Origin of the sequence: Pseudoalteromonas denitrificans DSM 6059, assembly GCF_900112265.1 — a bacterium.
GTDB lineage: Bacteria > Pseudomonadota > Gammaproteobacteria > Enterobacterales > Alteromonadaceae > Pseudoalteromonas > Pseudoalteromonas denitrificans.
The window spans coordinates 115344-173014 of the sequence record NZ_FOLO01000007.1; the positions used below are offsets into that span (position 1 = coordinate 115344).

Below are 57671 nucleotides of genomic sequence, written 5' to 3' on the forward strand. Positions count from 1 at the left end.
CCTTTTATTGATTCAACTTTATTTAAAAAGTTTTAATTATATTTTTAACTGAACTTAAAAATTTGATACCCAACACTTACTTTAGTAAATTGAGTCAAAGGGCATCAAAATAATCTAGCGTCTCTACTTAAACAACTATATTGATATGCTACAAAGACCAGCTGTCAATGCCACCATGAACGCGAGCGTTTGTATCGCTTTTTTATAAAGCTGGTCTTCTAGTTGATAACGTAATATTTTTTGCCTTGCCATTAACATTAAAATACCACTTAATCCTAAAATACCAGGCACAACAGCTAAACCACCATTGAGTCCTGCAACTATAGAAGCCAAAGCAACAAATGCAGAAAGAGAAAACCATAAACCCGCTAAAAATTTATTTCCGTGTAAATTTTCCATCATTAAAAATCCTTTTATTTAACTTTCTAAGTGAACGCATATACTCACATTTTTAACTATACAAATTTTAATTTCAGGGACAAAGTTTTGCAATAAATATTAGGTTATGATTTCATGACTCATTTACAAAGTTGCAATAAATTTCCTCATATCAGTTGGGTCTATGATATCTTGTCAGATACTTTTTATGAATTTTAACAATGATATCTTTCTGTTCATCATGATTTTTTAGGTTATCAAGTGCCAGCTTTAACTTATCTTGAAACTTCATTGTCATGTTACTTGAGACTTTAGAGCACTGTAACCAGGTTTCATTTTCTATTAATGTAAAGTAATGACCATCATGATTAAATTTTGATTCGATGAGCTCTTTTGAGCCAATAAAGGCATCCAGTCTTCCTTGACTTAACATTTTAAGTCCTTCGTCATAATTACTCACTTCATATTTTATTATTGATTCATTTTTACTGAATTCATCACTATAAGTAGTGCCCCGCACTTGTCCAACAACTTTATTTGCTAATTCATTCAAATGGCTAAATCCCTTTGTTGATTGACCATTTTTTGATGCATTAAAAACGATAATGACAGATTTTTTAACAACCAAACCTATTTGAGAATAATTTTTTTTACGCTCAACGGATGTAAAAAACATAGAACAGTCATAACTCCCTTTATTCAGCCCTTCTAGCATTCGATTATATGGTACAAGCTCAATGAGATAAGGCACTTTCAACTGTTTAACCATAGCTAAAGATATATCGTAATAGATTCCTTTCGATTCTTTATTTTCATAATAACTAAAAGGTTCTCCTATATGAATAACGGCTACTCTTATGGGAGGGTCTATAATGCTGAGTTGCTCACTCAATAAAGAGAAGCAGCACAAAGCGAAAGGTAGAAGCCCAAATAAATAATGTCTTTTTAGATAGATAATTAAAATATGCATCAGTTTAAATTAATAAAGCAAAATGAACATAAATAAACCTTATTGTATTTGAATAAATACAAAATTAACTCTTAGAGTATAGGATAAGGTTTACTAAAAATTCACTCTGTATTAATTTATATAACTACAAAAAACTGACTTTAACAGGGATATACGATTACAAATAAGAAGTCTATAACACAGGTTTAATTCATGAATATATAATCATCTACTTTTCTTAGGTGTAAAAAGTGGCTGAAACTCAAATTTAGATTTATTTTGAGGCACTTCTTTTTTCTCTTCAATACCTACTTCATAAACATCAAATGGGGGACGCATGCGATGATTTTTATTTCGCATAATTTCAGCAAATGTACATCCACCTCCTTTCAACGCTTCAGTTGCAAATTTACCAACGTTTTTACTGAAATCAATCACACCAAAATTTGTCGTTAGAATTGTCAATTTTTTATTGTTATTACGAATTCGAATCAATGCACCCAGCTCTTCTACATAGCCATCAATCAGTGTACGCTCTGCAGCTCCTATCTCATCAAGCATTAAAACGTCTGCTTCTTGCGCTGAGTTTCGCGCTCTTTCTGCTTCAATAGGGTTATTTCTAGCGCTCCACATTTGTGATACAAGCACACTAAATTGCTTAGCTAATACTGTGGCTGATGTTTGTTGTTTAATAAGATTTAATACCGCACAGCCTAAATGTGTTTTACCACTGCCATACTCACCAGATAAAACTAAATTAAGGTTCCCCTTTCCTGCTATCGCATCTGTAGCATAACCACTCACTATCTGAATGATTTCATGCTGCCACTGATGTTCAGCGTTAAAGTTAGAGAAAGTTTGACTATCTAAATCAACATCACAAGATTTCATGAGCGCATTGGCCTGCCTTTGCTTTCCTTCTTTAATTAAGCGAGCCGAATCTTCTAGGCCTTTTGCACTATTTTCAGCAAATAATTGCTCATAAGTAAGTGTCGATTTTGAATTTAATAAGTGCTTGAGTTTCGTTTTCTCCATTAACTTTTTTAAATTACCACTATTATGAGAAACGCGCTGATCACTAACAGAGTCTGCCTTACCTTTATTTTTATCAACGCCTTTTAAAGCTTGAAATTGCTCAAAGGTTAAATCGTCATCATCTATCATTGCTCAAATCACTCACTTTTCGTTTAATTATTTCACCCTCAGACACTAAATCCTCAGATGTAGTATTCGTTAACCCATTTGAATTTTTTATAGAAGCTTTTCCATATTGACTGTTTCTAGAATAAATTTTAGCACTTGCAATCCATTTTCTCCAAGCAGCATGCCATCGAATAATAGGCTTTAATTCAAGTACATTTTTATCTGAATTATGGGCTATAAACATTTCCCACTGTAATTCAATATCTTCAATATTTGCTGAAAAGCCAACTGATTTTGCAATCAATAAAACTTGTTGATCAAAAATAAGCTTATCTACACTTATAGAAATAGATGAGCTTGTTTCTTTAACATCCGTGACGGCTATATTCTTAGTAATTTCTTCATCTTGAAATTGTGGAACCTGAGGTTTTGCACCATAAATATTAAACTCAGATGTTGTGTAACAAGCAACAAATTCATTATTACGCACAATGTCAATCAAGCCTCTTTTTTGCATTGACTTCAAAGTATTTGAGATATCAGTTGGTTCTAAATAATTAAAAATTTCTGTCAATGCAGAGTCTGATATTTTCGTCCAAACAAAATCATTTTTAATATGCGTACCATTTAATTTATTGTGCTTTAATTGTTGCTTAAAATAGCGCAATAATATTGATTCTATCAAACCAAATTTACGTGCATCTGAAACGCTAAATATATGTATATCTGACATGTAATTGATCTTAATTCTTTTTGTTAAAAGCGAATTTATAAATTAAATGGGTAACTATAATAACCCTAAAGCGACATATTAACTATTGCAAATTATAATCGAATTCAACCTTACCTTATCAGTTAAAGTATATAACACTGTAAAAGTAACACCTTACCAATCGTTTTTTATATACAGCAATAAAATACTTATTTCATTTCTAATCATAATTACAGTGTTATGAGCCAAGTTTCATAATTTGAATACGTCATTATAAAATTTTTCTTCCTTTAAAATCCAAACATAAATATAAAATACAATTAATCAAAGTTAATTTTATAAATATAAGATGAACCAACTTTTTCTTATAAAACAACCTGCTGCCGCATGTAAAAAATAAAACACGTGTTTTAGTGCTATTTATTCAAAAATATGACAAATTACCGTTCCCAAAAGTGAAACCCACTTGTGTTTTCAAATATATTTATTAAATAAAGGATAAAAATGAGAAAAAAATTCGCCTTCTGTGTTATAGCACCAACTCTATTTTCTTGTGTACCACTGACAGCCCAAGCTAATACTTCAAATATAGTTGAACTGTTAAAAACAAGCAGTGTAAACAAGCAAAATATAAGAAGCCAAATGCTGGCTGAAGAGATAGCACGTGAATTTATCAGTTCACAGAATTCGCGCTATTCAAATTGGAAAACAGCGAAAATAGAAACAACAATCCCTTTATATGATTTAAATGATCAGTTGCAGTCGTATGAAATACAGCTGGTAAATGAATTAGCAGAGCCTGTTGGTTACATTATCATTGAAGCAAATCAAGAGCGTTCAGGGGTGACAGAGTTCACAACAATTGGAGTGGCACCAAGCATAGATTTACAGTACTTTTTTGAACAAGAAACTGGCTTAACCAGTAAAAACAAAAATATAAAGTTTATTTGGAATGGTCCCGGTACTTCAGGGTTACTTTGGTTAAATGGTCAAAATGAACAAAAACTGATTTCTTTAAATCCAAATTTACGTATTGATGACTTTAAAATAATCAGAGAAAAAAGTTTAACTCGCCAACATCAATATTTATCAGCTAAACATTCTAACTTTTATGCTCCAGCAACATTAGAAACACAAAGTGATAATATAATTGACTGGAGTTTCAAGCCGTTTTTTCAAGAAAAGCGTACTTGGAATAACTCATCAAATGAAAACAACTATTGCTATGCTGGTTGCACACCTATCGCAGCAGCTATGTTAATTGATTTTTATGATCGTAATGGATATCCACATCTAATAGGCGATGATACACAACAAGATCACCAAGCTGATAGCACGCTAATGAGACACACCATAGATGAATTACGAAAAAATTTAGGAACATATTGTCGCAGTGATGAACAAGGCGGTACAGCCCAATCAGCAAGTGTAAAATTAGTTGATTATATGAATACTCGCAGTGAACAGCAATGGGATGCAAAACGTATTTCATACGCAACAATGACAACTTTTTCTTATATTATTCGAGAGATAAAAGCACAACGCCCTGTTATTGTTCATTATCATACAAAAGGCAATATAGGCACTAATCACTCGGCAATTGCATCTGGATATATTTATGGTGGATATTGGAGCGATAATTTTTTAACCGTACGCACTGGTTGGAGTCGCCAGATAGAAAAAACATATAATATAGATAATATGGGCTCTGTTGCAGCAACCTTAGTTTCAAAAACAAATTAATTATAAATTGGGCGTACTTCGTTTCGCCCAAACCATTCCTTTTTACGATAAAAACAACATCTCGTTTAATGTGAAAATTCAAAGTATTTGATAATGAATCAAATTAAATGATAAATACAAATCACTAAGTTCAAATAAGGTATAGTTGATGGCTGAAAAGAATTATCACTTTTCAGATATTTAAATAATGGCTACAATGCTAATGTACTTGTTGGTAAGGTAAGGTTAAGTTATTTATATTTAGGCGCAAGCCCAAGGATAGTCACTTTATTGTCCTTGTCCTTTTATGGTGTTGTTACCGCACTAACAGGTAATTTTTAGTTAATAGAAATTTACAAATTTTCTTTTTTTAGATGTTTATCGTATGCGGACTCTTTTTTGTACCACATTTGTTTCGCAACATATGGGCCAATAACTAACCATATTAAGACTATAGGACTTGCTTCAACGATTAACCAATCTATCCATTGGTGTAAAGTATGGGGTTCTAAGTCTGAACCAATATGACCTAAATATGTTAGAGGTAATAACCCTAATAACCAACTACCCACAAACAATAAAGTCATTTTTATTTGATACTTGAGTAATCCATTGCTACTCATTTTTTCCCAGTTTAAAGCCATTTTATCGGTATACTTTTTCATCACAATCACTCCATTAAATAGTAGCGTTTAAACAACACTACTATTTTAAAGATACTTATCTATTCACAAGGTACTTGAATTCTTTGTCCGTTGCTAAAATCTCTGTAGCAATAAGCACCACTACCGACTAAGTTATTACTACTACCTGAACCGCCTGATGCATTACCACTACCATCACCACCGCCTCCACCAGAGTTATTGCCACCAGAACCGCTACCGTATAATTCAGCTGCCGTGAACTTTACACCTTTTCTCCATACCGCAATGATCGCTCCACCTTTTACGACTATAGTATCGCCTACTTGTAGTTTTGTTTTACTAGCTCCTTGAAACAATTCACCAATAACCCAGTTTGTTCCACCACCTGCTATCATAGTAGTTGTAATTTCGGCATAACCCATTGCTTTACCAGCAGCTTGGATCATAGCTACAGCTCTGCCAGCAGCACTAACAGTAATGGCACCTACAACAAAGTTATAATGCCACCTTCTAGGCGTGTCCATACTGTCTATATCACCTTGGTCTATTTTATGATACCACTCGTATTCCCTTGTGAGTCTGAATAATTCCATCACCCATGGTTTTTTAGTCCCAGCCCAGTCCTCCCAAGCTTCACAGTTATAATCGCGGTCAAATTCACAATTTAAAGCACCATCATAAGTAGAGTCTCCTTTAGATTTTGAATTAACAAGTACACCATTATCAATCAAATTGAAGGTTATATTGTGGGGTAATTCTGCGTTTGTTGTTCTATATAAATATTTGTTAATTGAATCATTCATATCACATTCAACTGAACTACATGGAACTTCAACACTATGCTCTTCTTCAGCTTTAATGTTATTACTATATAATATTGATGCTGCAATAACAGACAAGGTTAATAGTTTACTCTTCATGTTCTCTTAAAAATCCTGTTTAAAAACAAAAAAGCCATGCTTCATTGCATGACTTAGGGAGCCTAACGCACCTCAAACATATCATTAATGATATGTATTTATCTATTAATGCGCTTTAATATTACATTATTGTGCTTTTTAAGTTATAAATTATTTAATTTTTTTAACGTATCCGCAGCCTCTAATAATAAATCCAAGTTGCTATCTATTAGGTTTGTACTCCGTGAAAACATAAGATTTTTTTCGATTAATTTTAGATCAGCTATCACATCTCTTTTCCTTTTTAAGGTTGTCTGACTAATGACTTTAGACTTATACCCTTCAGAGAGTATTTTCATTGTTTTCAGTGTGTTGAGTTCATTTTTATAATTTAAAACACCATGTTTTTTCTCGTAGACGTTAATTGATATGCGTGAGTATGTTGATTGGTTTAAACCTGTGAAGCATTTTAGAAAATCTGATGGGATACCTGCCTTTCGGCGAAGTTGATCCATAACTAAAAATGTTTTATATGACGTTGATAGCATTTACCTTCAATCCTAGTGTTATTATTTCTTTAAAAACAATAACTAATATTCTAACAACCTCTTTGAAAGAATTAAATCAAAACAATATTATTGTTGGTAAATCAAACTATTATACTTTGGATGAGCAATCCAAACATAACCCTAGTACAAAGTATCAATTATTAATTCTTTGAGTTAATAAAATTCATAGGAAATATGATAAAAATCACACCCTTACAAATCATCTTGGAATGGTAGTATATAATTTATGTCCAAAGTTATCTGTTGGATTAGGGGAACATCTGAAAGAGTGATAAAAATGGTAAGTAAGTGTCATATTGTCGGTAGACAATAAAATGTAATATCGTGACGGGTTAATTTTTTGACATTAAAGTTTGTTATTTTTAAACAAGTATCTTTGTGCGGCTAATTAACTCTCTAGGTGAAGCGTTAGTAAAATTAAATAAAGTTGTTAAGAAAACTTCTTTTATAGCATATTCTGTTGAAGAAATTGTGCGAGTAAAATGAGATAAGAACTCTAAATTTTTAATTTTTAATTTTTAATTTTTAATTTTTAATTTTTAATTTTTAATTTTTAATTTTTAATTTTTAATTTTTAATTTTTAATTTTACAAAAGGAAAAAGCAGCTTTAAACTTTGGTTTTAATTTTTTCCGTTTTTTTTAATATCGCTGCGATATTTAACTTCAAATAAAATCATTGAACCATCATGATAGGAAACAAGTTCATCTAGCGAATAAGTTTTTCCCATATTGTATTGAGACCGGCTGTTCATAAAAATGTTTCACAACAGGGTTGTTATCTAATAGAAATAAAAAAAATCTTTCTAATGAAGACTCTGCATCAGTCATTCTATTTAATTTATTGCTAGCTACTTTTGCTGTTAGATTTAAGTAGCCAGCTTTTATATCTCTAACGGGCATAAATTACTCTCAATTATTTTGATTATTAACAACCCACTATCAAGGAATTCGAATTCTCTTATTAAATAATTTGAATCCAAAAACTCAAAATATGTGATTTTAGAATTTATATTATCAACTAAAGTGATAACTGTCATTTAACTTAAACCCCACCTTAAAGTATCAATTTAAATTTAACTGTTTTGTACAAAGAATCATTAAAAATAAGTAATAAAATTAAAAACAACCTTCCTCACCATCGGTATTTACATTTGTTTACAATTTGAAATAAACAGTTATTAGTGTGATTATCACAACAATTAAAATTCACAAAAATTTAAACTAAAAAACACAATATAAAAACATTAAAGCTCAATAAACACTCCAAATTAAAATAGAACACCAGCATTTAAGTGCTTAATTTAACGACTATTTTGCTATTGATTTTATTTTTTATTTTATATAGCTGTTGTATTTAATTTATTAAAAATCTATCAAAAAACACCCAATAAAAGTATTGAATTGGAAACATTTGTAATAAAGTTAAAACTCTAACACCACCCCTAATAAACAACCCTAAGGTTAAAAATACCGTTGACTTATCATTTTCAGGAACATAGTTTAATTAGAACAAAGGCACTATAAAGTGTCAGAAGTTTAAATTTAAATTATAAGTTTCAAGGGGGAAGGTTTAATGCTTTTTACATTAGCCGATTTATTTAACAAAGCGATATCAAATCAATGGCAAGGTAAAATTAATTTTTATCCAAGTTATAAATTACTCAACTCGCATTTTTTAAAAGCTTTTTCCTCTCAATTATCAAATGCCATTCAGGTAGACTTTGGTGAGCGTATTTTAGTGACTGATGAAGTAACGCCGCAAACGATAACAACAATTCTTTGGTTATGGTCACAAGGTGCTGTTGTTGTGCCAGTCAGGCATAATATGAATCAAGACGCGATCAATAAAATTGCATTAGATTGCCATGCAAAACGATTTATTCGTAATGGTCAGGTGACAAATATTCCACTTGATTATAACCAAAGTAATTTAGAGCATCATTCTAAGTTTGAGTGTCATTCTCAGCGACGTTTATGTGGTGCCGACTTAGCTTTGATCATATATACCTCAGGGAGCACAGGAAAACCAAAAGGCATCATGCTAAGTCATGCAAATGTGATCACCGCGATGTATTCCATTGGGAATTATCTTGAACTCAATGAGCAAGAGCATATTTTATGTTTATCACCTTTATCATTTGACTATGGTTTATATCAATTACTGTTTAGTCTTAACTTTGATTGTCACCTCACATTATTTGAAAACGATTTTCATCCAATCAAAGTACTAAAAGCCATTGAAGATAATCAAATTACCTTGCTTCCCGTAGTACCAGCAATGGCCAGTGCTTTAAGTAAAATGATCCAAGTATTTAAGAAACCATTACCTAGCTTGATCAAGCTAACTAACACCGGTGGTCATCTTGCTGAGGATACAGTTAAATCTTTAACACATTCATTATCAAACCTAAACATCTATGCGATGTACGGTTTGACTGAGTGTAAACGTGCTTTATATCTCCCCCCAAAAGACAGTATTCGTAAATTAGGCTCTGTAGGTATACCCATTCCAGGATTAGAGGCAAAAATTTTCACCTCAAAAAACACCTCTCATTTTAAAGAGGTGGATCAAGGTGAAATTGGTGAGCTTTTCATTCGCAGCGCAACCCTAATGCAAGGTTATTACGGTTTAGCAAACGCAGGCGCGAGTATTTTGAACGGTCATTATCGCGATGATAACTGGTTAGCAACTGGAGATTTATTTAGCCAAGATAATGAAGGTTATTTTTATTTCAAAGGGCGCAGTAAAGATCTTATAAAACAAGCAGGGTTTTGTTTATACCCCGCAGAATTAGAAGCAAAAATAGAACGCCATAGCAATGTACACCTCACAGCGATTGTACCTCATAATGATAGATTTGGTGATGAAATAGCCTGCTTATATGTACAACTAAACCAAAATAATAAAATGCAGCAAGATAACTTCAAATTATGGTTGCAAACAACAATAGACACTAGCTACTGCCCGCGTGAAATTAAGTTTATAGACACTATGGCTCTTACAGAAAACAGTAAAGTAGACAAGCAAAAGTTAATGTTGAATTTATCAGAAGCTTAAAACAAGTAAAGGTGTTGTACTAATGGAACAAATCACTAAATTATTGAATGAAAATCACCGTCAAATAGAAACGCCTTGTTATTTCTACAGCGTTAGCCGTGTCGCAAAAAATTATAAGCAACTTAAAACAGCATTAGGCACAGAGCTGATTTATTCAATGAAAGCCAATAACGATGTTGACTTATTAATGCGGTGTAGTCACCACCTCTCTGGTGGTATTGAAATCGCTTCTATTGGTGAATTAAACTTAGTTGCAGGGGGAAATAGCGAAAAATATATCAATAACCCTTCAACAGACAAAAAGTTTTTACGTGCAGCTGTTGCCTCTCGTTCAACCATTATTATTGATAATTTAGTGCAATTAAAAACCTTAATTGAATTTATAGGAAAACGTCCGTTAAAGCCTATTCTTTTGCGATTAAATTCATGCGTTTTAAAACAATTTAACCCAGACTTACCAAAAATACGACCAGATCAATTTGGTATGGATTGGGACACAGTTTGCCAAGCTTTAGATATTTGCCAGCAAAATCAAATACCACTTGGTGGCATTCATCTTTTTAATGGCTCTTATAATTTTACAAAAGTCGCATTTGAGACTGCCAAAGCTGCATTAGATATTGTTAACGAAATACAACGGCGTTATACCTCCCCTTTAACTTTTCTAAATTTAGGGGGGGGGTTTTCTGATAATTGGCAAGAAAGTGATTTTGATTTTGCTGCTTATCGTCATTTATTAACACAATTTCCAGATAACATCACCATAGCTCATGAAACTGGACGAGGTCTAATGGCATCAGCTGGTTTTTTTGCTACTCGAATTAGGTATTTAAAAAATATCGAACAAGAACTGATTGCTGTATGTGATGGTGGAATTAACCAAAATTTCTTATTAGCACAGACAGAAAATAGTTTTCGAAAATTAAAAACGCCAAAACTTTGGAGCCAATCTCCACATGAAGCTACTTCAGCTTGCACTTATGTTGGTAGCTCATGCAGTAAAGACGATGTCATAGGTAAACAAAATGATAATCATATTTTACCTCAAGTTGGTGATATTAGTATTTATTCCAATTGTGGGGCATACAACGCCAGCTATACCCTAACACCCTTTTTAAAACTTCCTGCTGCAAAAACTTACATTATTGAATAAGGCTAATTATGAGTGATTTAAAATCAATATTTGGTGGTTTTATAACTGACCATTTAAATGCCGATGTGCCCATACCTGAGCACTTTAAACAAATAACCGATAATGCAGTATTTTCGTTACTCGACTCCGAAATTTTAATTGAAGATAATTTTTCAATCAGAGCAAATTTAACCGAGCCTAAAGTAAAGCAGCCTTTAGAAAGCTTCGCACAAACATTTGTGATAGATGAGCTAACAGAGCAAGTAAAACACACTGGCTTTGGGGCTCATTTTCATCAAATAATCGGTTTATTTGGTTCTATAATGTTAGAGCTTACAGCAAATGAAACACAACTAGCGCAAGTTAATGCTTGGCTTGAACAAGGGTATTTTGGTCATTTTTTAATGACTGATTCAGGAGGCCCATCACTGAATCAGTGGCAAACAAGTTTAGATACATCAGCTGACAATTGGCAGCTGAATATAGATAAAAAATGGGGCATAGAAGCCCATAATCTTGGCTTTATTATTTTGGTTGTACGTCAACCAGGAAAACCATTTCCATTAACATTTTTAATTCCCCCCGAACAAGCCAAGTCTTTACATCAAGAAAAAATAGGTGCCTCCTATTTAGATAATTTACTGCAATTAGGCAATGCTAAAGGCGAGATTATTGTTAATCGTGATCAATTATTAAAAAAAGGAGGCTTAGGCAGTGTAAACCGCTTTTTAACATTAGTACGTCCTCGTTTTGTTAAATCATTAATGAACCACCTTTTATGGTTAGCAGCTAATAACCGCTTAACTTTAGATCCCAAACTGAACGAAAATATAAACTACTTAAATGCTGTAGCCGATTCATGTTTAGCACAAACACATTTTTCTATGCATTCAGTCGATCGGGTACTTGCCTTAAAATTCGCTTCAAATGAACTTTTACTAAATACAGTCTCTCAGGGAAAGGTCGCTCAGTTTAATGATCAAAGAGATTTATTAGGCTTTACTAAAATGGAAGGTAGCTCATACCGCTGTTTTCTAGAGATTTATTCTAAACAAAAAAGAGTTAGAAGATGAGTGCCTTAACAGTAAAAAGCATTGCTTTTACACCATTAAAACAACGCTTATTTAAGCAAAGACTTGATAGTAAAACTGCTTTTTTATGGTTAAGCGAAATGATAGGCAAACAAACAAATAAAGTTATCGCACCTCTTACATTAAATGAACAAAATAAAATAAAACGACATTTTTTATGTTCAACCATGGTTGAATTACCATTCACAACGGGAGAGATCAGCTGGTCTGAAGTCGCCAGCATGTTAGCTAAACATGGACCTCATCAAGCTGATACATTTATTAACGCTTATGAATGTGCTTCTTGGGGTTTTTCTTTAAGACACTATTTACAGCATGAACAAGAACCCCAATTTTTATTGGTCAGTATTCTAGATGCAAATATTTATGACCTTGAATTTTGGCGTTATAACGAACATTGGCATGAATCAGGGTTTGGCATTACGACCGTTTTATTAGAAGTTACAAAACCCGTTACACATGAGCTGGTTACTCAATGTGCAGTGACACATAATTCAATGGCTGAATTTGCAACTGTGGTACGTCGTAGTGTTGCACAACGCGACAACTGCACGTTAGCGATGCCATTTTTTCCAGAAAACATTCAACAAATGTTTGAAAAGTTATTAGCTAATCAAGCGCGTTTACCAGACTTACATCATAGTTTAGGTCACTGTTTTGGCGCTGACCCTTGGTTATCAATATTAAACACAGGTTTAAACAACTCAATTACTCAAAATAAACACTATCTAGCCTGTTCTTTAGCATTAAATGGCTATTTTGCTATGGCTGAGGTCACAGTGACACCACAAACTCAATTTATACTACAGGAGGCGATGGGCTATGAATAATGTTTATCCACATCACTATTTAGGCCAGTTAAACAATATTCCTTTTGCCAATAAACCATCGGCAGCACTTGCGCGTTGCATGCCACTTGCTAATGAAAATGATTTTGATGTATTTTCACAATTACCCTGTAGTGATGCGCCAATTTTAATTAATTTTATTGAACACTATCAAATATTGAATGAGTTAGTTAATCAAGCTAATGCTTTATGGGATTGTGAACTTACCATATTGCTGCGTATTTCTATGCCAGGAGGTATGCGTCTCCCGGCATCCTTATTAGCCGATAATGTTTTATTAATGCAAGATGTTGAACCTGAACTAAAACGGCTATCAGGTAAAGTTAAACATTTACTTGTAATAGATGACCATTTTATTCGTTACCAATTAGAGCAAGGTGATAATGCAATTGCCATTAGTTTATTCACCTTAAGTGCACAACAAAATACGCGTTTTAAGCAATTTATTGCAAAGCTTGCACACTATAATATTGGTGAAAAATGAACGATTTAAATACCAACAAATCAATTGTTATTGATAAATACTGGGCCGCACCAACAGATTCGGTAGAAGAAGGTTTAGCGTATCTAAAAGATGCATTAAAAAGAATAACATCCTGGCCAAGCCAAATTTTGATAGTGAGTGCTGCAGAGGTAAAACTACTTTTAAACCCTTTAGTTTCAAATTTCTGTCAATCATTATTACAAGAACATAATACTCACTTGACCTTTGTCAGTGCAGCCTGCACTAGCTTACATGCTGCTATTTTTGATTTTGAAAAAATGCGAACATCTGAGTGCTTGGTAATACTTTTAGAGCTAGATCAAGACCTACAACAAGCTTGTTTAAATGCGTTAGGTGTAGGAAATGAAGCAGGCCAAGATGGTCTAACAGTAAAGAATTGCATTGGATATTGCTTATTACAAAAAAAAATCCCTCAAGATACTGATATTACCATTAGTAAATGTGATGTCTTTTCTCAGCCAAAAGGCATGTCTGGTATTCAAAAACTACTCAATCAACTCACGCACTATATTAATCAATCTTCAAATGATTGCTTATTTGTATCTTTTGATATTTGCTCTAAATGGGGAAAAACGCTCATAAAAGCACTAAAGTCTCGATTAAAGGATAATCAAGATATCTCTCATTGGTTAACAAGCATCGAAGACGATAATCAACATTATTTAAGTTTAAAGCCCCTGCTTGAACTGCAGTTGTATCAGCATAAATTGGCAAATCAAGACTTGCAAATTCTGACTTTAGGCGGTGGAGGTCGAATTGGGTGTTTGAAGCTCACATCTGGTCTGAATAAAACAACTCACATATCAAAGTCCTCTTTTGATGAATTTAATTTAACAGCTGATGAAGCGATATATCTTCAGTCAATTAAGGTTAAAAAGCATTCAATACAGGCTTACCACGAAATTATAAAAGCCACATTAAAATACCCTCAGTCCCAGTATAGAGGTATTAATAATCACTATTTTCGTTGGCATCAGAACTTAAGCCAAGGATCAGGAGTAAATCAATGAAACATTCTCTTAAAATAAGACAAGATTACGATGTTCTGATCATAGGTGCTGGTTGGGCAGGATTAACACTTGCTAGACAAATAAAATTAGAAAATCCAAATTTAAGCATTTTACAGCTTGAAGCCAGTACGCAATTTAAGGCTAAAGTTGGTGAAGCTACGGTCGAAATGGCAGGTCATTATTTTATTCACCGTTTAGGGTTAATAAATTATTTATATCGTAATCACTTACCTAAAAATGGCTTACGTTTTTTCTTTGACTCTGAGCAACATGATTTAAGCTTACATGAAATGAGTGAACATGGCACCACGAGCATTCCACCGCATCCTGCATTTCAATTAGATCGTGCCAAATTAGAGCATGATTTGGTTTATATGAATCAAGAGCAAGGCATTGATTTATTAATGGGGGCCAAGGTTAAAGATATTCAAATCAATGATAATGCTGACCATCATATTAGTTTTGATTATTTAGCCCAGACTCACAACATATCAGCTCGTTGGTTAGTTGATGCCAGTGGTAAAGCAAGTTTACTTGCAAAAAAAGAAAAGTTACATCACCGCCGAGATGTACCAAAAAACTGTGCTGCTTGGGCACGTTTTAGCCAAGTAACGGATATAGATTCAATCGGTCCACAAAAATGGCGAAAAATGGTCAATGGTCGATTTTTATCTACCATACATTTTACAGGACCTGGCTATTGGATTTGGGTCATACCTTTAAGTGGTGGCTTTACCAGCATTGGTATTGATTGTGACAAAGCAGTTATGAAAAAACCTCCGCTGAAACAAGCTGATTTCTTAGCTTTTTTACAGCAACATAAAGGTTTATCTGAGCTCTTAGTCAATGCCAAACTTGAAGATTTTGAGGCTTGGGGGCAATTAGCCTATCGTTCTGAGCAGTTTATAAATATAAAGCGATGGGCTACCACTGGTTTTGCCGCTATGTTTTTAGACCCTTTATTTAGTGGTGGTGGAGATGTCATTGCAATAACCAATGATGCAATCACCAATACGATTTGTGCTGATTTTTCCTATCATAATCAAGAGGAAGCCGATAAAGCGCTTACATATAAAGTTCCGATACTGAATCAGCAAAGCCATGAATTTTATCAAGGTCTATATGCTTACATTAATAATACAAATCCTGCTTTAGACTGTGCAGAAATATGCTCCCCCCTACTTGCATATAATACTGCGGTTTATTTTCTAGAAGCTGCCTGGGATTACATGGCCGGTAATTTCTCTAATATTGAATACTGGCAAAAAAAGGATTATATCCGCCGAGGTTACCTCGCACTTGAGAAAATTCTGAATAAACAAATTACTTCCACCCTTCAAACATTGAGGGAGCAAGGACGTTACTTTAACCGTAATCATGAAGGCTTTTTTGAATCAGGTGCTGATTTATATAAATATTTCGTCTTTGATATGGGGAAACCAGGAAAAGATGGTTGGCGCATTGATATGCACATCAAACTTTGGGTTGATATATATTTAAAAATAACCGCAAGTAAGTTGAATTTAAACAAGTTTGCCAGCCGTAGATTGGTACAAGAAACATTAAATCTACCACAGATACTTGCGCACGAGACTTTTGATGAAACACAGTTCCCTGAATTACTGGCAAATTTAAATCAAACACTGACAAATGAATTACAACAAAATACCGAGCATACTGTATTGGCTGAAATTACACGCGAATCATTTAGTTCAGGTCATGTCACAGTACAAGTGATTGATAACACGCTTGATGATGCTGATATGAATAAACTCATTCAAATGGCAAAAGGCATTTGGAATACGGAACAAGAATATATTGCCATGCCATTTATGGTGCCGCATTTCTTACAATTTTGTCGTAAAACTGATACAAAAATAATGTCAGACCCTATACAAGAAGTTGCGTTATGTTAATGGAAAAAATGACATTCTTAGCCCGTGATGGCATTCAACTCGCTTATGACACATTAACGGCCATTAATAGTAAAGCGACCATGATATTTTTACATGGTAGTACTTATAATAGCCGCCGTTATGCCAATATAGCCAAAACATTACATGCTCAATCTTATGATACATGCTTGCTTAACTGGCGTGGGCATGGTGCTTCAGAAGGAGAAATGGGTAATGTTGACTATATAGGTCAGCTAGAAGATGACTTGGCTGATTTTATAGCCCACTACCAAAAACAAAGTAATAAACCCCTTGTGATCGCAGGACACTCTGCTGGCGCAGTCATTTGCTTACGTTATATCAATAAATATGGCTGTGATAAAATTAGTGCAGTGAGCTTTATCGCCCCTGCAATAAATGGCCCTTTGGAAACAGCAAGATATAAACAAAAGTCTGCAAAATGGCAATATAGAATCAGCTATTTTAGAGCAGCAAAGCCAAGTAAAGTGCCACCAGCATCCGCTTTACAACATGCACCTAACTTAAATATGCTACCTTTTATAGCTGCAAAATTACTCCCATTTATGCGTACAAAAGCAATACTGCGCTTTCCCGCAAGTGAACGAATGGCAAGACTTGAAGGTCGCATACTCAATTACAGTTATAATTTAATGTTATCGTGCGATATCAATAACTACCCTGCTGCATTTAATAAAGTTACTGTACCTGTATTAATGTTATGTGGTGAGCAAGATGAAGTTATTCATGAAAATTTATTGAATACTATATTCCATTGGCATTTACCGCAAAATATTAATAAAAAGCTTATTGAATTACCTAAAGTTAACCATATGAAAGTTGTTCCTGCTGCATGCAAGATATTACCTGACTGGCTCAATGACTTATTTCCAAGTACGGCACTTAATTTACAAAAAACAAATGTAAATGAGGTACTGTGTTAATGAAGTTCATTTTTAAATTTAACGGTTATGTCAGCAATCGAGACGCGGTGATCAAAGAACTAGATTTAGATAAAAATACTTCACTGTATGATCTAATACTTGCTGCCTTTAATAAATGGTCTCTTGATTTAAATGTACATTTATTGGGAGATTTCGCCCTCATTTTACCGCTAAACAAACAATTGTTTGTATGTACATCTGCATTTTCAAGTCATACGATATTTTATCAACACACAGCACATAAATTTGAAATATATGACAACACAAAACAATTTACGGACCATAAAATATCTGCATTCTCTATAAAGCAACTCTTAGAGTGGGGCTATATTTTATCTCCTAATACATTATTCGAAAATATATTCACCCTTAATAACGGACAGAGCCAATTATGGCAATTAATACCAGATATAAAACAAGTTGCAAGTAAGCAACTCACACTCGCACACAAGCTCCATTATTCAGAAGGAGTGACAAATTCGACTGTAATATCAAATACAGAAAATAATTTAACGTCAAACGTCTTTAATCTATTACCTAAGTTGAGCCATATTTTACATCAACCTGTTAGTGCTAATTGGCAAATTGGATTTTTACTTAATATGCAAAAAAGTGACTCACACAATATCAATATTGATGTAAATATAGATCCAGATTTTCATCATGACATTAGAGTGAAACCTGAAAGATTCAGTCAAAAAATTTATCGTCCTCATTTAAAAAAACAGTCATTAAATGACGTTAAAAAACATATTTTTCAGCTATATCAACAAGAGATGCAAGATTGGATTGTAACCGAAGTTCCTAGTTTTAATACTTGGTTAGCACTTAGTTTTAAATTACCAAGTAAATGGAATCAACAAAGGCTAATAGCACAGGCTATGGGGAAAAATATCACATTTATTTACCCTGATGCCACTTTATTTAATAAACCATTAAATATTAAACCTCCACAAAACAAAGACGATCATAAATCAGAAAAACCTGTTTCTTTTTTTAATTTTGAAGATGAGAGTATCGTCAATATATTTGATGCAATGCAGCGATTAATGCATCACGGTTTTAAGCCTGTCACACATAAGCTATTTCATATTGTGCCACCTATTTCCGCAAAACTCATAAAACAGCATTCAACCCATGCAAAACAAGTTGAAAAATTTTGTTATCTATCACTTACCTTAGATCACTTAGCCAGGCACTCAAACTGGTCAGTATCTTAAAATTTAAAATCAATAAAAAGAGAAAAAAATGTCAGAAAAATCACAATTAATCGAACTTCAAAGTCAAGTTGCAGAAATGCTAAATAAAGATCAAATAGACTCAGATACGCCTCTGGGAGAACTTGGCATAGATTCTCTCAATGTTGTTGAAGTTATTCTTATATGCGAGCAGTTATATACAGATGTAAGTGATCCAGAAGCACTTATTTTTGATGAGTTTACGACGTTACGTGACATGGATGCCCAGTTATTAGAAGCATCAGATAATTTCGTCTAATTAAAAATAAGGAAGCATTATGAAAAAAATCCTCAGCTTTATCATTACCAGTTTGATTATAGGCAATATCGTTTCATGGATGATGGGATCTTGGCCTATTACCTTTATTCAGCAGGCTTACTCAGAACAAGAGTTGGCTACATTGCAGGTATTACAACAAGAACTAGAAGATAATCCAAAAGATGCTGAGGTATTAGTTGAATTAGGTGCAATGTACTCTATGCATAATGATATTGATCTTGCCAATAACTATTTAACTCAGGCTATAACGCTTGATCCAGAACACCCTTTAATAATTGCTTGGTTCAATGCTAATTCAGCTAAATTATCTGGTGCATCATTAGATTTTAGCATGGGATTTTATAAGTTATACACTTTAAGCCATGCACTTAAGCAAATAAGCAAAGCGGTAGATTTAGCACCAAATGATTTAACAATCAGACTGATCCGTTTAGCGACTTTTGCCAATATTGGCAAAATAAATTCAGACTTTAATTTAGTCTTTAATGATGAGATCTGGTTTGAAAATTTATTAAAGCAATCTTCATTTAATTTACCAGAACAAGTGAAAGGACAGTTTTATTTAGCTATGGCGCAAGCTTATTTTTTTAAAGCTGACGAAGTTTCTAGTAAAAAAGTAGATAAATACTTAAGTTTATATCAAGGAGTCAAAGCTAAAACACCTCAAGAGCAAGCACAGTATAAAATACTCGAAACACAGTTTGCAAAAGTCGATCGAGGTAATCAATGGAAGTAGTCAAACTTAACAATATTAGTCGATTTTTCAGCCTAGGCAATAGCCAAGTTAATGCTTTAAAAAATGTAAATCTGAGTGTAAATAAAGGTGAGTTTTTAGTACTTAAAGGCAGTAGTGGAAGTGGAAAAAGTACCTTGTTAAATATTATTGGCGCTATGGATGAAGCAAGTACTGGAGAAGTTGAAATAGCGGGTAAACCCTTAAATAAATTAAGTGATGCAAAAAAGTCGAAGATCAGGCAAAAACACATAGGCTTTATATTTCAATCATTTAACTTGTTACCTGTGTTAACTGCTTTAGAAAATGTGCAATATCCGCTTTCATTGCAAGGGGATAAAAACTCTAAAAACAAAGCAATAAAAGCTTTAGCTCAAGTCGGGTTAGCCGACTTTATTCACCATAGACCGAATCAACTATCCGGAGGGCAAATGCAGCGTGTTGCAATCGCTCGTGCTTTAGTGACTCAACCAGATATTATTTTAGCAGATGAACCCACTGCAAATTTAGACTCAGTTACAGCTAAATCCATAATGGAATTAATGAAACAGCTAAATCAACAAGGGATCACTTTTATTTTTGCCACCCATCATGAGTTTGTTCTTACTCAGGCTTCACGCATTATTGAATTAAAAGATGGTCAAATAATGCATGACAAACAAAAGGCTGCAGCATGAAACATTTGATTAAAGTACTATTAATAACAACTTGGATAACGGCTTGTTCAGATCAAGCTGAACTCAAAGCGAGTAATACAAACACGCCTATTTCAAAAAAGATAATAAATGAAAATTATGCTCAACCTACATTTGTAGGTGCCAGTGAAGAAGAGCAACTTAATTTATTAAAAAAATTAAATCTATCGAAACAGCCTGACAATGAACAAATACGAAAAAAATTATTAATAGAGCTGGCATTATTTTCAAATTCAGACCTGCAGACAGCTTTAAAATTAGAGCGTATTACAGAAAAATTAGAACAATTCGCACGCGTAAATCAACAAGATTTCGAAATATTAGCAGCCTATGGCAATGCACTGAGTTATCAGGCTATTTTTCATCAAGATAATTTAGGTAAAATGAATCTATTATCGCGTAAGGGCATGCGAATAATGGACCGAGCGATAAAAGAAGCACCTAATAATTTAGGAGCCAGATTATTACGCGGGATTAGTTATGCCAATATGCCCGCATTTTTAAATCGATCTCGCTTTGCTTCTGTAGATTTAACTTTAGTAAAGCAATATTCAACCCCAAAAAAAAATGATGCCTTCACCGATTTTATAAATTATTACCTCGCAATGGCTCTTGCTAAAAATGAAGAAATTAAACAGGCTAAAAAAATCTGGCTAGCGCTAAAGAATAACCCAAACTCCCTGTGGCGTGATAAAGCAAGCAGACGTTTAAAGGAGGTTGATAATGCTTTTTCGTTATAAAATAGCGTTACTTAATGTACTTAGAAATCGCCGTCGCAGTGTGCTTACATTATTAGCAATACAGGTAGGAGTGATCAGCTTAGTGTTATTTGGTGGCTTTGTTGCCTCTATGTCCGATGGGATGCGTGAAAATATGATCCGCTCAGAACTTGGCCATTTACAAATTTATAAAAAGGGTTTTAATCAGTATGGTCATATAGAACCTGAAAAATATCTTTTATCTCAATCAGATTTAACGCAAATAACACACATTGTAGAAGCCATTACAGGTGTAGAGCTAATCACTCCTAGACTCGACTTTTCAGGTTTATTAACCAATGGAAATCAATCTATCGCCATCGTAGGTAATGGCATAAACCCAGACAAGGAAGCACTCCTAAGTTCAGCAATTACAATTACCCAAGGTGAAGACTTATTTCCCCAAGACTCTGATGGTGCATTACTTGGTCAGGGTTTGTTTAATGCACTGAATACAAAAGTGGGTGATTATCTTACATTACTAAGTTCAACAACCGATGGCGCAGTAAATGCGGTCGATATCAAAGTGGTAGGGGCAATCAATACGGGTGTCAGAGACGTTGATAATAGGCTAATTCGAATCAACCTGCCCCATGCTCAAGACTTACAATTCACAGATGGCATTAGCCGACTCGTAGTTTTACTTTCTGAAACAGACAATACCCAAGTTGTTATAAAGCAATTAAATGAAATTTTCGAAAAAGAAAAGCTCCCATTAGAAATAAAAAGTTGGTCACAGTTAGCTGATTATTATCACGAAGTTGTAAAGCTCTTTGAGGGTGTTTTTGGTTTTATTAAAGTGATTGTTTTATTTATTGCAGCCCTGAGTATTGCCAATACTATGATGATGGCAGTAATGGAACGCACCCCTGAAATTGGTTCAATTAGAGCACTAGGTGCAACTCGGTATGAAATTATGATGCTATTTTTAACTGAAGCCTTCTATTTAGGTATTTTTGGCAGTGTATTGGGCGTTTTATTTGGAATATTACTGGCCAATGGTATTACTTTAGCTGAATTTATTATGCCTACCCCACCCGGAAGCAGCCAAAGCTATCCGATACGAATTTTTATTGAGTGGCCGGTGCTTTGGCAAACCGCAATAACAGGTATTTTTGTTGCTGTGATAGCCAGTATCTACCCCGCTTTTAAAGCATCCCGCTTACTGATAAACCAGGCAATGCGTTCTGCATAAGGAATTTAATTGAATTATCTGAAAAATAACTTTAAAAAATACGTTTTCATTAACTGTTTAATACTCATTTATTTGATTATTCCTATTCATACTGATGCTAATGAAAGTGAGATAAAACCTCAGACAAATACATTGAATAAAACAGCGACAGAATTAGTAGAAATCATAGATTCTTATCGCGGATTAAGTGAAGCAGGTTTTAGCTTTGATATAACCAATGTCAGTTATAAAGCTGATCGAGATAGCAGAACAAATCAACTCAGTGTTGATGTAAAAACAAATAATTCCTTGGTTGAATTTAAATCGCCAGCAAGACAAAAAGGAAGAATATTATTAAAAAAAGAAGATGATATGTGGTTATATATCCCGGGTACGCGCAGAGTCATTCGTATTTCCCCTGCGCAACGTTTATTAGGTGAAACAAGCAATGCAGATGTCACTGGCAGTAATTTTAGTCGAGATTATAACGCCCAAATTATAACAACCAAAACAGACAAAAAAGCAGAGCAAATACAACTTGTTTTAACTGCAAAAAATAAAAAAATGAGCTATCAAAAAGTTTTGTTTTGGCTAACGGATACCCCCCCTTTTAAGCCCATAAAAAGTGAGTATTTCGCGCGTTCAGGAAAGTTACTTAAAACAGCACAATATAAAGCATTTAAAGAGTTTAATGGAGAGTTGAAAATTCATAAAATGTTATTAAGCGATCCTTTAATTTCAGGAAGTTTTACCTGGATGTTGTTTGATAATTATAGGTTAAGTACTTTACCAGATGCCTTATTTAATAAAGAAGCGATTGTGAATTTATGATGTTACGAATATCTTCAAATTGTCTCTTTTTTATCTTTTTTTGTGAAAACATAAATGCTCAGAGTAATATACCTGAAGATCCCTTTGCTCAGGTATCAAGTATCAAGCCTTCCCCCTATGACCATGACATTGATTTACTTGCTTATTATCAAAATAACCAGGTCAATAACAACCATCTTTTTAATCCTGATTTAGTTGAGTTTAACAGTGAAACACAAATGGCAATATTTGACTGGCAAGCTAATGCACACTGGAAAAACAATTTACAGGGTAAATCTAGAGTCATATTACAATCTGATAAAAATACAGTAGAAACAAATACCAATGCTAAGGTACTAGAAGCAAATTTAACCTGGACCAGTGAGGATTACTCCTGGCAATGGCAAGTAGGCAGAATAAAAACACAATGGAGCAATGGCTTTAACTGGAGCTTAACCAATTTACTTAAACCTTACCGCGATCGCCCTTACATTGATTTGGATGATCCAGTTCAACAAAAAGGTTGGGATATGATTAATGTGCGCTATACCAAAAATAAATGGTTTTATCAGTTTGTTATTGCTGAATTTAATAATGAAACTCATAAAAATAAACAACAATATACTGCCAGAGTCGGCTATCAAGGTATTAACGATTACAGCCTGATAATACATAAACAACCAAGCCAAGATTTAGACTTTGCAGTAAGCTTCAACCGGCTAATCAATGATGCGATTACTTTTAAAATGGAATATAGTTTTTTACATCAAAGAGAACAACAAACCTCAAGCTTATTTTCCGGTATTCAAAAAAATCGTTGGCAAAAATATTTATTAGGTTCAGCTTTCACTTCTGAGTCAGGCAGTAATTATAGATTAGAGTACCTAAATACTGCACATGGTTTCTCAAAAAGTGAATGGCAAATAATTACAGACAATAGCACTCAAGCAAATACTAATATTAGCAATAACCAAGGCAGTACTGAGGACTATAATTACTTATCAGCAGCATTAAACAGTCTGAACTATGGTCAATTAAGGCAGAACTATCTTTATTTTATCTATACAAGTGCCCTTTCAAATAATCTCTGGCAATACAGACAAAGTTTACAGCTTAATATTGATGATAATAGCCAACTTCATAGATTAGAGTTCCTTAAGTCTTGGAATAATCATTTAACCAGTCGCCTGCAACTTGAGCTTTTTAATGGCTGTAACAATTGTGAATATGGCTTGAATCCAAATGAAAATAGCATTCGTTTAGTACTTAATTGGGCATTTTAACGCAATAGTCACATCAAAAAATAATAAAAAAGGTTTCACTATGATATTTAATAATGCCTACAAGGTGGATTTACGCGACCAATTCTTTCTTTTGTGGGAGCAGTTTAAAATTCAAGATGAATTACTTGATCAAGATATTTACCCTGAGTTTGATCAACACTTTACTAATCAAATAATTGAACATGCTCAAGAGTTTGCCTATAAAAAACTAGGACCACTTTATCAATCATCAGATAGAGACGGTTGCCAATTAAGCTCTGATGGTAAAATAACATTGCCCTGTGGGTTTGAATCTTTATGGCAAGATTTTCTCAACTCACAATGGGGGCGACTAGGTGCGCCAGAGCAATATAACGGATTAGGTGCACCATATATTGTGGCGCAAATGATCAATGAAATGTTTATGGGCGCCAATCCAGCATTTATGATTTATTCAGGGTTTTGCAGCCCCGCCCTATATTTAATTGATAAATTTGGAACGCCAGAGCTCAAATCTTTGTTTTGTAATAAATTAGCAAGTAATGAATGGGGGGCGTGTTTATGCATGACTGAACCCGATGCTGGTAGCGATGTTGGCAATTGTAGAACCAAAGCTATAAAGCAAGAAGATGGAAGATATAAAATTGAAGGTGAAAAGATTTTTATATCTGCAGGCATGCACGATTTAACAGAAAACATTGCCTATATTGTTTTAGCCCGTGCTGAGGGTGCGCGTGCAGGTACTGTCGGTTTATCATGTTTTGTGGTGCCTCGTTTTAACATTGACAATCATAAAAACAAACATAGGGATAATGGTGTTAGATGTATTCGTTTAGAAAATAAAATGGGATTACATGGTTGTGCAACAACGCAACTGAGCTTTGGTATAGACACTCCATGTTATGGTTATTTATTAGGTGAACGAGAAAATATTGGCCTACGTCAATTAATGACAATGATGAATCTAGCACGTATTGCAACAGGTATTTATGCATTAGGCATGGCATCAAGTGCTTATTTAAATGCTGCAGAATATGCAAGTCAGCGCATTCAAGGCACTGATTTTAAGCAGTCATTTAACCCAAGAGCCAAACGCGTGCCTATCATTGCACATATAGACGTGAAGCGCATGCTGCTTGAAATGAAAAGTAAAGTCGAAGGCTGTCGTGCACTGATTGTTAAACTGTGTTTTCATCAAAGCATGGTCACCAATATAGAGATCAAACATGATAATGATCTGATCAGTGATGAAGAAAAAGACACACAACTATACCATCATCATTCACTGGTCAACTTATTAACGCCCATAGTAAAAGCCTATACATCAGATCAAGCTTGGCGAATTGCTGAACTAGCGATCCAAGTTTATGGTGGGCATGGTTATATCAGCGACCACCCTGTTGAACAATATGCACGAGATATAAAAGTATTATCTCTTTGGGAAGGCACTAACTTCGTACAATCAGCAGATTTATTTCGCGATAAACTGGCCATGGGCCGCCATTCAAAATTATTAGCTGTTTACCAAGGCGAAATCATGAAGTTTATACAAAACAATAGTCAAAATGTTAAGTTTAAGACGGCTATAAAACAACTAGATGATGCATTATCTTGCTTAATTGAAACTCATAAACTAATGGGAACCTGGATCCGAGAACAAAAAATGGAACTCATTTTTGGTGTTTCAACACGATTTTTAGAAATGATGGCTGAAACAACCTTAGCCTGGCTATTATTAAAAGGCGCACTCATTGCAGATAACGCATTAGAGCAAGATGAAAAAGCACAAGAAAACGCTTTTTATCAAGGAAAAATAACCTCAGCGCTGTTTTTTATCAATAATACGTTGCCTGGTGTATTTAGTAAGGCGCACATAATTGCATTGGCTGATAACAGTGCCGCAAATGCGACGATTGAAACTTTTCTAGCATAGAAAATAGACTGCTAAAAGTAAATTCCCGAGTAAACTCTTGGGAATGAACCTTTATTTGGTGTTTTTATTCTAAGTAAAACTTATTAACCCAACCTTTCGTTTCTAAGCTAAATGTTAATCTGCTTATTGATACAATCGCATACTTTTGAAAGCCCAATTATAACCTTTTTAATATCGTGTTCATTTAATTGAGTTTCATCTTGCGCTAACAAGGTGTGTAATTGAGTGACTTCGGTGTAGAGTTGCAATGCACCTATGTTTCCTGAAACTCCTTTTAAGTTGTGCAGTAAAGCTAATGCTTTTTCATATTCATGAGAAGATAGATACGCTTGCAATTTTTTACCACTGTCGGAATGTTTTTCTACAAACCGTTTCCACATAGACTCCAATAAATGTCTTTTACCCGCACATACTTTTAACCCTGCAGTTATATCTAAAACATCGTCTTTTTGTATCTGAATTTCATTATCATTATTCTCATGGCCTTCATTTATAACCTTATCATTTATCGGATTTACAGGCTCTTTAGTTGAAGTATTCACTTTAGAGTGGCTGCACCACCTTTCCAAACAATCATATAATTGTTCAGGGAAAATAGGCTTAGTTAAATAATCATTCATACCTATTGCCAAAGACTTCTCTTTATCTCCAACCATAGCACTTGCAGTTAAAGCAATAATTGGAATATCTTGCCACAGCATATTACTCCTAATAACTTTAGTTGTTTCAATACCATCCATAACGGGCATTTGTATATCCATTAAAATGGCATCAAATTGACTATTTTCAAGTAAACTCAATGCTACCTCACCATTTTCAGCACATATCGTTGCAATCCCGATACCCGCTAACAACTCTATAATAACTTGCTGATTAATGTCATTATCTTCAACTAACAATATATTTTTATCATGAAGAGAGTGAAATAATTTATCCAACTTGTCATGAGATAGTTTAAAGCTTTTAATTTCAGTTGATAATAGTTTGGACGCTTGAATAAAATTATTTAAATATACGGCTTTTGTTAAAAGGCTTAAATTAAATATTGTATATACTTCTTTAGGCTCGGTATTATTTGTTAATAATATTGTATCAAGTAGCTTAGCTTGGAGGTTTAGACTCGTTAAAAAATTTATAATATCAAACTCAGGAAGCGCATCATCTATCAAACATGTATCATGTGTAGAAGCAAAACTTAGCGCTTTTTCAGCTGAGTCAACTAAAGTTACTCGAGAACCATAACGAGATAAGGTATTTAACAATGCATGCGCATATGCTTGATCTTCAGAGTAAATAAGTATTTTATGCCCGACTAAAGCCTCAAAAAATCCAACATTTTCTTGGCTACTTAATTGAAAAGGCATTCTAATTTTGACTTGAGTCCCTTTCCCTAATTCACTGTCGAGTGAAACTTCTCCCCCCATAAGCTCAATAAGCTGTTTACAAATACTAAGACCTAACCCCGTTCCACCATATTTTCGTGTTGTAGAGGTATCTGCCTGAGAAAATTCATCAAAAATATGTGCAATAGTTTCTGGGTCCATACCAATCCCAGTATCTTGTATTAAAAATTCAAACCAAACCCAATCATCAACTTCATCCACTAACCTCACTTTTAAGTAAATAGAACCCGATTCGGTAAATTTTAGCGAATTTTGTATAAAATTCAGCATAATTTGCCTTAACCGTAACTTGTCACCGATTATCATATAAGATAAGTTTAATTTTATATCAAAAATTAAAGGGATATCTTTTGCCCTAACTTGCTCATTAGTTAGCACCTCTAACGGGCACAAAATATCGTCTAGTGTAAAATCAACAAACTCTAATTCAACTTTACCTGCATCTATTTTTGAAAAATCTAAAATACTATTAAATAGATGCAATAATGATTTAGCTGAGTAATGTATATTACCTACAAACTTTTGCTGCTTCATTGTAAGCTCTGTTTGTTGACATAATTCAGCCATACCTAAAATTGCATTCATTGGCGTTCTGAGTTCATGACTCATATTTGCTAAAAAATCGCCTTTGGCACGATTCGCTTTAATTGCTTCATCTTTAGCTTGAACTAACTCTTCTGTTCGTTGCGCAACCTTAATCTTTATTAACTTATTATTCTGACGAATGTCCATGCTGTATTTTATAAAAAACAAAAATAAAGAGGCTGAAATCACAAATAAACTTGAAATAATTGAAATACTGGTAAGTTTTGCGGCATGTTTACCATGCACCATAATATCTCGAGGAATTCTTAAATGTGTAAGTAACACAGGTTCATTATAAATATCATCAATAATGCCATACATTTCAATGAAATCTGTATTAATCGCTTTTATTGCTGTTTTGTCATTTAAAATATATAGCGCATCATTAAAGTTTTGTAATGCTAAAGTGCTTCTATTAAGAGGAATAACTGAAAACTCCACTTTGGTTTGTTTTGAGAGACTGTTAAAAAATTTTTTAGTTAAAAAACGCCCCATAACAACAGTGCCCATAACAGGCCCTTCACCTTGACTCGTCAGTATCGGTCTAGCATTAATAGCCATTAATCCAGCTTGAGTATTAATAATGCCAAGTAATGAAAAGTTTTTGTGTTTAAGTAAATAAATATTGTTATTTTCTAATTTTGGTGCAGAAAACTGTTCTACCTTTATCTTTTTTTTATATTCAGTATCATAAATCTCTCCTTTTAAAAGTACCCCCTCATTATTATAAATATGGTACATGTGAATATCAGCACTAATGAAACTCCCTACACTAAAGCTTGTTTTAATATACCTGTCATTTGATGTTGTTATAAATTCATAAGTTTCATCCCAAGATGCAAAAGTAGTCGTAATCGCTTCAAGATGATGAACTTCTCTTTTTATAGCATCAATAACTCGAATTAAATCTTTTTGTGCAAACTCTTGCTCTAGCTTTAAAAAGCTAGGTAAAACAATCCACTTTTGAATGCCATATGGTAAAAGTAATAAAATGCTAATGATCAATAAAAGCCAACATATTAAAGTAAGCCAGCCTAACTTATTAAATAGCATAGGAGGAACTGAACCTTGAATTTAAAAAGCCAAAAAAAAGCATAGGAGCTCACTCAAGCAAATTACGAAGTTTAACTAAAATAGAGCTAAAGGTTTTATTAATTTCATCTGTATTTTCAAGAGTCTGAACAGCTTTTTCGGTATGACTATTAACCATTTCTTTTAACTTATTTTCTTGTTCTTCAGATAAAGCTAAATATTCAAGTCGTAATTCAAAGTCGTCAACTAAGTTATTCATTGCCTGAAAACACATGTTATTGCTCTGTTGTAAGTTTTTTTCTACTTCAACCAGTTGAGAATTAACTTGAGTGACTGTTTTTCTTAGCTGCTTTTCTTGCTCTAACATTTTAAAGCTAACATCTAAGTTTTTAATATAACCGTCAGCGATACGTAAAATAAAAGGCAAGTGATCTTTTAAGCGGCCATATTTTTCTTTATCTTCAGGCATATTTTTAACCAATATACTGATGCGTTTTTCATTTACTTGTGTTCGCTGAGAAAAGTCATAAATACGGCCTTTATGACGTAATAACTCCATTATTTCAACTTCCATTGGAGGGCAAATTCCATTACTGGAATAGTATTCTTTTTCAATTTCTCCTCGTATATGTAATGTTGTTTCAACACCAAATTGTTTCATGGTGATCAAAACTAAATTAGCAACTTCTTTATAATTGTAAGCTTCATGTATTTTATCAGCAAAAGAAAGAATGCAACCTAACTCGCTACTACTTGTAAGAGCTGTCATCACAGTATTATATGAGCTTTCTATATTGTCTTTTAATGACTGTTTTTCTGACTCTTGTGATAGTATCAGTTTTAATTTTGCAGTTAATTCATGACCATTAATCGGTTTAACAATGTAATCATATCCTCCAGCAGCATAACCTGCGAGACGCTCTTGCAAACTGCCCTTAGCAGAAACAAAAATAACTGGGCACTCACTTATTTCCTGTATACGCTTACACGTTTCTAATCCATCCATATCAGGCATTTCGACATCAAGTAAAACAATATCGGGCTTTATATCATTCATTTTGTCTAAACAAGACGCCCCGCTATCCACCGTTGTAACTAGATACTCATCAGCTAGAATTCCCTCTAAAAGAAATAGATTTAATTCTTCGTCATCAACCACAATGATATGTTTTTTTTCATTCATAATGAAAGTACCAATCTTTAAAGTTTAAAGGGCTTTATTCATTTTTTATTTAAGAAACCTAAGGCTTCTAAGTGAAAATACGTTAAGTATAGTAAATGATGATTATTGCTTCCAATCTCAAAATTGACAAATACTAAGCTGCTTTCTTGAAGGGAAAATACTTTTTTGCTGCATTAAAGTTAATTGAAATAAATGAAAATTTAATGATTAGTAATAAAATAAAAAACTGAACACTTACAAATAGACTGACTAAATAAAGTGCTTTTTATTGTATAAAGATGGGAATTCTAATGAGCGCCTTGTTTGATTGTATAATCGCTGGCTATTGGAATAAAAAAGCGCAGCGATTATAAATTTGACTATTTAAAATGGACTGTTATTTGATGGCATTACCATAAATATCTTAATAAAAATAAACTAACTCAGTGATGCTTTAAAACTATCTTTATAACGTCGTGAAAGCATAAGCACTTTTCCTGTTGTAAGCTTCACTTCGCTATCACCACTGCTTAATGGCGTAATAGACTCGATCATATCCAATTTTATTGCATGAGAACGGTGAATACGGCAAAAACCCTTTTGAGTCAGTTGATCTATTAACCCGGTCAAAGTTGCCCTCATAGGGTAAATACGCTCATTAATATGTAAGTTCACATAATTCCCTGAAGACTCCAACCACTGAATATCTTCTATTTTTATGATGAACTCCTTACCTAATTTTTTCACTAATAAGCGCTCAACGTTAGGTGTAACCGGTTCATTTTCTCCGTTCGCAACAGGGTTTGCTTCCCCTTGCAACTGAACGATTATAAAGTCATATACTTTGATCACAGCGATGAAAAAAATAAAACTCCATAGGTCTTTTCTAAATTCATACAACAACTCAAACCATAAATCACCAAAGCTATAATCACCCGCCATAAAAAAATATACAGCCTCTCTTAATGAAACCATAACACCGACATGCATTAGTGAAAATGCCACAGATGCTAAAAAGTATATAAAGATTGAGCGTTTAATTTGTTGCCAATTAAAAGGGCATTTTTTTAATAAAAAAACAATAAATGGGAATAGAAAGATAGTACTTAGTGCACTTGAATACTCCCATACAAATGGCTCCCATAATTGAAATGGTAATTGCGGCCCTTGCCTTTTTGCTTCCATCACAACAGAAGTGGCAAGGAGTGTATTATTAATTAAAAAATACAAACAGATGAAAGTAATTTCATAGCACAATTTATATTGTTGAAAATGTTTTAATTTATTCATTTACCTAGTTTTCTAAATTACTTAAAAATGCCATCCCTCAATACCACCACTTATCCCTAGGCCTTGTCTTTTAAGCCTTTTATAGATTTTATTAAAATAAAACCTGTGATGATACAACCAAATAAAGAAATCGAATCATAGCAAAATGAATATAATAAAATCGAGCTTTTTAATACAGTTTAAGAATAGTTTTATTCCTAGCCAAAAACATATGCCTAATCGACGATATGATCTAGATTGGCTACGCGTATTAGTTTTTGGCCTACTTATTTTTTACCATATTGGCATGTTATATGTTGAGAATTGGGGTTTTCATATTAAAAGCCAATATCAATCTCAAGTATTAGAGAGCTTTATGCTGATTATTGAACCATGGCGAATGCCCATTCTCTGGTTAATTTCAGGCATAGCAATGCGATTTGTATTAGCAAAAGTATCCGTTTATAGGTTCATATCAATCAAATCATTACGTTTATTATTGCCCCTTTTAGTCGGTATCTTAGTTATCATTCCACCGCAGCTATTTATAGAAATGACCTACAAAGGTGATTTAAATTTATCTTATTGGCAATTTCTACATGCGTTTTATTCAAATAACAGTCTTGTTTTTAGTAAATATCAATCTGGTATTTGGCCACATATAGATGTTAATCATTTATGGTACCTTAGGTCTTTGTGGCAATTTTCATTAGCTTTAGTTATTTTACTTCCTTTACTTAATTCGAGATGGGTAAGCAGAAGTCTCAATTGGCTCTTTAAACAAAATGCTTTTATCGCCATTTTTATAAGTATTATGCCTGTATTTATAATTCAAATAACAATCACTGAATCTAAAGACTTATCTCGAGATGCATTAGGTTTTTTATTTCTAATTTATGGTTATTTAATTGGTTGGGAACCTCTTTTTTGGCAAAAATTAAAAGGTACAATAAAACCTCTATTGATCATCTCAACACTGTGTTTTACCTTATTTATTGGTTTTTACAACTTAGTTTACTTAAACAAAGATCTTGATAGTGAATTTTTATATGCATCTGGCATGATGGTTTACAGTATATTTAGAATCTTAGGAGCTTTAACTGTACTTGCTCTAACATATAAGTTTTTAAATATAAATTCAAAAAAACTGAGTTATTTCAACGATGCTGTTTATCCATTTTACATTTTGCATCAAACATTAATTATTGTTATTGGTTATTATTTGTCACAACAAAACCTAGGACCAATAATTGAGCCTATATTAATAATATTTCTAACCGTCGCCGGTTGTTTTATTGGTTACGAAGTGATTCGTCGAGTTGAATTTTTAAGACCTTGCTTTGGTTTGAATATGACAAAAAAATATAACCCCAAACTAGTCACATTTGCTTATACCGCGTGTGCATTATCACTAATTCCCTTAGCGATAGAAATATTATTATAATTAAATAAGCGCAAATTGAAGTATGTTACTTTTAGTATTAGGATATCTTAATATCAAAAGTAACTCTTTGACTCAAAATTTCATTGCGTTTTTTCAGTATTAAAAACAATTCATTTGACGGTCACTTTACTCAATTTATCTTTAAGTTGAATCAATGTTTTAATTCGATTAAACCAAAAAGGAGCACCTAAAGAAATAAATATGGTTGATATCACCATGCCTATCCAAAAGGAAATTAATTGCCATAGGGTTTTATGGTGATGCGTTTCACCTACTTTATAATAATGTGCTTCCCCTTTAGGCAATAACGTAAAATCATATAAAGCTAGTTTTTGCTCAGTTTGAGTTAAGCATTGTTGGAATTTTACTGATGTAATAACACCATCACATATCGTTTTTTGTGCTTTAATCTCTTGCTGAACGTTTTTAATTAAATGTTCACGATAAGCCTGATCCTGAGAAACCTTAGCTAATACAGAAAACGTATCCAATTGAAATAAAATTACAAATACAGCTGCAATCATGAAAGACCAAAAATGCGTTTTACGCGCAAAATGGCTGCTCATTTCAGTTTCAATACGTACAAAAAAGGCATCTATTTCTTGTAATAAAAGCTTTAATTCAGGCTTAATTTGATTATCACTTTGTTGGTGTAATTTTGTTAATGCAAATTTAATTTCATCGTGACCTACATGTGCACGTTCATAATTTCTAAATAATTGATAAAATAAACCAGCTCTATTTGCTTTAATTTTAGGTTTCATCAAATCTACAAAAGTTTCAGATAAGATTTCTTGTGACACCCAGTTATTTTTACAATGTGCTTCATAAATATAAACAGCTAATGCATCTAAACCTAATTTTAAATGTCTTGTACGCCACTTTAAGTTGTTTTGCAGAAATTGAATAAAGGCAGTCACGATCAAACTAAACATCAACATCACAGAACAAAAGGCGATGAGTATTCCTAAAATATCTAAAAGCATATCTTATTGTTATTAATAAAGTAATAATGTTGCTAGTTGAGCATTTTAAGGAACAAAGCTCAACTTAAAATTAAATCAATTTAAAAACAATAAAAGCACAAAAAACTACACTTGGTCACACAGAATTACAGTAATCTCTTTATTTTGATTTAAAATAGAACAACAACTCATAATAAAGGAACAATTATGTTACCAATGCAATATATTTCAGCCATTACTTTAGTATCAATATTAGGGTGCAATTCAAGTAGTGAAACTGACCAACAAAGAGAATTCGATCTGAACCAGGCCAAATGGGATGCTCTTAATATTACACAATATACTTTAGATCAAAGACGAAGTTGCTTTTGTCTACCTGAAGCCACACAAACCACCACTTTGCTAATTAAAGATAATGAAATAGAGTTGAGTTATGCCAAAGAAACTGAAGTAATAACCAATAAAAATCTAAGAAATTCTTTTTTAAAAGTTGATGAATTATTTAAAAAAGCCAGCGAGTTAATAAATAACAGCGATGAATTACAAGTCGAATATCATGCGCAATATGGTTTCCCAACCTACATCAGTGTTGATATAGATAAACAAACTGCAGATGATGAATATTCAATTACCACTTCAAACTTTACTGACAATACAAATATAGCTTGTATTGAGGTGCTAACCCCCTCTTTTAATTTAATCGCTCAAGATGCCAATACAACTGACTCCCTTAACTGCCAGTTAGCAGGAAGTTACCAATTTGAAGATAAAGAACCCGTTACTTTTGATAATTCAACCAGTGATAATTGCGATAATAATCACAGTTTAGATATTGCAAGCGATAGCGGTATCGCCAGCATAACAATTAATGTTGATGGTTATCACAGTAAAACCATAAACAATATTCATGTGATAGCGGATCACTGTGCAATAAAAACACAAGATATAACAGTCGAACTTGAAAAATTATAGTTTGCATCTGCTTTTGTCATCATTTTTAGATAAACATCAATACAAACTAGCCACTATGGATAAATAAATTTTTATCCATAGTAATGTAACAAAATAAATTCACTCACACTTATTGCGCATAAATAACTTTTTAATTATTACACTTAGCGCTTGAGCTAACACGCTATGCTGCTCTACTTGCCAATGGATCCCTTCTTTTTTACAGCTATGGATCACAGTGCCAGCATCAAAAAAATCACAATCGAGTGTTTTGCTAACATGATGAAAAGATTTCGCTAACAATTGTGATTTAGCTGCACCACCTTGATAGATTTTTGCATAATGGCCCACTTCAAATATAGGTGGGGGACAAATAAGTAAAACGTGCAACTTATTATTGTTATCTATGCATTTAAAACTTAATGTTTTTTCAATAATTTCATGCACTCCAAGTGCAATACAATCAACGGTTAAATTAAACTTTTTTTTCAGATCATTTGTGCCCAGCATAATTAATACTAAATCAGGAGAGTAAGACTCTAAACAGGCTTTTAAATATCGAATACCTGTTTTATCACCATCAAAAGGCATATTATGAACAGCCGTTCTGCTAGGTTGGCCTTCTTCAATTATCTCAAAATCATCTGAAAGCATACTCGCTAAAAGTCTCGGCCAACGCTCCTTTTCATTATATCTGCCTTTAACACTTGGAATTGTTCCCCAAGTATTCGAATCACCAAAACATAGTACTTTATGCATTAACTTTTCCTATCTTAATTTTCATAATTACATTTCTATAATTAGAAATACGACATAGCTTTATTTTAATGGTAAGTATATGTCAGTGACCATTTCATTTTCCGCAACCTCAGGGAAAAAATGAATGCGTTCAAAAAATAACGGGAAATTCCTTAACTCCCTTTTTTGACTACTTAACCAAACATCATATAAATAATTCACTGCATTTTTTAATGTATCATCCGAGCCAATATGTCGGATCACAGCACAAGGCCCTGATGGTATATTTTTATTTATAACCCCATAGTTATTTTCTTTAACTGAGCCTTTTATTGATGTACAGATATCAAATTTATAATTTTCAGGGGAAACTAATGCAGGGTCATCATAAACCAAATTAAAAGTTCGGTTTTTACTGGGTGGTAATTTATTTTCCTTTCGCCACCTTATAAAATTATTGATAGTATTTGGCAACATCTGAGGTGCACCTTTATGTTCTAAAACAGCCAGGTTAATGTCTAAAAAGTTGACTATTTCAACTTTAAAATCATTCACTTTATCATCTCTTATTTTAACCCTCATACTCGTTAATGATTCATATTTATTGTGCCAGCAATTCCAATCGGGTGATTGTCTAAATTTAGAAGGGCTTTGCCCTATCGCTTGACTAAAAGCTTTTGAAAAAGCTTCAGGACTTTCGTAACCACTTGATAATGCGATATCTATCACTTTAAGGCTTTTTCTAAAAGCCAATTGATATGATGCTCTTTTTAAGCGTATAAGTTTTATATATGCAGACAAACTAATGCCATAATATGAAGAAAACTGCCGATGAAAATGATATTTAGAAAGGTGGGCAATCTCGCTTAATTGTTCAATAGATAATTCATCATCTAGATGTAAATCTATATAATTTAATACATCAGTAAATTTATTTTGAATGTGAGTCACTTAGCTATCTCTTTATTTAATTTTCAAAAAAAGAATAACAACATTAAAAGATAAAACATGACCAAAATTGCTATTGTCGGCAATGAGTTTCAAACTCGCCTGTCAACGCATTTAATTTAAATAGATTGGCCTGATAAAATTGGTTTTTTAAGGTTTATACTCCCAATAGCAAATGGACCGGTGCCTGCAGGGTCTTCATCATTATGAATCGTCATCCAATAACCATTAGCTGGACCCGCAAATGGCATATGCAACATAACCGTACCTAACCAAATATCATTATCTACATCGTCTTTTATTTTATATACTAAGGCAACTTTATCCCCTATATATTGCCCTGTACCAACTAACTCCCCTATTTGTATATAAGCGGGTTCATTTATATATGCATAAATTACCAACCCTTTTACAGTTATATTTTCTCCCACTCGAGTAAATTTTAAATCTTTAAATTCATAAGTATATAATTTTGAATGAAATGATTTTAACTCAGAAAAAACATCTCTGTTAATGTCAATTCCTGTACCATTATATAATGCACTCATAGGAACACTTTCTGATATCTGCTTTTTTTCAACTTTAATCGCAGAAATAACAAGTGCGATACCAAAAAAAGTAGTTATTAAAGCGATCAATAAAATAAATCCAACTTTTTTAAACTTCAAATGACTAACCGACTCGAGTTTAACCTCACAATTTTTAAGTTCTTCAACTCTAGTTTCACTATATTCTCTTTTAACGTCTTTTATTTCTTCAGATGCACAAGAGTACATAAACTCATAACTAAGACATTTTACATATTCAAATTCAAGACATAAAAATTCAGCAATTTTAATAAGCTCAGACTCTTGAAATTTAACAGGATTATTTAGTCTGTCATGTAAGGTTGATTCACCTAATCCCAATTTATCGGAGAACCAATTAAAATTCATTTTTTGATTTTTACCTGTCCTACTCTTATCCCTCAAATACATTCGAATCTCTGTTCTAAGCTTTGATACTTTCCTTTGCCTCACTTTAATTTCCTTTTACTTCATATGGATAGAGTTTATAGAGTCTATTTTAAATGTCTGTACCTGAAATTTGCAATTAAAAACTAAGAATTTATTCTGAGAGTGAAAATTAAATATCAATAAATTAAGGAAAAATTAATGAATAAATACTTACTACCTTTAATTATCGCGCTTACAATGATGAACATAAATGAAGTATCAGCTAGATCATCAATTACCGATTACTTTCAACTGCCATTTGATAAGCTAAATGAAAATGAAATAGGCAAGTGGAAGGCGCTTGCTGCAAGTTCTCAACATAAAACATGGTACTTAGGTAACCTAAAAATTATGGATAGTAAAGCACGTGATTTTAATTTGAATTTAGTTGATCAATGGGATGCCGATGATGGCAGAGCAGTGAAAGCGATTGGACCTGGTGTGGTTATGCATGTCGATTATAGTGAAAAAGGTTTTGTAATAATTCAACACACTGATATCGCCTCTGGTATATTTTATTCTGGATATATGCACATGAATAATATAAATGTAATCGAAGGTTTAAGAGTTAGTAGAGGTGAAGAAATAGGTGAAATTTCCAATTTAGGTGTTGATCAAAGTGGTGTTTTTTCTGGTCCAAACCATTTACATTTTGCTATTTATCAAGGCTCAGTTACATATTATAGAGGTGGCTTACAAGGTCACCTTATCAGCAAAGATTTAGAAACATATGCAGCAACTTATTGGTCAGACTACAAACCAAGTAATATAAATTATTGCTGGAATTGTTAAGAGTTGTTAATCCATTAAAGCAGCCGTGTATCTACTATAGCAGCCACTAAACTGATTAGTGGCTAAATGAATAACTTCAAATTTTTGAAATTTATTTTGCTATTAAATTAAAAGTTTTCCACTACCAATATCTGTATTTAATGCTAATGCAGCATCTTTAAGTATACGAACAGCTCTTTCTTGCTCAAAATTAGATTCAATTTTAGTCTCAAAATCTTCAACTGATACTCTATCACCAAAAAACAAAAAACATCTAAGTCCCCTTTCACCCTTTTGATAGCCAAACCAACTTAAACCGTCAACTTCAGGATGATTAATCGCGATTGCTTTAGCAATCGTTGTCAAATTTTGGTATGCGCAGTTACTACTAGACAGTAAATTATTTATCTCTTTAAATTGCGTTAAATCCACCAGTTTTAAATTTCGCTTTAAATCAAATTCTAGTAACCCACGATTATTAATGTCTGCAACTATATGGCGCTGACCTATGTTATTAAGTCTTAAGATTACTTCTGCAACAGCTGAAATTGAATCTGTAGCACAATAAAATGACGGCATGACTTTGTTATTTACTGAAAAAGGATCAAATCTGCGACAGCCTAATCCACTATCATTAAAGCTTGGTATCGCATATGACTTACTATAAATATGAAATAGCCGTGTAAATTTTTCTAAAAAAAAACTCGTATCTGTATTTATATCCAGCAAAGTATCATTCCTTGCATGCAGGTAGTTTAGATATTAATTTTGTTGGTACTTTTCGCTGTTCTTGATTTAGCCAATCATCTACGAACGCTTTAAAAACCTCTATTTTTCCAATTTTAAGTGCGTCAATTGGGCTACCATTATAAACCTCTGACATATCACTTATTTGATTTGTAATAATGATGACTTGTGAAAGCGTCTTGCCTTTAAGTAATGCATCACTTGCTTCAAATTGTTTTAAAACAAGCATTTTTGGCTCAGTTAAGAAAAAGCAAACATCCCATTCGTCCATTGCGGTATCTTGAATACGTTTAAGTAAATCAATAATCTCTGGATACACATGTGCTTTGTTGTTTAACTGAAATGCAGGGTAATATTCACTACTCCCTTTAATAACAGCTAAAATTTCACATATTGATTTTTTCTTAGATAACAGGCGGCTTTGATTTTTATCTATAAAGCCCGTAAATGAACAAAACTCTTTTGCAGAAAAAAATTCAAATTGACTCATAATATCATCGCGTTTTTTGACAAATTTTTTCAATAAAACCAAATCAGATTCAGTTGCTGTTGCAAATTCATCATTTGCGACAAGTGCCTTCATCGCATCATTTGAGTTGCTAGTTTGTTCTTTTCTGTAATGACGCACACCAGAAGCCGCCAAAGTCACAGTTTTCAACCAGTCGTCAATGAAATATTCAGGCTTCCCTACTCCTGGATACAAATGGTTCGTTTCATTAATCTCTAATGTGCCAGATAAGCTGTTAGGCATACATTCTGGCCGTATTCTTTCAAATACTTCAACTAACGCCTCAATTTCTTTTTGTGGAATTATATTGCTAGCAGCTTTCATATGAACCTCAAATATCTACATCACACCTTAAGTATATATGGTATTATGAAAAAGTAAAATACACAAAATACCATTTCAGTAGTATATATTCAGCTCTAAAATGCTTAAAAAAATACTATGTAATAATCCCTGAAAATATGAAAAGTATTTTAAATACTGTTTATTGCTAACTAATTACAGGTTTATAGAAATGAACCTAATTAGTCTATTGATATGATGTAACTGACTAAGAAAGTTACAAGTGCTAGAAGTTACCAGTTAAGCATTTGATTTTGAGCACTTATTGTCTTATTCCATAAAGTAAAGTATATGTTTTTCATTTTTCTAATACAGGTCGGTGTAATGGTGATGTAATGTTACTTATGAGGTCCTAAAGGTATTGTAGATTGTGTGTTCAAAGACATAATTAAACAAAACAAATTAAGGAAAACTCATATGGACTCAATTGTTGAAACCCAAGCAATAGATCAAGCTACAGTAGATAGTGCAGCCTTTGGCGATCCATCTGTGATTGTACTTAGTACTGATTATAGTCAAATTATTAACCTTGCTGTAGATGCCAGCAATGCCAATTTACTCCATGTAACTTATCAAACTTGTGTGTCAAAAACAACTGCTGGCTCGCCACTACCAGATATTCAACTGTCTGTTGTTGAAGGCATTAATGGCAAAATTGATAACAATAGCAAAACTATAGTTGTGCCTGTAACACTTTCTCCAAAGCAGGTTACTATTGATGTTGGCCAGTGGAATTTGCAAACAGGCATTTATACTGTTTATCTTGGTTCGAAAGTGAATAAGAATAAAACCATTACTTCAAGTGCTTTGCTTGTTCGTGGTCAGGCTAACCTGATTAACCACGATATTGTTAATACTGAAAATATTGCTTTCATTAATAAAGGTGCGGAATTTACCATTTCTTATGAAACTTTGCCAAATGTCTCTCCATCTGCAAATGGTGATTTAATTTGCATTCATGTTTTTGGTAAGAATGCTTCCTATCAATGTACTGCCGTTACAGGATCTTCTCCTGCAGGTTATCAGGTGGTAACTATTCAACAGTTAACTGAAGGGGATCGTTGTGCCGTTGCTTATGCGCCTAATGGTAAAAATACATTGGGTTCAACAGGGGCTTTACAAGCCATTTTAGTTGGCCAATTGGTATAGCAATTAAACCTAGATTCTAGCAAATAGTGGTAATATCCTTACCACTATTTGTCACTCCTTTTTGCTTATTTTTTATCAATGTTTCCCCTTGGTCATACAGTAATTTTAACCACAACTTGACCACTACATACACTAATATATCGAGTTTCAGTTAATAAATCTTTCAATTTTAATAATTTAATTTCCCTCCATTATTAATGAAAACTTGATATTCATTCCAAACATCATCAACACTGCGATTAAGTACTTGTTGAAAAGCATTTTCAAAAGACCAAGTATAATTCGTTAAATCTTTAGCTGTTTTATTAAACTTATAAATAAAATTAGGATCAATTCTGTCTACAACATAATGTAAAAAGAATCCTGTTGTTGTATAGCCAGCTAACCATTTTTTAGGATTGTTTACATCTGGCTGACGCGTCTTATGAAAACCCGCACCAATTCGAACACCATCAGCTAGTCCTTCAGTATATGCCCAGTATGATTTTCCGTCGCCATAGCCATCATGGGTTAACGGAGAATTGTTATAGCCATGCGTTACTTCATGAAAAAGTATGCCACTAATTTCATCACTTATCGCGGAGTCAGAGTTACCACCTTCACGATAAAGTTTTTCTAGATGTGTCGTACTTACTGCAATCGTCATTTCACCAGAACCATCTTGCCCTGTTTTATATGCCACAAACTCATTGCCTTGAAAATCTAAGGCCCTTAATTCAAATCTTAAATTTTTAAAGCGATTTGATTGTAAAGGATCGCGATAAAGTATTTTTGCAACATCAATGCATCTCTTAGCCATATGTGATGCGGGGTTTTGTAATATTCGATTTACTAATTTTGAGCCTTGAGTCTCAGGGTTCATATCAACAAACGTCACTAGAGGTGCAATCCAATCACCAGATGGCGGTTCAATGATGGGATCATTTATATTTATGTTATAAGTAATATTGTTATAGGCATAAACTGAAACATACACATCATTACCTGATAATTCACAACGCTCAGTTGATGTAGCATTTGCATCAATACAATCATAGTGTGCTCTGGTCGCTTTACTACCCCGCCTCATATATAAATCGGTATCTCCAGATCCGGTTGTTTTTGCCGTTATTTTGCTATTTACAGTATCAAAAGGCCCATAATGCTTCCAGATCCCTTTTGAAAGTGAAGCACTATCAAATAATGGCAAAGTATTTGGATTATTTTGTGTTTCAAATTGAATTTCAGACAATTGCAGATAACTGCCACCATTGTTACTTGTAACATTTAGTCTAACTTGGTTAAAACTGAGAATATTATTTAAAGAATATAATTTAGACTGTTTACGCGCAGAAAATGATTCTGATGTACGAGAATCAAGATGCACCCAGTTTATCCCATCATTTGTGCCCTGTAATTGCCAGTTTTTTGGATCTCTACTAGCAGCATCATTGCCAGAAGTCAGTGTATAACCCGTTACCAATGTCGGCTTATCAAACATATAACTGATCCAGCCTTTTTCAGAGAATGTAAGCCATTTAGTATCATAAGACTTATCAAAAGCATGCAAAGCAGTCTCATAAGGAACATTCTCACCAGAGCTAGTCACTTGAGTTTGCGCATTTACATGTGGTATTACACAAAAAACACAGATGTTTGATATCACTGCTGTTTTAATGAAGCTATTTAATTTTTTGTATTTATATTGTTTCGTCATGGTTATTTAATCCTGTTGATTTAAATTAATGGAACGTTCCAGTTTTTATATGAATTTAAATATCTAAGCTTTCATATTTGACACTAAGGTATAACAGCTCAGAATAGGAACGTTCCAATAACAATATATTAACATTTAAAATAATCAAGACTTATAAAGAAATAAATTTAGCCCGAAGTACTAAAAGGTCATAAAAATAAACTTAATCAGGTTTATTTAAATTCATTTACATATGAATTGATAATGATTATCATAATCAATTATAAAAGTTTTCATTTTCAGTTATATGTCTATTAGCAAGCCCCATGTATTACAGTTATTTCAAAAAGAATACCAAAACTTATTTAAATTCATTAAGTACAAAGTTAAGTGTCCCGATTTAACCTTTGATTTGCTTCAAGATCTCTACCTAAAACTACAATCAATACCTGTTAAAAAAGAAATTTCTAACCCAAAGGGTTATTTAAATACCGCAGCACGTAATTTGATTATTGATAATAGTAGGAAACCCTATCAAGTTTTAGAAACAGGTTTAGATGATAAAATTGATCAAGCAATATGTAATCAATCTTCACCTGAGCAAAGTGCTATCAATCAAAATATGATTGAACAACTGAATATTGCGCTTTCACAACTACCTCATGAAAAACAAGACTTACTCACATTAAGTCGCGTATATGGTTGGACTAATACGCAAATTGCAAAACATAAAAACAAATCATTAAGCTGGGTTGAAAAAAACTTAGCGCTATCACTCATTATGTGCAGTGAAATTGCACAGGAGCAAAATAAAAATGGACAATAATGCTTCCCATATCAAGCTAGAAGCTGCCCAATGGATTGTAAAATATAATATAAAATCACTTTCAAACAAACCAGAATTTATAGCTTGGCTAAATACTTCACCAGAGCATAAACACACTTTTGAAACACTGACTCTGAACTGGCAAGCACTTGAAAAAATAGAGAGAAACAATTTAAATAATAGTGCTAAAAACATACAAAACATCACCGCTATTTCATTTAACAACCAAACAAAAAAAATAAATAAATCTTTTAAAAAATTTAGTTATTTCGCTTTGGTAGCAAGTATATTTTTATTTTCGTTTATTTATTTCAATCATGATGCCCAAAGCTTCTCTCACGTTTATAAAACACCTACCGCTAAACAAGCCAATTATATTTTACCTGATGGGAGCACGCTTTGGCTTAATGCTAAAAGCGAGGTGAGCATTCACTTTAGTCAAAACAAACGTCAAATAGCCATCATTAAAGGTGATGCACATTTTAAAGTAAGTAAAGATAAAAAAAGACCTTTTATCGTGAGTTATGGTGAACATAGATTTACAGCTTTGGGCACCGCATTTACAGTTAACACTAGGCCATACGTACAACTAGCGGTTACAGAGCATAAAGTAAAATTAAGTTACAGACATACAAATAAAATTATCCGTGAAGGGTATACCAGTGAATTTAATGACAGATGGCAAATGGCTAAGGTTACTCAATCACAAGAGAATTGGACAGATACGAAATTAAATTTTAAGGGCCGCCCCTTAAAAGACGTGCTTACGCAAATACAGCCCTATGTTAGTGAAAAAATAAAATTGGTTGATCGCACACAGGCTAATGAATTGATTTCTGGCTCTGTAAACTTAAAAAAACCTCATCAAGCACTAAAATTAATAACAAGTGGTTTAGATTTAAAAATAACCTTTAAAAACAATGAAATAAAAATATTTTGATCGTATTTTAAAATTTTTTAAAACTGAATTAAAAATTAAATTTATTTTTTTATAAAACTTTTACGGTATTTTCATTTTTACATCGTCCTTATTGGTAATGAATATAATTATCACTTACATTACTATCAGAGAGATGTTGATCCATGCTTGGTAAAACTACATTTAAAATTAGCACACTGGCGTTAGCCATTTCTATTTCAAGTTCAGTTGTAGCACTTGAACAAAGTAAAACGATTTCTATTAAACAGCAATCTTTATCGAATGCATTAACGAGTCTAGCAAAACAAACTGATATCCAAATTTTTGCACGAGATAAAGTCATTAATGGATTAAATGTAGGTGCCGTAGATCAAGCAAAGTCTGTTAAAGAGGCTTTAGTGCAACTTTTGAAAAATACGAACTTAGAAGCACATTGGATATCTGATACCGACGTTGTCATTAAACATAAAAAACAAAATATTAAAGCTCACAGTATTGTTAAACCAAGCAATAATTTAGTCAGAAATAATAAGTCTCTTGAACATATCAGTATTTATGGAAGACATAATAAATTAATTTTAGAATCTGGTACTGCAACAAAGTCCAACATGAGTTTAATGGAAACACCTGCAGCAATCGTTGTTGTTGACAAATTTTTGCTGGATGAACAATCAACCTCTACATTACAAGATAGCTTAAGAAATATTAGTGGTTTAACACATTCAGGTAACAACTATGGGATCGGCGATAATTTAATCATTAGAGGGTTAGGTGCTAATTATATTTATGATGGCATGTATGGTGGTGCAGGATTAGGCAATAGTTACAACCCAACAAGGTCAACCACAAACGTTGAAAGCATTGAAGTGCTTAAAGGACCTGCTACAGGTTTATATGGCACAGGTTCAGCGGGAGGTGTGATAAACCTAGTAGAAAAAAAACCCCTTGATAAGCCTTTTTATCAAGTAAAGGCAACTGTAGGTCAATGGGATAATCATAGCATGATGTTGGATGCGACTTCGGCGATTAATGACTCAATGGCTTATCGTTTTGTCGCAAATATTGAAGAAACAGATGGCTATCGAAGTTTAAGTTCAGCACGAAATGAAATGTATGCCTCGTTACGTTTAAATTTACCACAAGATCAAGAGTTAATATTTTCAACTGCTTTTATTGATGATAAAAATCAAGTTGACTCAATTGGCCACCCAGTTAGAATTTTAAATTTAGATAGCATTAATGCCAACCCTGGTGAAATTACATGGCAAGATTTAATAAACGATAGTGATTCAGACAACGACAAAATTATTGGACTACAACTTAGCGATGCACAAAGGCAAGATTTAGCAAACTCTTTAAACCCGAATGATGGTTTAAAACCCTATGATTTAGGCAGCCAAGGGTTAATATCACCTATGTCAAAACCAAATGAAGGGAAAGAGCTTAGATTAAAGGTCAGTCATACAATTGACTTTTCAAATGACACATCATTACATCAACAAGTTCAGTTTAGAGATTATGATACTGACTTTATTCGTCAAACGGGTGCCTTTAACTATGTTTACTGGGATCGCAATGGCGAAATAAATGCAAACCCTCGTGCACCTTTAGTCATAGATAATATAATTTACCCTTTTTCAGCTAGGCGTCAGCAATACCGTAGAAGCGATGCAAGTGAAACAAGCTGGCAGTATTTCGCTGATTTTAGTACAAGTTGGTCACTTGGAAGATTTGAAGGTGAGCATTTAGCAAGTGCTAATTATGAAAAACGCTCAATGGAAGTCAAGAGTTGGAGTTTAAGTGATGCTGACGCTAACTCCTCAAGTGATCCCCTTCCCTACATTTTTGATATCCGTAACCCTAATTGGCCAACAAAAAGTTTTATGGCATCCGACCCAACCCTCACTGCAAATTATGATTCATCAGTAACTTCTTATGGTGTGAGTTTTCAGGAAGTACTTTATTTTAATGATATATTAACTGGTCGTTTTGGACTTGCACATTCAAAAATAGAGCAGACTTATCAGCACAAAGGCACACCTAAACGACCAGATATAGCTCAAGAAGAAGATTATTCAGACTCTGGCATTACTTTTAATTTTGGCCTGAACTATCGCTTAACCGATGAGTTTGCTTCTTTTGTTAATTACTCTAAAGGGCGTACTGCTTCTAGTATTTTAGGTTTTAGTGATATACCTGATTCTGAGTCAAAGTCGTTTGATTTAGGCATACGTTTTACTGCATTTGATGAAGAACTACTGGCTTCTTTGATTTATTTTGAAACACGTAAAACGAATATTAATCGCGCACACCCATTATATAACGATGACCCAAAAGACACTGATTACAACATTAGTGTGCCGAAATATGTTTTTGACAATGAAGATAATACCCAAGGTTATGAGTTTGATATGAATATGGCGCTTAATGATGTCTGGTCTATGAATTTTAATGCGACATATCAAGATGCAATTGAAATTAGAAATCAAAATGACACTCCTGAGTCAGGCCAAAGAAAAGGCATTCCTAAAAAGTTTGCCAGTATTTGGACGAGTTACTCACATTCAATCAGTGAATTGAATAATCCAATAAAATTTAGTTTAGGTATCACTTATACAGGCCAAAGAAGCATTAATTCTAACGCCTTTGGTTTACCTGACTCAACCATTGATAGCTATACAGTACTTGATGCAGCCATTAGTTATGATGTAGAAAACTGGAATATACAGTTAAATTTGCGCAATCTAACTGATGAAACTTATTATGCAAAAGCTTTGTTTATTGGTGGGTTACCTGGCGATAGCCGTAATGCAAAACTGACTGCTAGATATACTTTTTAGCGCAATCACTTTAATGCGCTCACAACCCACAAAACCAATCAGATATTAGCCTGATTGGTTTTGTTATTTCTTACTCTTTTTGGAGTTTATTAATTAATAATGCACTACCGTTTAAATATTACTTCTCGCGCCCTAGCCGCTATTTTTGGTGGGTATGCTTTTGCAGTTGCCAGTAGCTTTGCGTTGGTGCCCATATTGATGCTTTTTTTTAGCCTTGTAAAATCTGATGCTGTATACCTGGCAACTATGTTGAGTTATATATTTTATTTTGCAGCGATTATTTTTAGTTTTTGTAGATCAAGTATTTTATTAGTATGCAGAGATATGACGCTTGCTTGTGGCGTTTTATATTTAGTACACCTTGGAGCAAGTACATTATGAAGCCTGATTTTAGAAGAAATATGATTTGGTTACATACATATAGTGGTTTGCTCATAGGTTGGTTATTATTCGCTATTTTTGTTACTGGCACATTAAGTTATTTTACACCTGAAATAAGCCAATGGATGAAGCCTGAGCTAGGTAGTCAAACAACTTCAAATAAGTTAATCAACAAATCATTACAAATGTTAAAGCAAAAATCAGATAAATCAGAACGTTGGCAAATTAACTTACCAACTCAACGCAGTAATCAATTTACATTATCTTGGTGGATTAAAGAAAATAATAAAACAAAGCGTAACGTTGTCACTTTAAATAGCCAAACTTTCAATGAAATACATGTAAGAGATACACATGGCGGTAATTTTTTTAGAACCTTTCATTACACATTAGAGCTTCGCCAATACGGTGGTCGTTATTTTGCGGGTATCGCAGCTATGGTAATGCTAATAGGTATTTTCACCGGTATTTTTACACACAGACGTTTTTTCCAAGATTTTTTCACAATTCGCGTTAAAAAATTAATGAAAACAGTGACTGATCTTCATGCAATTGTAGGTGTGATCACATTGCCATTTTGTTTTGTGATTAGTTTTAGCGCCTTATTAATTTATATCAGTTTGTATATGCCTTGGAGTGCCGAACATCATTTTGATAATGGTTATCGTGAACTTAATTCAAAAGTAACAACTTCTTTACCTAAGTTGATTAGTGCGAATAAAACTGTTGAACCGCTTATAGATTTAGAGCCTATTTTAGCTAAAGTAGAAAAAGCATGGCCTGAACATTCAGCCATTACACACCTTATTTATGAACGACCATTTGATTTAAATGGTCGTATAGTCATTTATCGACAAGCAAAAATGTCACTTTCAAATAAAAGTGAAATTCTCGCATTTAACGCCAAAAGTGGTGAGTTACTTGAGGCTATAGCACCAGAACGAACCGCACGTATGATCCGTAGAATATTTTATGGTTTACACGAAGCCCATTTTGCCCAACCCGTTTTACGTTGGTTACTCTTTTTTATGGGTGTCGCTAGTTGTATATTGATAGGTAGTGGGCTCATAATTTGGTTAAAAAAACGTTTAGACAAACTAAAACAACGACATTTTGGCCATACCTTAGTAGAACGCCTCAATATCGCTGGAATTTGTGGGTTAATATTAGCTGTCGTCAGCTATTTCTACGCCAACAGGTTAATTCCCATAAATTTAGAGTCACGCGCGGTACTCGAAGTTAATGTATTTTTATTCGTTTGGTTTGCGTCTTTTATCTACAGCTTCTTACGTCCAGCTTTAAAAGCATGGCTTGAGTTGTTATTCCTAAACGGTATCGCTTTTTTAATGTTACCAATATTAGACTTGGTCATTAACCCCCACTGGTTAATACAGGCAATTGAATATAAAAACATGGCATATATTGGATTTAATTTAGCTTTAATCATTTCAGGTGGTATTTGCTTAATGTTTTATTATTGGCTTAGAAAAACTGACTTAAAAACGCATATAAAAATTAATAATACTAACCATGAAGAGCAGATTTTATGTTGATCAGTTTTATAATTCAGTTTAGCGCTTTATGGTTTTTATCTCAGGCTCAAAAGAAACACTTTAAGCTGGTATTCAATATTCCCTTTACAACATATATTGAAAAAAAATTTAAAGGGCTAGGATGGATATTATTACTATTATCCTATGGCGTGGCGTTAATTTTTGAAAATATACCTATGGCAAGTGTTTATTGGTTATCCTTTTTATCATTAAATATTTTAAGCGTTACTATTTTTAACTCTTTTTATGCATATAAATTCAAAAAAGTGTAAAACTTAAAAATAACCACATTAGCAGAGTTTGTTCATTAGTCTAATGTTGTTAGGTTAACATTAATTTATGGGGTTATAGTTCTCATTATATCACCTACGTTTTGTGTACTTTGTGCATAAATAACATTATCACTATTAATATCAAAGTCTGAAAAATTATCTAAGTGCTTTTTTTTGATGACTGTTTTGGTTGTAAAATCGTAATAAGTTAAATATTTATCACCGGGTTTAGATTGACATATTAAACCTTGCTCTGTCGCTATTAGGTTGAGTTTACGATTAATAAAAGTGGGACTGCAAAATAGCTCTGTTTTTTCAAATAGGCCATCAAGATGTGATTGCACCATAATTTGAGATTTTTCTTTTTCAAAAAAGTAATAGCTTTGATTGCTGTTAGCAAACAAACCAGCTTTAAGGTTTTCATCTAAACGCGTCAATAAATCTTGGCTAAGATCATAACGCATAACCTGCCAAGTAGAATTATTAATAACGGATAAAAGTAAGCTCTGCTCATTTCCCCATGTCACGCCTCGTATGCCTTTATTTTTAATCGAAAGCTCTGTCATTTTTTCTAATTTAAAATCATAAATATAAATTTCATTATTAGCCACAATAAGTAACTGCTGATCATTTGGTGAGAAACTTAATTGATATAGCTTAATTGCATTATTAAATTGACTGATTTTCACAGTATTTTGTTTATTAAAATTACCAAGGTAAACTTCAGCTTTATTAGAGCGCTTTGAAACAAAAGCATAGCTTTTATTATCCTTTGCTAGCGCGGGTAAATAATCCATAACACTAGAGTTACCTTTTAATAAAGTAATGTCTGTGTGACTTTTCTGAGTTAGTTCAAGCGATTTACGATATATATCTCTGTTGATTAAATATGCACTAAATAAAAAATCTTTCCCATTAGGCATTCTTTTTAAATGCGTCACACGTGTAGGGCTACTGGCAACTATGGCTAATTTTTTTCCTGCGATATTACTTTGCCATAGTTGATAAGCAGGATGTGGTGATGGATGGATTAAACTTTCATTATCATGGTGCCAAACAACAGAGCGCATTAAATAATTTAGCTCGCCAGTTGCTGTTAAATGAGATTTTGTTAATTCAAGAGTATAGATTCTAGTTTTTGGTGCATACTCGCTATTGAGTATGACTAGTTTTTTACCATCTGGTGATACATTAAATTGATAATTACCAAGCCCTATATTATTAGGCTGCTGTATAAGCTCTTGAGTATAATTGTTTAAATCAACTCTGAATATCTGATAACCCGCTGTTACCGATTGTTTATTATTATAATAAAGAAACTTACCATCGCTAGAAAACTGATAAATTGGAGAACTCTCCTGGTTACATTTAGCAAGCGTTGTCCAGGTGGTGCTATTTTGAATATTATAAAATGGTGCACTTACTATTTTACATTCACTAGCGGTTTGATAAAGAAAAGCCAGAGTCTCCCCTTTGGGTGACCAAACAGGCTTGCTAATATTAGCATCTGCATGCTTTATTACTTTCGAGTTTTTATCATGTTGGTTTTCAATTTTGATATATTTAAAACCGCTTAATACATCAACCTGAACATATGCCAGCTCACCCATATCAAAAGACATTGCAGGAAACCATTCAACACCGGTAGATCTGGTTAGCGGTGATATTTCTTTCGCTTTTAAGGTTGAAAATTTAGGGAGGTCATTGAGTTTAAATAAAGAAATGATAAAAAGTATGAATAAAATAAAACCACTAAAAACAACCAGCTTCCTTGATGGTATCTTTAATAGTCGCAAACTTGAGCCACCCGTGTTTTGCGTCTCAATTAGATCCTTCTCTTCATTTTGACTTAATTGCGCTGAAGAGAGAAACCTAGCCTGCATTTGATAACCTTTGCGAGGTATCGTAACAATAAAGTGAGGTGATTTTGAGTCATCGCCAAGTGCTTTTCTGACTTTCACTAAAGTACGGCTAATCGTATTGTCGTTAACTAAAGTACCAGCCCATACTTGAGCCATCAACTCATCTTTACTGATCAAGCGTTCACTATTACGACAAAAAAAAAGCAACAATGCATATACTTTAGGTTCTAAAGCAATGGCTTGTTCATCACGAAATAATAATTGATTTTGTGTATCTATACTGATGTTTTTCGAATATAAGTAACGCACACAGCCTCTTTTAAATTAACATAACTCAGGCTTATCTTACCTTAGTTATAGAGGATAATTAAGCCTAGCGGATTAATTACTCGAAAATCAGCCATTACCACAAACTAATTAATCAATTGATATTAAAGTACTTATTCTTTAATTTCGCTTTAGTCACACATTAGTCATAACTTAGTCACTGTTTTTCCCTGTATTTTCATTCAAAATTCACGACTTTTTATTTTAACTTAGGTAATTTTTATTGCACCTAAATAGCGGCCTAACAAAACAGGGTTAAGCCTTTAAAATGAGAGTGAAAATGCCACTTTATAATTTACTAAAAACATCCATATCAAAAAAAACGATACAACTTATACTGGTTTTCATTAGTATTTTATTTATGAATACGAGTTGGTCAAAAAATACTTCATTAACTACTCAACACAAAAAAGTATTGTTTATTGTCTCAAGCGATAAACATGGTTACTTTATGTCTGAAGTTGTTGAACCTTATCAGCTTTTACAAGATGCAGGTTTTGTTATCGATATTGCAAGCCCTAAAGGTGGGCAAGGAAAACGCTCAGGAATGGGAAGATTAAACAACAAACAAGTTAAGTGGTTAAATCAATCTACATTAGCAAAACAACTAAAAAACACAATTCCTTTAAAAAAAGTTAATACGCACAATTATTCTGCAGTCTATTTTTCCGGTGGCTCTGGACCTATGTTTGACTTATCTAATAATACACAGGCTCAAGAAATAACACGGAAAATATACCAAAATGGCGGCATTGTTGCAGCTGATTGCCATGGACCTGTAGCTTTAGTAAACGTTAAGCTTTCAAATGGTCAATTACTTATCGCAGGTAAAAAAGTAACAGGCAAAGCGAATACTGAAGAAGGTAGATGGGGTAGAAAAAACTATCCATTTTTACTTGAAGACAAATTAATACAAGCAGGTGCACTTTATAGTAGTGGTCCTAATAATCTTGTTCATGTTGTAGAAGATGAACGCCTGATCACTGCACAAAACCCTGCCTCTGCTATTTTAATGACAGAAAAACTGATAAATCAATTGAAAACGCAATAACTTAAGCACGTACATATTCTTAAATGATGGGGAGAGCTGTTAAAGCTATTTTCCCTATCATTATTAACAACATTGCTTTTTATCATCACCCAGCAACAAAATGACTAAAATGTTTAACGACCAAGGTAAAATTAATTTATATTAATCATTTTTACTCGCTTTAATATAAGCCAAGTGAGTTTCCTTTCTCGTCAATATGCCCCCTAAAAACTCCACCAGCAAGATAGTCATTGAACTTATATTTAGAGTGTATATTAACAAAAGTTCAAAGACATCAGAGGAATCTTTATTAGAGCACATAGCAAGTCAGCAATAGACTCACAACTAATACATACAGAGAAAAATAAAGACATTCATTTGTGCTGTAATCTTAATATTAATAATTTGCACACTATAAGAAAAAATTAATTTAATGAAGAGCGCATAAATTATATTTAGTGCATTATTTACATTTCTTCTTAATCTAAAATTAGCGCGGTCAAAATACATTTTAACTGCGAAACCTGTAAGCCTTGCTTCTATATCATTATTTGACCCCATATGACTTTGTCTAACAAAAGTATATTTATCAAATTATTTGGCTTGCCCTCTCCATCTGATAAATTTAAGAAAATACATATGTAGGGTGTGCAAAATCAGATACTGAATATCATAAGCGATTGCTGTATTATTACACTTAGACTATCAAGATATTTAAGAACCAAAATGGCAATGCAACAATTCGATCGTGAGCAAACAATCCCGCATATAAATGTAACTGAAAGTAATACATCAACTTCATTAAAGCAAAGTGCACCTCTTAATCATGAAATAGATAAAGCTTCATCTAAAATAGTGCTTGCTACGATCAATGCAAAGTATATTCATGCTAGTCTAGGTTTACGCTATCTTTACGCTAATTTAAAAGAATTACAAAATAACTGTGAAATAAAAGAGTTTGTTATTCAAACTCGTCCAATTGATATTGTTGAAAAAATATTAGAATCAAAACCAACAATTGTTGGTTTTGGTGTTTATATTTGGAACATAATAGAAACGACAAATGTAGTGAGTTTACTTAAAGTAATCGCCCCTGAAATTAAAATTGTTTTAGGCGGACCTGAAGTAAGCTATGAATCAGAGCAACAAGCCATTGTTGAGTCTGCCGATTATGTATTAACAGGTGCAGCAGAAGTGAGTTTTTACAACTTATGTAAAGACATTTTAAATCAAGCCGAACCTGAGCAAAAAATCCTCATATCTAAACCCGTAGAATTAAAAGATCTTGTATTACCTTATGAATATTATAGTGATGAAGATTTAAAGAATCGTTTACTTTATGTTGAAGCGTCTCGTGGTTGCCCATTTAAATGTGAATTTTGTTTGTCATCATTAGACACTGCATCAAATCCATTTGAGTTAACGCTATTTCTTGAGCAAATGGAAATTCTTTATCAACGTGGTGCCAGAAACTTTAAATTTATTGATAGAACCTTTAATTTAAATATTAAAACCACGATGCAAATTATGCAGTTTTTCTTAGATAAGAAGAATGATGAGCTTTACCTGCACTTTGAAGTTGTACCTGATCATTTACCTCGAAAGTTAAAAGAAGTATTAACTCAATTTCCTGAGGGCAGCTTGCAATTTGAAATAGGGATCCAAACTTTTGATCAGCAAGTACAAACAAATATTAGCCGTAAACAAAATAACCCTAAATCAAAAGAAAATTTAATTTGGCTAAAAGAGCATACCCATGCCCATATTCATGCAGACTTAATTTTTGGTTTACCAGGTGAAACATTTGAGTCATTTGGAGATAGCTTTAACCAACTTTACGACTGTAACCCCCATGAGATTCAATTAGGTATTTTAAAACGCCTTAAAGGCAGCCCTATTATTAGGCACACAGAAGCATTTGACTTACGTTTTAACCCATTGCCGCCATTTAATATATTAAGTACTGATCGTGTTAATTTTGCAACGATGCAACTTATTAATCGCTTTGCAAGATATTGGGACATGATAGGTAACTCTGGACGTTTTAAATATGTACTGCCCGAGATATTAGAAGATAATCCATTTGATAACTTTATGGCTCTGACAAATTGGCTCTTTGAGGAAACAGGACAAACACATCAAATCAACCTTAAAAGACTCTATGAACTATTGTCACAAGCAGTAGAAGCTTTATTTCCAGAGAAGCATCAACTTGTTATTTCAAAAATTGAATTAGACTACACAGCCTCTAAATTAAAAAGCCGTTTTGATACTCTAAATCTTTATGCGGGTCAAAAGAAAGAGTCAAAAAGCCAGATTAATTTTGTGCAAAGACAAACGCGCCATATGAGCTAAAGCGTAATTTGTGTTACCCTTAAGTATCTAACTTTAAGGGCGACACATGATGTGACTTGCGCTATAAGTTGGCATAAAGTTACATCTCCTGCTTTTATTTAATTTTTAGTTCTAAAAAATTGAAACTTGCAATACTGCAATCTTGTTTCAAAAAATTTAGCAACAGCCCTAAAGCGCATATTCGAGCCTCTTTTTTGGTTTTTCGTTAAGTTTTCAAGGAGATTACCACAGTACGGTTCAATTTTTGTTCACCAAGTACAGGTAAATCGGCTCCTTTGATGAATATTATTGTTATAAGTTTTATATTTATCATTGTAATAGACTAATTGTCTACGCCACTGCAATTTTAGCCTGGTTATCATTTCCAAAATTAATTGATAAATAAAAACTCATCCTTTCTGAGAACGCTTTTACAAATAACAAACCGAAAAATATTACATTTATGCAAAATCCCCCATCATCGAGTTGATATTAATTAGTGTAATATTTATTTGTACCTGCTATCGTGTTCCCGTTTTAGTCACTAAAGTAGCTATACGGTACTTTTTTGCTAAAGGTGAGTGATTGTTTTTACTAAAGACATCAGGAAAACGTAAGTGATACGGGAAATCAAAAAAACTAATCTGCCAATATTTTGTTGATTATTGTGTGATGGTCATGCGCTTAAAGTAGCACAATATCCTAAGCTCTTTCGGCTACAAATTTGATAAACACCATAATGAGCAATTAAATAAGAGAGCTGGTTATTGATTAATTCAGGTTAAACATATCCCTGTTTTACCTAAATTCTATTTATATAGAGATAAAAATGAAAAATGAAAATTTTACAAAACAATGTAAATTACTAATGTCATTGCTGGTGAGCGCTTTATTACTCAATCCAGTATCGGCCGATGAAACTTGTATGTCACCTTACATGGCTAAAATTATTGGTCAGGAAGATTTTGTTTATATATGGACTCTGGGGGTTGAAGGCATAGGTGACGGACAAGACAAGATGGTAACCGTTGATGTTAATCCGAATTCTGCTACGTATGGCAAAGTGATTAACTCAGAATCAGTTGGTGGCAGAAATGAAGCACATCATTCTGGTTTTACAGACGATCGAAAGTATTTATGGGCTGCAGGGTTAGATTCAAATAAAATTTTTATTTTTGATGTTCATACCGATCCTGCTAAAGCAACATTAGTTAAAACAATTGATGATTTTGTTACTAAAAGTGGCGGAGTTGTCGGTCCTCATACAACTTATGCATTACCTGGCAGAATGCTGATCACCGCGCTGTCTAACCATAAAGATCATGGCGGCAGAACAGCATTAGTGGAATATACCAATCATGGTGAATATATAGCCACTTACTGGATGCCAACCGATGATAATTTACAGGGTGCTATTAAATCGGGGAATTATGCCGACGGATATGGTTATGATATCAGAGCCTTACCACGTCGTAATGTCATGTTAACCTCATCTTTCACTGGTTGGTCAAACTATATGAAAGATTTTGGTGAGGTGTTAGCCGATCCCGAAGCAATGAAACGTTTTGGTAATACTATGGCCATCTGGGATCTGCATACTCGCAAACCAAAACAGATATTAGATGTTCCTGGGGCACCTCTGGAAATAAGGTGTGCATGGGGTGCTGAAAATAATTATTGTTTTACGACAACAGCATTAACCTCGCAAATTGTCCTACTCGAAGAAACCGATAAAGGTGACTGGAAAGCGACAATCGTTGCTGATATAGGTAAGCCTGAAGACGTGCCAATACCCGTTGCTTTTTCTATTAGCAGTGATGATTCCATGTTGTGGATCAATACTTTTATGGATGGCACAACCCGAGGATTTGATATCACAGATCCCCATCACCCTAAGCAGGTCTACGAGAAAATAATTGGTACACAAGTAAATATGGTGTCTTCTAGCTGGGATGGAAAACGTTTATATCATACCTCCTCTTTACTCGCCAACTGGGATAAGAAAGAAGCTGACAATGAGCAGTTTTTCAAATTATTTCACTGGGATGGCAAGGAAATGACGGAACAATTTAATATAGATTTTTATGCTGAAAAATTAGGTCGAGCACATCAGATGCGATTTGGTGCATATTCTTTATATGGAAAACGACCTGTTGAAAAGCCAATAAAGACAGCCAGCTTAACGGTTAAACCTTAACTATCAGTAATTAAAACATCCATACAACAACAGAATTAAGGAAAT

The 57671-nt window shown here is 33.3% G+C and carries 50 protein-coding genes; 31 read left to right on the forward strand and 19 right to left on the reverse strand.

What is annotated here, in order from left to right:
• Positions 1-135: 135 nt before the first annotated feature.
• From BM088_RS06970 to BM088_RS06985, 4 genes are all read right to left on the reverse strand, one after another.
• Entirely contained in the window at positions 136-402 is a 267-nt protein-coding gene (locus tag BM088_RS06970; RefSeq protein ID WP_143085043.1) for a hypothetical protein, read from the reverse strand.
• Between the two features lie 148 nt (positions 403-550).
• The gene (locus BM088_RS06975; RefSeq protein ID WP_091982222.1) at positions 551-1348 is read right to left on the reverse strand and encodes a substrate-binding periplasmic protein; all 798 of its coding nucleotides are present in this window, start codon (positions 1346-1348) and stop codon (positions 551-553) included.
• Between the two features lie 204 nt (positions 1349-1552).
• A complete protein-coding gene (locus BM088_RS06980) occupies positions 1553-2491 on the reverse strand; it encodes an ATP-binding protein (protein ID WP_091982224.1) in 939 nt (312 codons plus the stop codon).
• Positions 2481-3203, reverse strand: a complete 723-nt coding sequence (locus BM088_RS06985) for a hypothetical protein (protein WP_091982225.1) — start codon at positions 3201-3203, stop codon at positions 2481-2483. The genes BM088_RS06980 and BM088_RS06985 overlap by 11 nt, the downstream gene beginning before the upstream one ends.
• Before the next feature lie 483 nt (positions 3204-3686).
• On the opposite strand from BM088_RS06985, the gene BM088_RS06990 reads away from it, so the two are divergent.
• The gene (locus BM088_RS06990) at positions 3687-4925 is read left to right on the forward strand and encodes a cysteine peptidase family C39 domain-containing protein (protein WP_091982227.1); all 1239 of its coding nucleotides are present in this window, start codon (positions 3687-3689) and stop codon (positions 4923-4925) included.
• Positions 4926-5257: 332 nt separating this feature from the next.
• Here the strand turns inward: BM088_RS06990 and BM088_RS06995 are convergent, their stop codons facing one another.
• The 4 genes from BM088_RS06995 to BM088_RS07010 form a co-directional block, all read right to left on the reverse strand.
• Positions 5258-5569, reverse strand: a complete 312-nt coding sequence (locus tag BM088_RS06995; protein WP_091982229.1) for a hypothetical protein — start codon at positions 5567-5569, stop codon at positions 5258-5260.
• Positions 5570-5628: 59 nt separating this feature from the next.
• The gene (locus tag BM088_RS27150) at positions 5629-6468 is read right to left on the reverse strand and encodes a hypothetical protein (protein WP_091982230.1); all 840 of its coding nucleotides are present in this window, start codon (positions 6466-6468) and stop codon (positions 5629-5631) included.
• A 143-nt stretch (positions 6469-6611) separates the two neighbouring features.
• Positions 6612-6995 (reverse strand): hypothetical protein, encoded by a 384-nt coding sequence (locus BM088_RS07005; protein WP_091982232.1) that lies wholly within the window; start codon positions 6993-6995, stop codon positions 6612-6614.
• Between the two features lie 724 nt (positions 6996-7719).
• On the reverse strand, positions 7720-7917 hold the full coding sequence (locus tag BM088_RS07010) for a hypothetical protein (RefSeq protein ID WP_091982233.1): 198 nt from the start codon (positions 7915-7917) through the stop codon (positions 7720-7722).
• Positions 7918-8590: 673 nt separating this feature from the next.
• Here BM088_RS07010 and BM088_RS07015 point away from each other — a divergent pair.
• The 17 genes from BM088_RS07015 to BM088_RS07095 are packed head-to-tail and all read left to right on the forward strand — an operon-like array spanning position 8591 to position 26401.
• The gene (locus BM088_RS07015; RefSeq protein WP_091982235.1) at positions 8591-10075 is read left to right on the forward strand and encodes a class I adenylate-forming enzyme family protein; all 1485 of its coding nucleotides are present in this window, start codon (positions 8591-8593) and stop codon (positions 10073-10075) included.
• Positions 10076-10097: 22 nt separating this feature from the next.
• A complete protein-coding gene (locus BM088_RS07020; protein WP_091982236.1) occupies positions 10098-11228 on the forward strand; it encodes a type III PLP-dependent enzyme domain-containing protein in 1131 nt (376 codons plus the stop codon).
• Between the two features lie 8 nt (positions 11229-11236).
• Complete coding sequence (locus BM088_RS07025; protein WP_091982238.1) at positions 11237-12280, forward strand: hypothetical protein; 1044 nt, start codon at positions 11237-11239, stop codon at positions 12278-12280.
• A complete protein-coding gene (locus BM088_RS07030; protein WP_091982240.1) occupies positions 12277-13128 on the forward strand; it encodes a hypothetical protein in 852 nt (283 codons plus the stop codon). The genes BM088_RS07025 and BM088_RS07030 overlap by 4 nt, the downstream gene beginning before the upstream one ends.
• A complete protein-coding gene (locus tag BM088_RS07035) occupies positions 13121-13630 on the forward strand; it encodes a hypothetical protein (RefSeq protein WP_091982241.1) in 510 nt (169 codons plus the stop codon). Before BM088_RS07030 ends, BM088_RS07035 begins: the two co-directional genes overlap by 8 nt.
• Positions 13627-14661 (forward strand): hypothetical protein, encoded by a 1035-nt coding sequence (locus BM088_RS07040; protein ID WP_091982243.1) that lies wholly within the window; start codon positions 13627-13629, stop codon positions 14659-14661. Before BM088_RS07035 ends, BM088_RS07040 begins: the two co-directional genes overlap by 4 nt.
• On the forward strand, positions 14658-16577 hold the full coding sequence (locus BM088_RS07045; protein WP_091982244.1) for an NAD(P)/FAD-dependent oxidoreductase: 1920 nt from the start codon (positions 14658-14660) through the stop codon (positions 16575-16577). The genes BM088_RS07040 and BM088_RS07045 overlap by 4 nt, the downstream gene beginning before the upstream one ends.
• Positions 16571-17518 carry an alpha/beta hydrolase gene (locus tag BM088_RS07050; RefSeq protein ID WP_091982246.1) on the forward strand — a complete coding sequence of 316 codons (948 nt, stop codon included), beginning with the start codon at positions 16571-16573 and terminating at the stop codon, positions 17516-17518. The genes BM088_RS07045 and BM088_RS07050 overlap by 7 nt, the downstream gene beginning before the upstream one ends.
• Positions 17518-18738 carry an asparagine synthetase B family protein gene (locus BM088_RS07055; RefSeq protein WP_091982247.1) on the forward strand — a complete coding sequence of 407 codons (1221 nt, stop codon included), beginning with the start codon at positions 17518-17520 and terminating at the stop codon, positions 18736-18738. Before BM088_RS07050 ends, BM088_RS07055 begins: the two co-directional genes overlap by 1 nt.
• A 28-nt stretch (positions 18739-18766) precedes the next feature.
• Positions 18767-19015, forward strand: coding sequence for an acyl carrier protein (locus BM088_RS07060; protein WP_091982249.1), 249 nt, complete (start codon positions 18767-18769; stop codon positions 19013-19015).
• Between the two features lie 19 nt (positions 19016-19034).
• Positions 19035-19772: a tetratricopeptide repeat protein gene (locus BM088_RS07065; RefSeq protein WP_091982250.1), complete on the forward strand. Its 738-nt coding sequence runs from the start codon at positions 19035-19037 to the stop codon at positions 19770-19772.
• A complete protein-coding gene (locus BM088_RS07070) occupies positions 19763-20446 on the forward strand; it encodes an ABC transporter ATP-binding protein (RefSeq protein WP_091982252.1) in 684 nt (227 codons plus the stop codon). Before BM088_RS07065 ends, BM088_RS07070 begins: the two co-directional genes overlap by 10 nt.
• Positions 20443-21204: a hypothetical protein gene (locus BM088_RS07075; protein WP_091982253.1), complete on the forward strand. Its 762-nt coding sequence runs from the start codon at positions 20443-20445 to the stop codon at positions 21202-21204. The genes BM088_RS07070 and BM088_RS07075 overlap by 4 nt, the downstream gene beginning before the upstream one ends.
• Entirely contained in the window at positions 21188-22417 is a 1230-nt protein-coding gene (locus BM088_RS07080) for an ABC transporter permease (RefSeq protein ID WP_091982254.1), read from the forward strand. Before BM088_RS07075 ends, BM088_RS07080 begins: the two co-directional genes overlap by 17 nt.
• 9 nt (positions 22418-22426) lie before the next feature.
• On the forward strand, positions 22427-23227 hold the full coding sequence (locus BM088_RS07085; protein WP_091982255.1) for an outer membrane lipoprotein-sorting protein: 801 nt from the start codon (positions 22427-22429) through the stop codon (positions 23225-23227).
• Complete coding sequence (locus BM088_RS07090; RefSeq protein ID WP_091982257.1) at positions 23224-24489, forward strand: hypothetical protein; 1266 nt, start codon at positions 23224-23226, stop codon at positions 24487-24489. The genes BM088_RS07085 and BM088_RS07090 overlap by 4 nt, the downstream gene beginning before the upstream one ends.
• Positions 24490-24529: 40 nt before the next feature.
• Positions 24530-26401, forward strand: a complete 1872-nt coding sequence (locus BM088_RS07095; protein WP_091982258.1) for an acyl-CoA dehydrogenase family protein — start codon at positions 24530-24532, stop codon at positions 26399-26401.
• 107 nt (positions 26402-26508) lie between these two features.
• Here BM088_RS07095 and BM088_RS07100 read toward each other — a convergent pair whose 3' ends face one another.
• From BM088_RS07100 to BM088_RS07110, 3 genes are all read right to left on the reverse strand, one after another.
• Positions 26509-29442: a response regulator gene (locus BM088_RS07100; protein WP_091982260.1), complete on the reverse strand. Its 2934-nt coding sequence runs from the start codon at positions 29440-29442 to the stop codon at positions 26509-26511.
• Positions 29443-29491: 49 nt separating this feature from the next.
• The gene (locus BM088_RS07105; protein ID WP_091982261.1) at positions 29492-30604 is read right to left on the reverse strand and encodes a response regulator; all 1113 of its coding nucleotides are present in this window, start codon (positions 30602-30604) and stop codon (positions 29492-29494) included.
• 417 nt (positions 30605-31021) lie between these two features.
• Positions 31022-31873, reverse strand: a complete 852-nt coding sequence (locus BM088_RS07110; RefSeq protein ID WP_091982263.1) for a LytR/AlgR family response regulator transcription factor — start codon at positions 31871-31873, stop codon at positions 31022-31024.
• Between the two features lie 145 nt (positions 31874-32018).
• Between BM088_RS07110 and BM088_RS07115 the strand changes: the two genes are divergently transcribed.
• Positions 32019-33296, forward strand: coding sequence for an acyltransferase family protein (locus BM088_RS07115; protein WP_091982264.1), 1278 nt, complete (start codon positions 32019-32021; stop codon positions 33294-33296).
• Positions 33297-33406: 110 nt separating this feature from the next.
• Here BM088_RS07115 and BM088_RS07120 read toward each other — a convergent pair whose 3' ends face one another.
• Positions 33407-34282, reverse strand: coding sequence for a hypothetical protein (locus BM088_RS07120; RefSeq protein ID WP_143085044.1), 876 nt, complete (start codon positions 34280-34282; stop codon positions 33407-33409).
• Positions 34283-34468: 186 nt separating this feature from the next.
• Between BM088_RS07120 and BM088_RS07125 the strand changes: the two genes are divergently transcribed.
• Positions 34469-35233 (forward strand): DUF6174 domain-containing protein, encoded by a 765-nt coding sequence (locus tag BM088_RS07125; protein WP_091982267.1) that lies wholly within the window; start codon positions 34469-34471, stop codon positions 35231-35233.
• 99 nt (positions 35234-35332) lie between these two features.
• On the opposite strand, the gene BM088_RS07130 is transcribed toward BM088_RS07125, so the two are convergent.
• From BM088_RS07130 to BM088_RS07140, 3 genes are all read right to left on the reverse strand, one after another.
• Positions 35333-35971 carry an SGNH/GDSL hydrolase family protein gene (locus tag BM088_RS07130; RefSeq protein WP_091982269.1) on the reverse strand — a complete coding sequence of 213 codons (639 nt, stop codon included), beginning with the start codon at positions 35969-35971 and terminating at the stop codon, positions 35333-35335.
• A 60-nt stretch (positions 35972-36031) separates the two neighbouring features.
• Positions 36032-36901, reverse strand: coding sequence for an AraC family transcriptional regulator (locus BM088_RS07135; RefSeq protein WP_091982270.1), 870 nt, complete (start codon positions 36899-36901; stop codon positions 36032-36034).
• A 116-nt stretch (positions 36902-37017) separates the two neighbouring features.
• Entirely contained in the window at positions 37018-37833 is an 816-nt protein-coding gene (locus BM088_RS07140; RefSeq protein WP_143085045.1) for a hypothetical protein, read from the reverse strand.
• A gap of 219 nt (positions 37834-38052) precedes the next feature.
• Between BM088_RS07140 and BM088_RS07145 the strand changes: the two genes are divergently transcribed.
• Positions 38053-38685: a M23 family metallopeptidase gene (locus tag BM088_RS07145; RefSeq protein WP_091982274.1), complete on the forward strand. Its 633-nt coding sequence runs from the start codon at positions 38053-38055 to the stop codon at positions 38683-38685.
• Between the two features lie 102 nt (positions 38686-38787).
• On the opposite strand, the gene BM088_RS07150 is transcribed toward BM088_RS07145, so the two are convergent.
• A complete protein-coding gene (locus BM088_RS07150) occupies positions 38788-39393 on the reverse strand; it encodes a hypothetical protein (RefSeq protein ID WP_091982276.1) in 606 nt (201 codons plus the stop codon).
• 4 nt (positions 39394-39397) lie between these two features.
• A complete protein-coding gene (locus tag BM088_RS07155) occupies positions 39398-40243 on the reverse strand; it encodes a hypothetical protein (RefSeq protein WP_091982277.1) in 846 nt (281 codons plus the stop codon).
• 435 nt (positions 40244-40678) lie between these two features.
• Between BM088_RS07155 and BM088_RS07160 the strand changes: the two genes are divergently transcribed.
• Positions 40679-41410, forward strand: a complete 732-nt coding sequence (locus BM088_RS07160) for a hypothetical protein (protein WP_091982278.1) — start codon at positions 40679-40681, stop codon at positions 41408-41410.
• A 169-nt stretch (positions 41411-41579) separates the two neighbouring features.
• Here the strand turns inward: BM088_RS07160 and BM088_RS07165 are convergent, their stop codons facing one another.
• Positions 41580-43106: a basic secretory protein-like protein gene (locus BM088_RS07165; RefSeq protein WP_091982280.1), complete on the reverse strand. Its 1527-nt coding sequence runs from the start codon at positions 43104-43106 to the stop codon at positions 41580-41582.
• Positions 43107-43392: 286 nt separating this feature from the next.
• Between BM088_RS07165 and BM088_RS07170 the strand changes: the two genes are divergently transcribed.
• The 6 genes from BM088_RS07170 to BM088_RS28085 all read left to right on the forward strand — a co-directional run bounded on the left by BM088_RS07170 (position 43393) and on the right by BM088_RS28085 (position 49876).
• Positions 43393-43911 (forward strand): RNA polymerase sigma factor, encoded by a 519-nt coding sequence (locus BM088_RS07170; RefSeq protein ID WP_091982282.1) that lies wholly within the window; start codon positions 43393-43395, stop codon positions 43909-43911.
• Positions 43901-44851, forward strand: coding sequence for a FecR family protein (locus BM088_RS07175; RefSeq protein WP_091982284.1), 951 nt, complete (start codon positions 43901-43903; stop codon positions 44849-44851). The genes BM088_RS07170 and BM088_RS07175 overlap by 11 nt, the downstream gene beginning before the upstream one ends.
• A 143-nt stretch (positions 44852-44994) precedes the next feature.
• The gene (locus BM088_RS07180; protein ID WP_091982286.1) at positions 44995-47670 is read left to right on the forward strand and encodes a TonB-dependent receptor; all 2676 of its coding nucleotides are present in this window, start codon (positions 44995-44997) and stop codon (positions 47668-47670) included.
• Between the two features lie 99 nt (positions 47671-47769).
• On the forward strand, positions 47770-48051 hold the full coding sequence (locus BM088_RS07185) for a hypothetical protein (RefSeq protein WP_091982288.1): 282 nt from the start codon (positions 47770-47772) through the stop codon (positions 48049-48051).
• Positions 48048-49604 carry a PepSY-associated TM helix domain-containing protein gene (locus BM088_RS07190; RefSeq protein WP_091982290.1) on the forward strand — a complete coding sequence of 519 codons (1557 nt, stop codon included), beginning with the start codon at positions 48048-48050 and terminating at the stop codon, positions 49602-49604. The genes BM088_RS07185 and BM088_RS07190 overlap by 4 nt, the downstream gene beginning before the upstream one ends.
• Entirely contained in the window at positions 49598-49876 is a 279-nt protein-coding gene (locus BM088_RS28085; protein WP_091982291.1) for a DUF3325 domain-containing protein, read from the forward strand. The genes BM088_RS07190 and BM088_RS28085 overlap by 7 nt, the downstream gene beginning before the upstream one ends.
• Positions 49877-49941: 65 nt before the next feature.
• Here BM088_RS28085 and BM088_RS07200 read toward each other — a convergent pair whose 3' ends face one another.
• A complete protein-coding gene (locus tag BM088_RS07200; protein ID WP_091982293.1) occupies positions 49942-52047 on the reverse strand; it encodes a winged helix-turn-helix domain-containing protein in 2106 nt (701 codons plus the stop codon).
• Positions 52048-52345: 298 nt separating this feature from the next.
• Here BM088_RS07200 and BM088_RS07205 point away from each other — a divergent pair, with 298 nt between their 5' ends.
• The 3 genes from BM088_RS07205 to mtoX all read left to right on the forward strand — a co-directional run bounded on the left by BM088_RS07205 (position 52346) and on the right by mtoX (position 57626).
• Positions 52346-53116 carry a type 1 glutamine amidotransferase domain-containing protein gene (locus BM088_RS07205; RefSeq protein WP_177207973.1) on the forward strand — a complete coding sequence of 257 codons (771 nt, stop codon included), beginning with the start codon at positions 52346-52348 and terminating at the stop codon, positions 53114-53116.
• Positions 53117-53821: 705 nt separating this feature from the next.
• Complete coding sequence (locus tag BM088_RS07215; RefSeq protein WP_091982298.1) at positions 53822-55450, forward strand: B12-binding domain-containing radical SAM protein; 1629 nt, start codon at positions 53822-53824, stop codon at positions 55448-55450.
• An 808-nt stretch (positions 55451-56258) separates the two neighbouring features.
• The gene (gene mtoX, locus BM088_RS07220) at positions 56259-57626 is read left to right on the forward strand and encodes a methanethiol oxidase (protein WP_091982299.1); all 1368 of its coding nucleotides are present in this window, start codon (positions 56259-56261) and stop codon (positions 57624-57626) included.
• Positions 57627-57671: the final 45 nt, after the last annotated feature.

Coding starts and splice junctions, on each gene's coding strand:
- BM088_RS07060 (WP_091982249.1), top strand. CDS start 18,767: ATGTCAGAAAAATCACAATTAATCGAACTTCAAAGTCAAGTTGCAGAA.
- BM088_RS07055 (WP_091982247.1), top strand. CDS start 17,518: ATGAAGTTCATTTTTAAATTTAACGGTTATGTCAGCAATCGAGACGCG.
- BM088_RS07080 (WP_091982254.1), top strand. CDS start 21,188: ATGCTTTTTCGTTATAAAATAGCGTTACTTAATGTACTTAGAAATCGC.
- BM088_RS07190 (WP_091982290.1), top strand. CDS start 48,048: ATGAAGCCTGATTTTAGAAGAAATATGATTTGGTTACATACATATAGT.
- BM088_RS07095 (WP_091982258.1), top strand. CDS start 24,530: ATGATATTTAATAATGCCTACAAGGTGGATTTACGCGACCAATTCTTT.
- BM088_RS07035 (WP_091982241.1), top strand. CDS start 13,121: ATGAATAATGTTTATCCACATCACTATTTAGGCCAGTTAAACAATATT.
- BM088_RS06990 (WP_091982227.1), top strand. CDS start 3,687: ATGAGAAAAAAATTCGCCTTCTGTGTTATAGCACCAACTCTATTTTCT.
- BM088_RS07105 (WP_091982261.1), bottom strand. CDS start 30,604: ATGAATGAAAAAAAACATATCATTGTGGTTGATGACGAAGAATTAAAT.
- BM088_RS07160 (WP_091982278.1), top strand. CDS start 40,679: ATGGACTCAATTGTTGAAACCCAAGCAATAGATCAAGCTACAGTAGAT.
- BM088_RS07185 (WP_091982288.1), top strand. CDS start 47,770: ATGCACTACCGTTTAAATATTACTTCTCGCGCCCTAGCCGCTATTTTT.
- BM088_RS07130 (WP_091982269.1), bottom strand. CDS start 35,971: ATGCATAAAGTACTATGTTTTGGTGATTCGAATACTTGGGGAACAATT.
- BM088_RS27150 (WP_091982230.1), bottom strand. CDS start 6,468: ATGAAGAGTAAACTATTAACCTTGTCTGTTATTGCAGCATCAATATTA.
- BM088_RS07205 (WP_177207973.1), top strand. CDS start 52,346: ATGCCACTTTATAATTTACTAAAAACATCCATATCAAAAAAAACGATA.
- BM088_RS07175 (WP_091982284.1), top strand. CDS start 43,901: ATGGACAATAATGCTTCCCATATCAAGCTAGAAGCTGCCCAATGGATT.
- BM088_RS06995 (WP_091982229.1), bottom strand. CDS start 5,569: ATGAAAAAGTATACCGATAAAATGGCTTTAAACTGGGAAAAAATGAGT.
- BM088_RS07165 (WP_091982280.1), bottom strand. CDS start 43,106: ATGACGAAACAATATAAATACAAAAAATTAAATAGCTTCATTAAAACA.
- BM088_RS07075 (WP_091982253.1), top strand. CDS start 20,443: ATGAAACATTTGATTAAAGTACTATTAATAACAACTTGGATAACGGCT.
- BM088_RS06970 (WP_143085043.1), bottom strand. CDS start 402: ATGATGGAAAATTTACACGGAAATAAATTTTTAGCGGGTTTATGGTTT.
- BM088_RS07015 (WP_091982235.1), top strand. CDS start 8,591: ATGCTTTTTACATTAGCCGATTTATTTAACAAAGCGATATCAAATCAA.
- BM088_RS07140 (WP_143085045.1), bottom strand. CDS start 37,833: ATGAATTTTAATTGGTTCTCCGATAAATTGGGATTAGGTGAATCAACC.
- BM088_RS07050 (WP_091982246.1), top strand. CDS start 16,571: ATGTTAATGGAAAAAATGACATTCTTAGCCCGTGATGGCATTCAACTC.
- BM088_RS07120 (WP_143085044.1), bottom strand. CDS start 34,282: ATGCTTTTAGATATTTTAGGAATACTCATCGCCTTTTGTTCTGTGATG.
- BM088_RS07065 (WP_091982250.1), top strand. CDS start 19,035: ATGAAAAAAATCCTCAGCTTTATCATTACCAGTTTGATTATAGGCAAT.
- BM088_RS07025 (WP_091982238.1), top strand. CDS start 11,237: ATGAGTGATTTAAAATCAATATTTGGTGGTTTTATAACTGACCATTTA.
- BM088_RS07100 (WP_091982260.1), bottom strand. CDS start 29,442: ATGCTATTTAATAAGTTAGGCTGGCTTACTTTAATATGTTGGCTTTTA.
- BM088_RS06985 (WP_091982225.1), bottom strand. CDS start 3,203: ATGTCAGATATACATATATTTAGCGTTTCAGATGCACGTAAATTTGGT.
- BM088_RS07040 (WP_091982243.1), top strand. CDS start 13,627: ATGAACGATTTAAATACCAACAAATCAATTGTTATTGATAAATACTGG.
- BM088_RS07070 (WP_091982252.1), top strand. CDS start 19,763: ATGGAAGTAGTCAAACTTAACAATATTAGTCGATTTTTCAGCCTAGGC.
- BM088_RS28085 (WP_091982291.1), top strand. CDS start 49,598: ATGTTGATCAGTTTTATAATTCAGTTTAGCGCTTTATGGTTTTTATCT.
- mtoX (WP_091982299.1), top strand. CDS start 56,259: ATGAAAAATGAAAATTTTACAAAACAATGTAAATTACTAATGTCATTG.
- BM088_RS07145 (WP_091982274.1), top strand. CDS start 38,053: ATGAATAAATACTTACTACCTTTAATTATCGCGCTTACAATGATGAAC.
- BM088_RS07090 (WP_091982257.1), top strand. CDS start 23,224: ATGATGTTACGAATATCTTCAAATTGTCTCTTTTTTATCTTTTTTTGT.
- BM088_RS07215 (WP_091982298.1), top strand. CDS start 53,822: ATGGCAATGCAACAATTCGATCGTGAGCAAACAATCCCGCATATAAAT.
- BM088_RS07010 (WP_091982233.1), bottom strand. CDS start 7,917: ATGCCCGTTAGAGATATAAAAGCTGGCTACTTAAATCTAACAGCAAAA.
- BM088_RS07110 (WP_091982263.1), bottom strand. CDS start 31,873: ATGAATAAATTAAAACATTTTCAACAATATAAATTGTGCTATGAAATT.
- BM088_RS07020 (WP_091982236.1), top strand. CDS start 10,098: ATGGAACAAATCACTAAATTATTGAATGAAAATCACCGTCAAATAGAA.
- BM088_RS06975 (WP_091982222.1), bottom strand. CDS start 1,348: ATGCATATTTTAATTATCTATCTAAAAAGACATTATTTATTTGGGCTT.
- BM088_RS06980 (WP_091982224.1), bottom strand. CDS start 2,491: ATGATAGATGATGACGATTTAACCTTTGAGCAATTTCAAGCTTTAAAA.
- BM088_RS07030 (WP_091982240.1), top strand. CDS start 12,277: ATGAGTGCCTTAACAGTAAAAAGCATTGCTTTTACACCATTAAAACAA.
- BM088_RS07170 (WP_091982282.1), top strand. CDS start 43,393: ATGTCTATTAGCAAGCCCCATGTATTACAGTTATTTCAAAAAGAATAC.
- BM088_RS07005 (WP_091982232.1), bottom strand. CDS start 6,995: ATGCTATCAACGTCATATAAAACATTTTTAGTTATGGATCAACTTCGC.
- BM088_RS07180 (WP_091982286.1), top strand. CDS start 44,995: ATGCTTGGTAAAACTACATTTAAAATTAGCACACTGGCGTTAGCCATT.
- BM088_RS07125 (WP_091982267.1), top strand. CDS start 34,469: ATGTTACCAATGCAATATATTTCAGCCATTACTTTAGTATCAATATTA.
- BM088_RS07155 (WP_091982277.1), bottom strand. CDS start 40,243: ATGAAAGCTGCTAGCAATATAATTCCACAAAAAGAAATTGAGGCGTTA.
- BM088_RS07045 (WP_091982244.1), top strand. CDS start 14,658: ATGAAACATTCTCTTAAAATAAGACAAGATTACGATGTTCTGATCATA.
- BM088_RS07115 (WP_091982264.1), top strand. CDS start 32,019: ATGAATATAATAAAATCGAGCTTTTTAATACAGTTTAAGAATAGTTTT.